Genomic DNA, 57,671 nt, shown 5'->3' on the forward strand with positions numbered 1-57,671 from the left:
GAGCCCCTGATCAAGCTCTGGCAGCTTGCGGTTCATGATCTGGAAGTGCTGCTTGTGCGTATCCCAGCCCTGGTAGTTGATGGTGATGAAGGGAACGCCTTTTTCGACGAGCCGTCGTGCCATGAGGCAGCTCTGACCGAAGGTGTTGCGTCCATAGCGGTCTCGCATCTCGTCTTTTTCCTGACTGAGATCGAAGAGCTTCCCGGCATCGCCAAGGATGAGCTCATAGGCCTGCTGTTCGGACTCAACGACGGTTTTCAGCGTCGCATTGCCGGGCAATGCACCTCCGAGGGTATTGAGGCTGCCCATGAGTTTACGACGCTCCTTTTGATGCTCCTCGCTGATGTCTGGCGTGACAATGCCCTCGACCGCGAAAGGCGTCCGAGCTGGATCGCCACCCGTAGCAAAAGGCTTGTAGCGTGGCCCGAGAAAGCCTGCCTCCGAAAAGCGGCCCTGCGGCTGCGTGAGCACGACGTAGGGCGGTATGAGCCCCTTATAACCTGCGTCGTATCCTTTGAAATAACTGACCACCGCTCCCAAGCCAGGGAACACATCACGCTCAGAGGCTCGGCCTGTCTGCACGAGGTAGGCGGCGGTTTCATGGCCGTTATTGCCATGTGTCATGCTTCGAATGAGGGAGTATTTATCCGCACACTTGGCGAGCTGCGGCATGAGCTGACCGATGCGAATGCCACTGACATTCGTCTCCAACGTCTGGTCCAGTGCACCCGTAAACTCACGCCCGGCCTCTGGCTTCGGATCAAAGGTGTCGATATGGCAAGGCCCACCCCACAGCCAGATTTGGATGACGGACTTGGCTTTACCGTCTTTGGCGATGGTCGTGGCACGTGGAGCGGCCTGGATGCCAATGGGCTCCATCAGTAGCAGACCGGCGGAGCCATAGATGCTACGCCGCATGGCCTCGCGGCGTGAAAAAGGTGCCCCGCCCATGCGCTGAGTGAGGCGGAGCACGTCGCGTGCCGTTTCAAAGGATGGTGTGGAGGTGTTCATGGCGTTCGCTATTGGGTTGTAGGTTCAATGATTGAAGTAAAACTCCGGTTGATTGATGAGCGCCCACACGATGTCTGCCGCCAGTGAGCTGCCACTGGAGTAGGTGGCAGTCATGTGTGCTTTGAGCGTTTCGATCTCCTGGGTAGTGGGCGCACGAGCCAGGAGGGTGTGATAAATTTTATCTGCGAGTTTGTTCAGATCATGATCCCCGCCGTCCGCCTCTGTGACGAGCGGACACTCTTTGATTTTGCCAAGCACATGGCTGGAGTTTAGCAGATGCAGGCGCTGTGGTGGGCTGGTGCTCTGATTGCGTTCTGAATCATAGCCTGTGTCACGCGGTGGCCGACCAAATAGCTCTAAAAACGAGCTGGTAATGCTGCCATCCGCCAGGGCGATGCCGCGCACATTTTCTGGGATAAAGGTGAAGGGCTCTGGAATGGGGCTGCTATAGGTTTCCTTGGTCGCCGTAATCTGATTGAGCGCATCAATGAGCACTTCAGCCTCTAAACGGCGCAGCGGATAGTGTGCAAAATGCGCTACTGCGGCTGCTGTATCCTGCACGGGCACGGAGGAGAGCTGGAAGACCTGCGAGTTCAAAATGATGCGGAAGAGATGCCGCAGATCGCATTTGGACGTGGCAAACTCCTTTTCCAAAAAAGCCAACAGCGCGGGATTTGATGGCAGATTATCCGCCCGAAAGTCATCCGGCTCATGCACGATGCCGCGTCCCATCAGCCAGCCCCAAATGCGGTTCGCCCAGTTTTTGCTGAACCACGGATTCTCCGGTCGCAGCAGCCATTCGGAAAAAATAGCCCGTGGGTCCTCCAATCCCGTTTTGATATTCACCGCAAGACCATCCGGCATCATGGCATGCTTGGTGAGGCCATCTTTATCCGCCGTGGGATCGAAGTACACGATCTCCTCTTTCCACTCCGCCGTGGACTTGAAGGCGACTTGCGCGAAGAAGCCAGACATAGCCTCCAGCTTCTTCACAGGCCACTTATCCGCACGCTCACCCATAAAAGTGAGCGCCACCGTAGCGGCAATCCCCTTCGGACTGCGATCCTGCATGGCGCGGTAAAAATTCACTTCGCCTTCGCGGAAGTTGCTACCGTTGGCGAGCAGCAGTTGTCGCGTGAAAAGGTGCAGCGGCTTATTTTCACGTACGCTGGTATGGATAAAGCGATGATAGGCCTGCACGGCATTGGGCCACAGTTTGATGGGAAACTCTGCCTTCACGCGCAGGATGTCGCCGAACTTCATCGCCCAAAAATCGGTGAATTCAGGCCGCTGGAGAAGGATCTCGATGAGCTGCGCCCTCTTGTCTGGCTGCTTTGCAGCCGCAAATCCCCGCGCCTCCTGCTCTGTCGGCAATGTGCCGATCACGGTCAAAAACGCACGACGCACGAACACCGCGTCGGAGCTCAAATTGGCCGGTTTCAGACCAAGTTCGGTCAGTTGTGTCAAAACAAGCTCGTCGATGCGCTCATGCGGCTTCAGCTCTGCGCCGATTTTTGCCACGGGCGGCCCCAAATCATACACTGGAGCCTCTGCTGCTATGGCGGGCGTGAGTGCGAGCAAAAGAAAGGTGAGCGCCTTTTTCATGAAGCACCTCCTTTGGACGGTGAGTTCCGCTCGAGAATACGTGAGAAGGCCACACCTTCGATCTCGACCAGCAAATCTGGCCTACACACATCCGCCTGGGCATAAATCGTCGGCAGCGCACCCTAGCCGTCGCTCACACACAGCGCGGACTTTTTCAAAATCCTCTGCGTGCTTCACATAAACATGGATCTTTGCCAAATCATCCAGCGTCGCGCCCACATCCGCCCATCCGAGTCGGGCGAAATTCTCCGCAGAGATGAGCCGCTCGATATTGGTCAGCGTCTGCTCCGTTTGCTTTCCTGCATCACCTGGGTGGACGGTCTCTGCATTCACGATGCTAGCCGTGCCAGAGACCCATGTGGTCACATGGTCTCCTGCCCGCACAGCCATCGCACGTGCGAATTTTGGACTCTTCGCAGAATACTCCTTCGGGTAATCGAAGGCAGAGGTTTGTAGCGGATTCTCCAGCGCCAAAAGCGAGACATCCGTGCGCTCGGTTTGCAGCGCCATGCAGGCTGTGATCAGACCGTGGCAATGCGTGCCAATGCCTGTACTAGCCGGATAAACGGCGTAGCCTGGATGCACCACCGGTACAGGCCGGTTATCGAAGGCGATATTGGCAAAAAGTCCGTGCGGGCCCGATTCAGCTCACGGTAACGCTCCACGCCGTCCACCACCTCGGTGATGCATCCCTGGTAGAGCCACACCCGCACCACATCCTCAAAGGCCGCTCCAGCCTCCGCGAGCACGCGGCGCATGCTCTCAAAGGCCTCCAGCGACTGCTCATAGGCTGTGCGTCCCTCACGGTGCAAGGACCCGCCTGAGGCATAAATCCAGCGCATCCCATCATAGCTCACCGTCACCAGATGCTCGCCGTGGTAGTCCACTTTTGCCGTGCTAGCACTCACCGCCCAGGCTTCGATGGCAAGTCCCCTGCCCTCACACGGTGGCTGCACCACAAACAACGTCAGCGGCATGCGTTCCCCATAATAAGCCTCAAAAATCTGCTTCGCCGCAGGCACATCCGCACGGTCACGGATGAAAACAGTCTGCATCGTCACCGCCATTGGCTCCCCCTGCTGTCGCAATATCGCACGGATCGTAGAAACAGCCTCCCAGGCCTCATCACGGAAGTCACCCCCACCCTCCGGCGTCACCATCATGGCCACGCGCTTCACATTGCCCAAATCGACCACCGTGTGATGCTGCTGACCGATGAGATGCGACGGAAATACCCTTCCCACGTTCGCAACGCCCAGTGGAGCCCCCTTCTCTGCATTCTCTCCCAGCAGTCTCCTATCTGGCGCGAGGCTGTGACTGATAAGACCATCAACGTGAACATGAGACATGGGGTAAGGGTTCTAGGAAGTAGGCTGCGGACCCTCTGCCTCCGGCCGGAGACAGACAGCTCCACAGTTCACAACGAGCAACCCTGTAAACGTATGTTGCTGAGTGCTGTGCCGACCTTGCGTTCAGCCAGCAGAGCACCTGAGCGATTTACCCCCCAGGGAAGTCCTAAACGCCGAGATTATGCCCCTTTATGTCCGTCGAAGTCACTCACGACCGCGCCAGCCCCAGATACGCCTTCGCGTTCGCGTCGCAGATGTTTTTGACCATCTGGCCGACGAGGGCTTTCGTCGTTCGGGACGTGGCCGTTTTCGATGTCGTTGCCGAGGAGGTTGCAGAGGTGCGGCGGAAGTATTCGTGGCGGGGAAGCTCATGAAGCTGCGGCTTGTCGGTGGGCATGCCGATGAAGCAGCTGAGGAGGCCGAGGGCGTTAAATGCCAAAGCACAGAACCGTCCTGCCAAAGCGCAGCGCGGGGATGTCAAAGCGCAACGCGGGAATGCCAAAGCACAGAACCATTCTGTCAAAGTGCAACGTGGGAATGTCGAAGCGCAGAACCATTCTGCCAAAGCGCAGCGCGGAAATGTCAAAACGCAGAACCATTTTGCTAAAGCGCAGTGCGGGAATGCCAAAGCGCAGCGCGGGAATGCCAAAGCGCAGCGCGGGAATGCCAAAGCGCAGAGCGGGAGTGCCAAAGCGCAGAATAATTCTGTCAAAGCACGGCGTGGGAATGTCAAAGTGCAGAACCACTCTGTCAAAGCGCAGCGCGGGAATGTCAAGCACCGTAGAGAGGATGGTGCGGCGACACCTCCTCGCCAATCCCCCAAAACCGGCCAGCGCATTCCGATGGCGGCGGTTTTACCTATCGGGCAGACTTGGGGCTGAAGGGGGGCTTTTCCATTCACGGACCACCGGGCGTTCAGCGTCTGGCAGTAGGCTGCAAGAAAGCCGTGCTCAACTATCATGCTCAAAGGTACCCGCCGCACCTTCGCTGGCGACGACGCCCAACTCGCCGCCTTCGGCATCGGCCAGAACCTCAGCAACGCCGTCACATGCGAGCTCATCCGCGTCGCCAAATGCGCCCGCGATCAATTGACCGGCACTCCGCCAAAAATCGTCCTCAAAGGCGTCATCGCCGCCGAGATCACCGCCATCGCCACCCTGGCGGATGCCTACGACCAAGCCAACTGGGCCCAATCCCAAGCCCAACAAACTGCCAGCACCCTCCTCCAAGACCTCCGCCCCTCGTCCAACAAAACATCAACCCCGCCCGCCGCGAACTCCACCTCACCGCCGACCTGGCCTCCCCCAGCGAGTCAAAACGAACGCCGCCCACCGAAACCCTTCGGCCTACAGCCGGGTCGGCTGTTGGTGTGCCATCAAATCTCTCATTGCCTCCCTTGCTCACTCGAAAATTGTGGGCGAATCTGATTCGCCCACAATTTATAGTGACTAAACAAAGTTCTCCAAGAAATGAAGACCATTGCAAAAGTAGCGCGATCAGTCGCCAGACACATCGCATTTCGCATTGGAGTTGTAGTCGCATCGGCAGCACTCACGGCTAGTCTTCTTCTCGGCATCGCAATCAACATTGCATTCATGCAGCCATACGGACCACTGTCACGTTCTGAGAATCTAGCAGCGATGGTCATTGCGGCAGTCTTTTCTATTCCAATGTTGCTCGGAGTGATAATTCTGCTTCCTCAGAACAGAAAGTGGGTTCGCTTGGTTGAAACTTTGTTGTTTTCGTTGCTGCTCCGGGTATTTTAGCGTCACTATTAGTCACTGGCTATATAGAGACTTTCAGTGAGGGTTTTTTGGATCCTCCTATGGATGTTCGCTATCGCTGCTTACTGGCTCCTAATCCGCCCGCTACCTATGACGTCGCTAGGCAACATCGCAAAAAAGAAGGAGAAAAAGGCATGCGAGGCAACGCGGGTTAACGTCCTTCTTTGAATTCGAGCTTTCATCTCCCGCGTGCCTCCACATCATCGTTAGGCAGAAGAAAATGGCCAAACCAAAATACACACTGTCTTTCATCTCCGACGGCAAGGGCCGGCTCGCAGTCCATGCTGACTCGGAGGGACTCGCGCTCTTAATCGCGCAGATCGAGCGTCTGAAGCGGAAGGTTGATGGCGGATCCTGCGACCACGACCATTTGCACACGGATGCGTGGGCAGGAGATGAGTTATCCGAGACTACGGGATGCGAGAAAGAGGGCGATATAATCCACCATGTTAAGATTTATGGATGGACCGAAGAGTGGGCGAAAAAGCACGGATTCAGAAAATGAAAACTGAGTCTAACAATGGGATGCAGCGAAGACGATTTCTTGTCACGGATCGTGCTTACGCACGCTTCGCGCCAAGCAACCGTCTCGCTGATCTTTGACGTTGGGCTCGGGGTGCCTCACGACCTCGCCAGCCCCAAATAGGCCTTCGCATTCGCGTAGCAGATGTTTTTCACCATCTGGCCGACGAGGGCTTCGTCATTCGGTAGGAGGCCGTTTTCGATGTCGGTGCCGAGGAGGTTACACAACGTGCGGCGGAAGTACTCGTGGCGCGGGAAGCTCATGAAGCTGCGGCTGTCCGTGAGCATGCCGATGAAGCGGCTCAGCAGGCCCAGATTGCTCAGCGCATTGATCTGCCACTCCATGCCTTCTTTTGATCGAAGAACCACCAACCGCTGCCGGGTCCTGTTTCGAGGGTAAGCCAAAAGATCGTGCGTGACATATTCGTCGCGTGTCGAGTAATCTCCAAACGAGCAAAATTCATCGCCACCCAAGCAGCGGCCTACGACCACGCCAACTGGGCCCGATCCCAAAGCCCAACGAACCGCCAGCGCCCTCCCCCAAGACTTCCGCACCCTCGTCGAACAAAAAATCAACTCCGCCCGCCGCGAACTCAAACTCACCGCCGACATGGCCTCCCCAGCGAGTCAAAACGAACGCCGCCCAAAGAACCCCTTCGGCCTACAGCCGGGTCGGCTCTCGGTGTGACATCAACTCTTTCATTGCCTTCCTTGATCACTGAAAAACTGTGGGCGAATCTGATTCGCCCACACTTTATTGTGACTAAAGAACGTTCGCCCAACTAACAGCGTCCATGCTCCAGTATCTCACGACCTTTATCGTCTCGCTAGTCTCGGCTGGTGCTGTGATGTTGATTGTGAACAGCCGCATTTCGGATATCACTCGAAAGAGGCACCATTTACTTTTTGCTCTCGGGGTAGCGGTGGGGGCAACCCTTGCAGAGATTGTCACCGACCTGTGGCATCCACCATACGAACCTCTTGTCCGAGCATGTATCGTCGGCGCTTCAGTAGGACTTGTTCCTTTGCTATTTACGCGGAAGAGTCGAACAGATGATATACCAGCCAGACTTGATTAGCCCTGAGCAAACGGTCGGCCACACAAGGTCGAAATGGAATGCAGGCAACGGCTCGAATGGCATCTGTCGTGTCATCGACGCCTCCCGCTCGCCGTCGCCTGATCCGAAGCGTTCGCAACAACTACAACAAGCTATCCGTAGTCGATGGATGACCCATTTTCCAAGTTACGGCTACCTCCTCCGACTCCGGATGATGAGATATGTCGCTGTTCCGAGCTTTCCGCCATTATGCTCAGAAACTCTCTTGGTCCATGCCACATCTACTGCATCGAGTGCAACGGTGAGGTCGCTCCTGAGCGTGTTCCGATTGATTTGCACATCGCCGAGGACATTGCCTCCTGGCTTTCAGTCGAAAATGCATTTTATCACTTATGGCTGGACTCGGGCGACTACGAGGAGATGGCCGCCAGAGCTTTGTCTGATCCCTCCGGCGCTGTTAATCAAACTGGACGTCGGCTTGCCACTTCGATCACAGAGCGAGGATTGCGGACTTACTTGTGGTGGTTTATTGCGGACCCAGATGTCCCGCCGCTCAATTGCCCTTCGTGTGCGGGCGGCTTCACGGACTGGCCCACTAGACATTTCCGATTCTGCAGAGTTGTCGCATCATCCTCTAGCCATGACTACCACAATCACAGGCCAAACAAGGGCGAACAAAACGGATGCATGAGGCCGAGAGGTTGGGCTCGAGGTGCCTCACGACCTCGCCAGCCCCAGATACGCCTTCGCGTTGCCGTAGCAGATGTTTTTCACCATCTGGCCGACGAGGGCTTCGTCGTTGGGGATGAGGCCGTTTTCGATGTCGGTGCCGAGGAGGTTGCACAAGGTGCGGCGGAAGTATTCATGGCGGGGAAGCTCATGAAGCTGCGGCTGTCGGTGAGCATGCCGATGAAGCGCCAAGAATCGGTAAGTCACCCAATTGGGAGCACTTGAGCCGATGGTGGAGGGGGAAGGAGTCCGGCGGTCTTCAAGTCCTTCACATGAGCTGCAATGGCATCTGTGTCCCGTTCTTCGTTGGTGTGTCTTTCGGCGGTGTAATCCCCGGAACCTGCGCTGAACTGCTGCTGATACCGGGCGTAGTCGGCTGCACCTAGGGCGCTGCGGAGCACTTGCCGGGCTTTGAGATTGATCTCGTTCAGGGTGGTCATGTTGATGGAGAAGATGCGGGAAAATCGAAAGGATTCAAGACTTTCACTCGAATGGCTGATCCTGCGCGGTGGCAACGACGGATGAGGCGATCATCGGTGGTGAGAAAATAGTCGCACTGTGATGCCTCGGCAGCGGCAAGATGGAGTGCATCATAGCCGCGAATGCTCCATGCAGAGAGAGGCTGTGCCCGGTTTTCGATACTGGCATGCTGAGGCACATGAAGTGCAGCGGGTTTCAGCAGAGAAAGCACATCAGACTGGCGGACAGGATCGGGAATGTCATGAATCTCAGCGAGAAGATAGTCGCTACTCACGAGGGTCACCGCGCCTCGACGCGCAGCATCCAGAAGGTAAATGACCGCTTCAGCCTCCAAATGGATGCGCACCTGAGACTGGTCATCCCAGGGGCGGTTCAGGCTACATGTGTCAAGGTAGAGACGCATGAAATGGTGGCATCATGGTTTGATCACGACCTAGCCAGCCCCAAATAGGCCTTCGCGTTCGCGTAGCAGATGTTTTTGACCATCTGGCCAACGAGGGCTTCGTCGTTGGGGATGAGGCCGGATTCGATGTCGTTGCCGAGGAGGTTGCACAACGTGCGGCGGAAGTATTCGTGGCGGGGGAAGCTCATGAAGCTGCGGCTGTCGGTGAGCATGCCGATGAAGCGGCTGAGGAGGCCGAGGTTGCTGAGGGCGTTGATCTGCCACTCCATGCCTTCTTTTGATCCACGAACCACCAACCGCTGCCGAACTGCACTTTGCCGGGCGTGGTGCCATCGGCGTAGTTGCCGGCCATGGTGCCGAAGACGTAGTTGGCGGCGGGATTGACGTTGTAGAGGACGGTTTTGGGCAGGTGGTCCTCGGTTTCGAGGCGGTCGAGGAAGCGGGAGAGCGTCTCGGCCTGCGGCCAGTCGCCGATGCTGTCGCAGCCGACATCGGCACCGATCTGGCGGGCGAGGCGGCTGTTGTTGTTGCGCACGGGGCCGAGGTGGAGCTGCATGGTCCAGCCTTTGGCGGCATTCAGGCGGCCGACGTGGAGCATGATGTTGCTGGCGAACTGATCCTGCTCAGAAGCGGTGGCGGCGGTGCCGCTGCGGGCTTTTTGGAAGATGCGCTCGGCTTCGGCATCGCTGACGAAATTGGCGTGGCAGTAGTTCAAGCCGTGATCGCTGAGGCGACCGCCGACGCTGTGGAAGAAATCGTGACGCTGCGTGAGGGCGTCGAGCAGCGTGGCGTAGTTTTTCACGTCGATGCCGCTGGCGGCGCTGAGTTTGTCACACCAGGCGTTCCAGGCTTCGGGTGCATGCACAGCGAGAGCTTTGTCGGGACGGAAGGTGGGATAGACACCGACTTCGAAGCCATCGGCGGCGCACTTCTGATGATGCGCGAGATCGTCGATGGGATCGTCCGTGGTGCAGAGGGCGCGGACTTGGAATTTTTTGAGGATGCCGCGGGCGCTCATGTCCTTCTGCGCGAGCATGGCCTCGGTCTTTTCCCAGATGGCGGGGGCGGTTTGCTCGTTGAGCAGGTCGTCGATACCGAAGTAGCGTTTCAGCTCGATGTGGGTCCAGTGGTAGAGCGGGTTGCGCAGGGTTTGCGGCACGGTTTTGGCCCAGGCGAGGAATTTATCGCGAGGAGAGGCGGAGCCAGTGATGTGGCTCTCCGGGATGCCGTTGCAGCGCATCGCACGCCATTTGTAGTGATCACCTTCGAGCCAGGTTTCGAAGAGATTGGCGAACTGGCGGTATTTGGCGATGTCCTGCGGCGGGAGGTGGTTGTGGTAGTCGATCATCGGCTCGTTCTCGGCGAACGAGTGGTAGAGGCGGCTGGCGGATTTCGTGGAGAGGAGAAAGTCGTCGTGGATGAAGGACATGGGGGAGGAATGAGTGATGTGTGAATGGTTAAAAAACAATGAGGCTGCGGGCGACTTCGCCACGCTGGAGGGCATCGTAGGCTTCGTTGATCTCGGAGAGCGGATAGCGTGTGGTGATGAGCTCGTCGAGCATGAGCTGGCCGCTCTGATGCATGTCGATGAGGGTGAGTAGATCCGTGCGTGGCCGTGTGGTGCCGTAAAGACTGCCTCGGAGCGTTTTTTCAGCGTAGAGGAGTTGGTTGATGTTGATGTGAGCGCGGTCGGCGGCGCTGGTGATGCCGACGACCACACAGAGGCCGCCTTTCTTGGTGGCATCGAAGGCCTGTTCGGTCGTTTTGCCGCTGCCAAAGGCCTCAAAGGCATAATCGACGCCTTTTCCGCCGGTGAGGGCTTTGATGGCCTCCACGGGGTCTTTTCCGTCGCTGACGTCGATGTAGTCGGTAGCGCCAAAAAGGCGTGCATCGGCCTCTTTGCGCGGAAAATGGTCCACGGCGATGATTTGCCGTGCGCCAGCGAGTCGAGCTCCCTGGACGATATTTAAGCCGATACCGCCGACGCCGATGATGGCGACGCTGGAGCCGGGGCGGACCTGTGCGGCATTGATGACGGCTCCGACGCCGGTGATGACGCCACAGCCGATGAGGGCGGCTTTTTCAAAGCTGAATCCAGTGGGGATTTTCACCACACTGGCCTCTGGCATGGTGCTGAGACTGGAGAATGCGGACACGCCAGCGTAGTGGCGGATGCTATCGCCTGCGGAGTTGCGAAAACGCGTGGTGCCATCTGGCATGAGGCCGGTGAAGCGCATGGCGGTGCCCATATCGCAGAGTGCAGGGCGGCCTGCGGCGCAGTATTCGCAGCGACCACGTGGCCCACGCCACATGAGGATGACGGGATCACCGACCTGTAGCGTGGTGACGCCTTCGCCGACGGCTTCGATGACGCCGCTGCCCTCATGCCCGAGGATGATGGGTGTGGGCATGCTGAGGTCGCCTTTCATGACATGGAGATCACTGTGGCAGACGCCAGCGGCCTTCATGCGGACGGTGACCTCCCCACGCTGCGGAGGTAGCACCTCCACTTCCTCGATACGGAGTGGGGTTTTGGATGCGTAAAGGACGGCGGCGGGGGCGAGCATGTGCGTAGGCACGTTTTTCGCAGCGATGCGGACTTTCTTCAAGCCGCAGTATTTGGCAGACGCACGGTCTGGGCCGGTCTCAGATCAGCTCCGGCATGGGCTGCCAGCCATCGACGACATACTGCGGGCGGCCCGTGAGGTCACTGAGTGTGGTCTTCACGGTGTCGATGCCCATGTGGCGATAGAGCGTGGCAAAGACCTCCCCGAAGTGCACCGGTCGGTCGGTGGGCTCACCGCCGAGTCTATCCGTCGCACCGATGACTTGGCCTGTCTTTAAGCCACCACCAGCGAGCAAAGCACCGCCGACTCGTGGCCAATGATCGCGGCCGCCGTCTTTGTTCACGATGGGGGTGCGGCCAAACTCACCCCAAGCGACGACGGCGACGTCTTTATCGAGGCCGCGCTGGTGCAAATCCTCGACGAGGGCACTCATGCCCTGATCAAAGAGCGGTAGGTGCCGCAGGAGCTGTGGGTAATTGTTATCATGGAAGTCCCAGCGTCCGAAATTCAGCGTGACGACGCGGGCACCGGCCTCCACGAGTCGGCGTGCGAGGAGGAAGTGCTCCAAATTGAGCGGAGCGCCATCCCCGTAGTTTTTCGCATCGCCTTTTCCATAGCGCTCGCGGGTCTGGGGCGTTTCTTTGCTCAAATCGAGTGCCTGGAGCAGCTTGCTGCTGGTGAGGACATTGAGCGCCTGCTGATTGAAGGCATCCATGCTGCTGACGAGGCCAGAGGCATCCATTTCACGACGGAAATGATCAAAGCCATCGAGCAGCGAGCGGCGATCTTCGAGGCGATCGAGCGTGATGCCATTGAGCTGGAGATCCTCCACGCCCGCACCATTCGGACGGAAGGCCGCATGGGTGTTCCCAGTGTATCCAGGGTGCCCAGGCGAGCCGTAGGGCGGATGCCCCGCCTTCGGAGCGAGTCCGACGAATGCGGGCACGGCCGGATCAGCCTGCCCCTGCAAGCGTGAGATGACGGAGCCGAAGGACGGTGGATCCGAAAGCCTACCTGTGGGTGCATTGCCGCCATTGGGGGGCGGTGGACGCCCAGTGTAGCAGATGAAGCTGTCGTGCGCTCCATTCGGACTGCCATACATGCTGCGGATGGGCACCAGCTTGTCCATGATCTTGGCCAGGCGCGGTGCGTGCTCAGAGATGTGGATGCCGGGGACAGCGGTCTTGATCGGCTTATACGGCCCACGGATTTCCAGTGGGGCATCCATCTTCAGGTCATACATGTCCTGATGCGGGGGTGCCCCACAGAGGTAGATCATGATGACGGATTTGAAACTGCGACCGGTTTTGGCCTCGGCCTCCGCCTTGAGCAGCTCCGGCAGCGATAACCCACCCATAGCGAGACCGCCGATGCGCAAGAAATCACGACGGGAGACACCGTCGCAGAATTTGCCGTGGGTTTTGCCAGAGATGGTCAGCATGAGAGAGCGGACAAACCTACGCATAGGCTACGCCGTTTTTTTCACCCACCCTATCCCAGTTCTGTCTGTGAAATGATTCGGCTTAAACATGGTTCGGGAGAGGGCCGCCAACACTGCATGTCACTTGCCGGATGGACCAAGCCCATGTTTAGGCGCTGCATGATGCATTTCTCCATGCTGCTCTTTCTCACCGTCACTAGCTGGACTCGCCTGCCCGATGTGCCAGATGCACGCGGCTTTGCGGGCTCCTTTGCGGGGGTGCAGGACGGGGCACTCATCATCGCTGGTGGCACTCACTTCACGGATAAGATGCCGTGGGAAGGCGGCACGAAGGTCTGGTATGACAGCATTTATCAGCTCGATCAGCCAGATGGCACCTGGCGCATCACTGGGCAGCTCCCGAGGCCCAATGGCTATGGCGTCAGCATCTCCACGCAGCGAGGGATGCTCATCGCTGGCGGTGGGAATGCCACGGAGCACTACCGTGAGGTCTTCTGGCTCAAAGGCGGCACTGCACTTCCTCCATTGCCGCGACCCTGCGCATTCATGAGCGGCTGCGTGCTCGATGAAGTGCTCTACATCGCCGGAGGGATCGACTTACCCGCAGCGACGCGTGCGCTCGATAGCTTCTGGGCACTCGATTTGAAGAAAGCAGATGCCACATGGCAAGAACTCTCCCCTGCCCTGGCGGCGGACGCATCCTGGCCTGCATGGCGGCCGCGAATGGCCATGTTTACCTCTTTAGCGGTGCCGCCTTGAAACCAGGCCCCGATGGTAAAGCGCAGCGTGAGTGGCTCCGAGATGCCTGGAGCTACTCTGCGGCGAATGGATGGAAAAAACTGCCCGATTTGCCGCGTGTCAGCGTCGCGGCTCCGAACCCTGCTCCCGTCATCGGGAGCCAAATTTTCATCCTTGGCGGCGATGATGGCTCCAAGGCCAACTTTGAGCCCAAATCCGCTCACCCAGGCTTTCCGAGGTCCATTTTGTGTTTTGATCTTCAAACTCAATCTTGGTCCGAAGCAGGCGAAGTGCCCTTCTCACTCGTCACCACGCCAGCGGTGACTTGGCGGAGCAAACTCGTGATTCCCGGCGGCGAATCACGCCCCGGCGTCCGCTTACCGCAGGTCTGGAGTGCTCCACTCACTCCGGCACCGCGATGAGCCGCATCCGGGCACCGTATTCTGAGTCGATTCCTTCTTCTCCGCCTCTGGCTGGCGCTTGAAGCCCGTTCATTCAATGAGCGGTCGGGGAACAACATGAACACGGCCATCAAAAGCATGAGACCGTCCTCAATGATGGTGACGGTGGACATGGGAAGTTGAAACACGGTGCCTAAGCAGGCGCAGCGGATTGCGCGGTTGGAAAACACGGCACGCAACACTCCGGCGAGACTCACAGCCATGACGGTGGCGGTGATGGCATTCACGACCAGCGGATGGGTGTCTGCGAGATAGGCTAGGCCCAGTCCGAGCTCGATAAAGGGATAGACGATGCCGTAACCCGGCCAGACCTTGGCGACGATATCATAACTCCGGTAGGCATCGGCAAAGCCGCGCAAGTCGAGCATTTTGAAGAAGGAGAAGGCGATGAAGAATCCGCCCATGAACAAGCGCATGGCCTCCGTGAGGTCAAAATGACTACTAGCGACACTGGCGGCGAGGATGACGAGCAACAGATAGGCAAGCAGGATGAGCAGCGGCTTGTAGGTTTGCGCGGATTTCGGCGGCAGCGCGGTGCTGGGCACGGAGAGTGGTGTTTCTTCGGTCACTTGGTATTTGCCGAGCGGCCGAAGCCAGTCATTGAGTTCGGCAGAGCGCAATGCCGTGCGGGTGATGATCTGCGCCTGCGGCGGTGTGAGGGTGACGTTTGCCTCGATGATGTCTGGATGCTCCTGGAGCCGTGCCGTGATTTTTGACACGCATGAGCCGCAACTCATGCCAGTGAGAGGGAAGGTTTGTGGTAGGTTCATAAGCTGGGTGGATGAGGGGCCTGCTCAGGCGAGACTAGCAGCGGATCAACGGAGGATGACAAAGCTGCCATCCGGCTTGGCATAGGCAGCGGCGTAACTGGAAACGGGCAGCTTGGTGCCATCGCCAGATGCGGTGACGTGGCCCTCGGCATCGAGAACATCCCAATGCAGGTTGCCTGCTTTCCCCCAGCCGGAGCCGATGACGCTGGCGATGATGGTGCGGCCTTGGGCATTTTGCGCCAGGACGGGATGCTTGGCATTCCTGGGGCCGATTTTCTGCGCCTCACTGGAAGGAGCACTCATCAGGCTGGTGATGATCTGGCCGTCATTCTCCCACGCGGCACGCAGGGTCTGCGCGGCGGGCAGGAGGCTGGCGCTGCTCATGGGACACATGGCGACGCGCCAATCATCGAGCTTGGTCAGAGTACTGCGACTGGCCTTGCTGGTGATGAACCACATGCCGCGGGTGGTCGGTGCGGTGGCGGCTCGATAGAGCACGCTCAGCGTTCCATCGGCGGCTAAATGCGCACGCAGGGAGCAGCATGCGCAGACGCCGGGCTGTTGTTCATTCAGCGGCGTGGGAGCGGAGAAAGTGCCGCCGTCGTCGGTGGAGGATCGCACATAGACGAGGCGCTGGGCTTCTCCAGACGCTCCGGCAGGCGCGGCGTGCCAGACGACGCTGACATGTCCTTTTTCATTGGCGGCAATGGAAGCGCCGCCATCGAGAGCAGTGGTGTCGCCGATGAGGTTTTGCTGCGCACTGAAGGCCTTTGCGCCTGATGGGAGCCGCGCATGCAGTAGCGGGGCTCGCATCATCATGTCCTTTTTGCCCCCTGTGTTGCCATTCCAGATGACCTGTACGCTGCCATCTTTCCCCAGCGCGACCTGCGCACCGCGAATAGTACCTGCGGCAATGGCGGAGCGCGGCTCGCTGTTCACGGTGATGGGTGCGGACCATGCGCCACCGTCGGCCCGGCGTGAGGCATAGCGGATGTCGCATGCCTTCGAATCGCCCTTGAGATAGACGAGGTGCACGAGGCCGGTGGAGGTGACGATGACCTGCGGCTGGATGCCCGGCTCCGGCAGGGATTCCACCTGCACCTGCACCTGCACCTGCGCAGCTAAGGCAAGCGGGAGAATCAACAGGGAGAGAAGGATGTGTTTCATACGGATTGGATCAATGCGGGCGGCCATAGCCGCCGTCCAGCGCCGCAGCTCGAAAAAGCTGCGGTGCTGGAGCAGGCAGGACTGGGGTTATTTCTTCTCCGCCTCTGGCTTGCACTTGCATAGCCATTCTTCGGCTTTGCACTCCTCGCAGGTGGCCGTGTTGTATTCTAAGCGTGCAGTGATGGCTTTTGCGCTTGGCGTTTCTTTGTAGCGCAGGATCAGCCACTCGCCCGCCTTCACCAGCGGCAGCGTGAAGCCCTTCGCGTCCTTTGTCACCTCCAGCTTCGCAGGTGCAGCACGATCGCCAGTGACGGCGGTGAGTGACTGTTCGCTCATCACGACCGCTTTCATATCTTTATCCAGCAGAGCGATGTGGAATTTGCCATCTTTGACCGCGATCTCGCCGTGCATGGTTTCGTTGTCACTGAATTCGAGGATGCGCCCGCCATTCGGCCCGCGCTCCACGCCTTCGTGGCCGAAAGCGAGGCTACTGATGAGTGTGGTAATAAGGAGGATGAGTTTGGTTTTCATGGTGTGGTTTGGGTTGGTTGTTTGCCGAAAAGATAAAACACCGCAGGTGTCACCATCAGGTCCAGCAGCGTGCTGCTGACCAGACCGCCAGCGATGACGACGGCTACGGGGTGGAGGATTTCTTTGCCGGGCTCGTGGGCGGCGAGCAGCAGCGGGATCAGGGCGATGCCAGCACTCAGCGCCGTCATCAATACAGGCACCAAGCGCTCTAACGTGCCACGCAGGATCATCGCACGGCCAAAGACCTCTCCCTCATGACGCATGAGATGCTGATAGTGGCTGATCATCATGATGCCATTGCGTGCGGCGACTCCGCCTACTGCGATGAAGCCCACCAGCGTGGCGATGCTGATATTCCCGATCAGCCACCACGTCAAAGCGAGCCCACCCATGAGTGCGAGCGGTATATTCAGCATCACCTGAAGCGCGAGTGACAAGCTTCTAAAGAAACTCGCCAGCAACACGAGCACAACAATGAGTACGAGGCCAAAATAGAGCGTGATTCGCTTTGCAGCGGCCTGTTGAGCCTGGAATTCCCCCTCAAAGCGCAGGAAGTATCCTTCTGGCAGCTTCACCTTTTCACGGATCGCCGGTTCCCATTGCTTCACCAGTCCCTCTAGGTCACGCACATTGCTGTTCGCGCTGATCACGATGCGGCGCTGCGTGCTTTCGCGATTGATCACATTGGGGCCTTTGCCTTCGCGAATGTCTGCCACGAGGCGCAGCGGGATGCGCTGACCGCTTGTGGTCTCGATCAGCAAATCACCGACTTTTCTGGCGAATCACGCCAGGCCTCCGGTAGCCGCAGCACCAGATCGATCGTGCGCGGGCCTTCGCGCAGTTCCGCCAGCATTTTACCCCCGAGAAGGGTCGATACCTGCTCATTGAGTGTCCCTGGTTGCACACCGTAGGCGACGGCTCGCTCGCGATTCACTTCGATCTTGATCTGGGGTATCGGCACCTGCGCCTCCAGGTTCACATCGGTCAATCCGGGCACGGTTTTAGCGATGTCGCGCACCTTCTCACCTTTCTCACGCAGCACGGCTAAATCGGGGCCGAAAATTTTCACCGCAATCTTTGCTGACACGCCACTGAGCATGTGTGAGAGCCTGTGGCCGATGGGCTGGCCGATGTTCAATGCTGTGCCAGGAATTTTGCCGAGCTTCTCACGGATCTCGCGAAAAACCTCGTCGCGAGGCCTGCCGTTGTCGAAAAACTCCACATCCAGCTCGTTCACGCTCACGGGCATCACATGGTCATCACGCTCTGCACGACCAGCCCGTCTGCCGACGCTTTTCACTTCTGGGATGCTCCTTAACAGCCGCACCGCCGCCTCACCGACTTCGTTTGAATGCGCCAGCGAGGTGCCTGGAGCACCTGCGAGCGAAATCGTCGCACTGCCCTCATTAAAGGCCGGGAGGAACTCTTTGCCCATCTTGGGGTAAAGCATCAACGCCGCGATCAAGAGCACCCCAACAAGTGCCAGAGTCACCACAGGTGCTCCCAGGGCAAAACGCAGAAAAGTATGTCTCACCGTCCATTTCATCGCTCGGACGACAAAGCCATCTCCATGGGCTTTCCGTTCCCTTTGAGCATCAGCGAGCACAAAACCGGGATCACTGTCAGCGAGACGATGAACGATGCCGCCATGCTGGTGATCGTCGCAATGGCGATGGGGGTGAAAAGCCGCCCTTCGATGCCTTCGAGCCCCATCAGTGGCAAAAACACCAGCATCACCAAAACCGTCGCATACAGGATCGAGTTCCGCACCTCGCTAGAGGCTGTAGCGATGATGTCGAGCCTGATTTTGCCCGGATTTTCCCGCAGTCGCCGCCACACATTTTCTACATCGACGATGGCATCGTCCACCACCATGCCGATGGCTACCGCGAGCCCACCGAGCGTCATGGAGTTCACACTCACTCCAAAGAGTTTGAAGACCAAAATCGTCACCGCAAAGGACAGCGGCATCGCCATGAGCGTGATGAACGTGGTGCGCAGATTCAGCAAGAAAAGAAACAGAATGACCGCCACCATCACCGCACCATCGCGAATGGCCTCCTTCAGATTTCCAATAGCATGCTCGATGAAATCACCCTGGCGGAACAAAACCTCCGCTGAGACTCCCGCTGGCAGACTCAGCTCCTTCAGAGCTGCTTCGACCTCTGTCGTTAGCCGTAGCGTGTCAAAACCGGGCGCTTTGTCGATACTGAGCACCACGCCCATCGTCCCATTCACGCTGGCGTCGCCGCGCATGGGCTGCACGCCGTGCACGACCTCCGCCACGTCGCTAATGAGCACAGGGCGATGATCGACTGCCTTGATCACCGTTTTTGCCAGATCGTCCAAGCTGGTGCTCATGCCGAGATTGCGCCCCATGACCTCACGCGGGCCATTTTGCAGATAACCACTCGTGGCATTGCCACTGGCACGGCTCACAGCGGCCTCGATTTCATCAAAACTCACGCCAAAAGCGGCCATGCGATGCGGATGTGGCCGCACCTCGATCTGCCGCACGCCACCGCCGATGGTCAGCACCTCTGCGATACCGCGAATGCTCTGCAAGCGCCGCCGCACGGTCCAATCTGCGAGCACTCGCAGCTCCACCGGTGTCGTCTTGCCATCGGTGCTCTTCAGCCCCACGAGCACGATTTCTCCCATGAGCGAGGAGACCGGCGTCATGCCTGCTTTGACGCCTTTCGGCAGCGCTGCGCCTTGCAGTCGCTCCTGCACGAGCTGCCGTGCACGGTAAATGTCTGTGCCCCAGCCGAACTCCGCAAAAACAAGCGACAGGCCCACATCTGAGTTCGACCGCAGCCGATCCAGCCCGCCCACGCCCTGCACTGCCGCCTCGATGGGCTGCGTGACGAGCGCCTCCACTTCCTCAGGTGCGAGTCCCGGAGATTCTGTCAAAATGGTCACTGTCGGTTTCGTCATATCCGGCAGCACCTCCACCGGCAGCTCTGTGAGCGTCTGCGCCCCAAAGATCAGCACCACCAGCGCCATCATCAAAATGAGAGGTCGGTGGTGCAGAGAGAAATGGATGAGGCGGTTTAGCATGGCTGGGCCTCCTGCGTTGTAGCGAAGCAAAGTAGCCATCTCGCTCCGTCGAGATGAGCACACAGATCCCCGAAGCTGAGTGAGAAACGAATCACATGGCGACATACCGATGGCGCAGCGGTGGGCCCATCTCGCGGAGCGAGATGGCTACCGTAAGCCACTCACGCGGCCACCTCCTTCCGCTTCAGCATCGCGAGCAGCAGCAAAACGAAGAGCAACCCGCTCGTGGCGGCAAAGAAGGTGGTCATTTCGCTCCAGCCTTCGGCATGCTCGTGGTCGTCGTGTTCATGCGCATGCTCGGCTTGCTGTTCGGTGGTCATTTCGGTGCCGTCTTCGTTGTGGGCGTGGCCGTGGGCGGCGTCGAGGGCTTCTTTGAGGCTGACGCTGCCTTTGCCTGCAAAGGCGAGCGAGTAGGCACCGCGTGTGACGACTTCATCGCCGGGGAGCAGGCCCTTGGTGACTTCGATGAAGCGATCATTCTGAGAACCGAGCACGACCGGCACTTTCATGAAGGCGTTTTTCAGGTCGTAGGCCTTCACATAGACAAAACGCTGCGCCGCATCTCCTGCACGGCGGCGCGGGGGATGGACATGACGTTTTCTCGCTGATCGACGACGATGCTGAACTCCGCCTTCATTCCGGGGCGTAGCAAGCGCTCTGGATTGCCTACGTGAAACGCAGCCTCGATGGTGCCGCTGGTTTCATCCGCCACCGTGGCGATATGGGCGACTTTGGCCTCGAAAACACGATCTGGCAGCGCCGTGAGGCGGATATGGGCATTTTGGCCGAGCTTCACTTTTCCAGCGAGGTGCTGCGGCACGCTCGCGGCGGCCTCCACCGTGCTGAGATCGACGATTTCGATGAGTTCGGCCTCCGGCGACACCGGTTGGCCTTGGGCGATGTTCACTTTAGAAACGAGGCCGCTGATGGGCGCTTCGAGCTTGATCACCGGCGGTGGATCACCGGGCTGGCGGCTTTCGATCCAGGCGACTTCGGCACCGACATCGACCTCTTGATGTGGAATGACGAGCACGGAAAACGCACGGCCCGGGATGCGGCTGCTGACGATGGCTTTTTTCCCCGGCAGCACCTCCAGATGCCCGAGTGCGAAGATGGTCTCTTCAAAGGTGGTCTCTTCGGCCTCTGCGTATTCGAGCTGGAGATTGGCCACGGCGATGTCATCCAGGATGACGTCGGGCTTTTCGGCAGCGTTCAGAAAAAGTGAACCGAGGAGCAGAGGCGCAAAGTGCTCAGAATGAGTCTGATGCTTCGTTTCCTTCGACTGAGCACTGAGCACTCAGCACTGAACACTTCTTCTTTCGATGGCTTCATGATCTTCTTCATAGCGATGTGGCGGCTTCGTAGCGGATGCGGGCGAGGTGAAAGTCACGTGCGGCGTCCAGCGCAGCGGATTCGAGCTGGAGGCGCTGCTCACGGACGCGGAGGAGGGTGATGAGATCGGTCTGGCCGCTCTGGTAGGCTTTTTCGAGCTTCTGGGTTTGTTCGATGACGAGTGGGAGCAGCGTGTCGCGGGTTTCACGAACGAGTTCGGCCTGGGCCTGCATTTCGCGGCGGGCGGTATCGGCTTCTCCGGCGATTTGTTTACCCAGAGCTTCGGCTTCCAGGCGATAGCGCTCGGCGGCGGCGGCTTTTTCGGCGATTTCGCCTTCGTTTTTATTCCAAAAGGGCAGCGGGATGGAGAAGCGGATGCCGACGTGGCCGGTATTCACGCCTTGTTGCTTTTCTTGCGCTGTAAAGAGACCTGCGGTGAGATCCGGCGTGCGTTTGGCATGGGCCAGTGCCGTGTCTGTCTGCGCCGCAGTGATTTGAGCCTGCGCCTGCTGATAATCCGGCCTACGCATCCAGCCACGGCGATCTGGGATGACCAGCGCTGGCAGCGAGCCAGTGAGAGAGAGCGGATCTGCGGGTGCGACGCCGAGCATAGGCTTGAGCTGACCGAGGAGGCTGATGCGCTCTGTTTGCAGGCGCTTGGCTTCGAGCAGGAGGCGCTGCGCATCGACTTGGGCCTGTGCGGCATCGAGTGGAGAGAGCTCCCCTTTTTCGGCACGGCTTTTCGCGAAGGAGCTGAGCTCACCCGCGAGCCTGACCTGCTGCTGGCGTAGCGCGGACTGCTGATCCAGCGCCATGATGCGCACGGCCAACGTGCGTGCATCTGCGATCAAGCGGCGAGAGGCGTCCTGCACCTCGAATTCGGCGGCGGTTACGAGCTGGGCGCTGAGTTGCTTTTCGAGCGTGAGCCGCCGGGTGAGTGGAAAGGCCTGGTCGATGCCGACGCTTGCAGTGCGGGGGCTGACAGCGCTTTCGTTTTGAAAGCTGGTATCAAGCGTGGGGTTGGCGAGCCTGCCACTGCCGAGCTGGCGGCCACGGGCCTGCTCCACGGCCATGCGGGCAGCTCTGAGCTGCGGGTGGTGGGACTTCACGCGGGCTGCGATCTGCGAGAGAGGCAGTTCCAGAGCTGGCGCGGTGAGTGGTATGAAAAACAGAAGGAAACGAAGAGCGTGCATGACGAAATGAAGCTGAAGTGAACAAACCGGGTGGTTGTCACTTCAGGATCAAATGCGTAGCGCGATGCTCTGAGTCAGCCGTGGCGGCCAAAGTGGCGGTTCATGCGTGTTTTCACGCGAGATGGGCCTTTTCGTCTGTTTTTCCAATACGACGGAAAAATCGAGGATCGGCGTCAAAACCGCCAATGGGGCCAAAACGGCTATTTGGACGTTTTGATCAGCCTGAAGCTCTTCTTTGAGTGGAGCGTGCTCCTCATGCTCTGGGCAGCTCTGCTCGGTGGTGTGATGATCTTCACACAGATAACCACGCTGCATGCCACAGATCTGCGCACCGAGGACGGTGAGCAGCATGAGCATGACAAGGAGGCGTGGCATGGCGCGGAGGCTATCTTAAAACGATCCGGGCGTCCAGTGCGATGATGCTGGTGGGAGTGGCCAGGAGTGGATTGATGTCGGCTTCGACGATGCGTGGATGGGCAAGGACCAGATCGCTGAAACGCACGATCACCTCTTCTAAGGCCGCAAAATCGACCCCAGGATGGCCACGGATGCCGCGCAGAATGCGGTGGACCTTGGTTTGTGCCATCCAGCGGCGAGCGAGGGCGTGATTGAGCGGCGGGAGGGCGAGGGTGCGGTCTTGGAGGACTTCGACCAGGGTGCCTCCAGCTCCAAAAAGCAGCACAGGGCCGAATTGCGCATCCTGCGAGACACCGAGGATGAGCTCGGTGCCTTTGTCCTGGATCATGCGCTGCACGGTGACTCCCGCGAAGTCTGCTGGGCTGACGCGGCTGCGGATGCTGCACCAGGCCGCACGGACGGCGGCTTCGTCGCAGAGATCGAGCTGCACACCACCGACTTCCGTTTTGTGCGTGATGGTGGCTGAGAGAAGCTTCAGGACGACGGGAAAGCCGATCTCCACTGCTGCGGCGACAGCGGCATCTTCCTCCTGCGCCGCGTGTGTTTCGACGACGGGGATACCAGCGGCGGAGAGGATGGATTTGGCCTCAGATTCAGAAAGGAGGCCGGTGCGAGCAGGTAGGGCGACCTGATGCGAGTGCGCATCAAAATCAGCAAGAGCGGTCTGGGTGTCATGCAGCCAATGGAGCCGGGTGTGATGCTCGTGCATGCGGACAAAGGCCTGCGCAGCACCATCTGGGTAATCGTAGGTGGGGATGCGGGCTGCATTGAGGATGCTGCGACCTTCTGCGACGCTGGTGGCCCCCATCCAACTGGCGAGAAGCGGCTGCGCCGTGCTCGCAGCGAGCTGGGCGACCTCGCGGGCGATTTCGCTCGGACGTGTCATGCTCTGGGGTGTGAGGATGGCCAGCACGCCATCGACATTGGCGTCTTCGGAGACGATTTGCAGTGCCTGGGTAAAGCGTGTGGCATCCGCATCACCGAGGACATCGACCGGATTGTGATGGCTCCAATGCGCAGGCAGCACGGCATCGAGCTGCTGGAGGGTGTGGGCTGAAAGATCTGCCAAAGTGCCACCGCCGAGGACGAGCGCATCGGTAGCGAGTGCCCCAGGGCCGCCAGCATTGGTGATGATGGCCAGCCGTGGGCCTACGGGCAGTGGCTGCTTGGCCAGTACTTCAGCCATATCAAAGAGCTGCTCGATCGTATCGACACGCAGCACACCGTTTTGCCGCAGAGCAGCATCCAGCACATCATCGCTGCCGGTCATAGCTCCTGTATGCGAGGCTGCGGCATGGGAGGCCTCTGCCGTGCGACCGACTTTGATGACGACGATGGGCTTTTGCGCAGCGATCTGGCGTGCGGCAGCGAGGAAGCCCGCGGCATCTGCACCGACGGACTCGACATACATGACGATGCTCTCCGTGAGCGGATCATCGCCAAAATGTCGGATCAAGTCGCCCCAACCGATGTCGGCCATGGCTCCAGTGCTGACAAAGGCGCTGAAACCCACATTTTGATCACGACTCCAGTCCAGAATGGCGGTGCAAAGCGCCCCGCTTTGGCTGAGGAAAGCCACGCTACCTGCTCTGGCCATGCTGGCAGCAAAGCTGGCATTCAGGCCACCATGCGGGCACATGAGGCCGAGGCAATTCGGGCCGATGAGGCGCATGCCATGGCGTTTGGCCGCATTCAGCACCGCCAGCTCGAGCGCGGCACCTTCGGCGCCGGTTTCCTTAAAGCCTGCGGAGATGATGATGGCGGCACGGGTGCCCTTTTGACCCGCCTCCTCGATCAATGCGGGCACGCTGGCTGCTGGCGTGACCAGGATGACCAAGTCTGGCACCTCTGGCAATGCGGCGAGGGATGGAAAGGCCTGTGCGCCGAGGATATGGCTCCGTTTGGCATTCACCGGAAAGACGGAGCCTGGAAAGCTGCGCAGGTTTTCAAAAAGAGCGCGGCCCACGCTATCTGCCCGCTCGGTGGCACCGACCAGGGCGATGCTGCGTGGGGAAAAGAAGGCGTGGAGAGACATGGTCGAGCAGAGATGGCGCAAAAAGCCACACAGGTAACGATCCAGGGCTGCGGACTCTTCCCCAGACCTCATGGCACCACTGCGGAGCGGGGGGCGGTGAGAGGGCCACTTTCCGGTTGCGTAGCGGGGGGCTAGTGCCTTGATTCGCGGCCCTCCAAAAACCGCCCCGCAATCATGCTCGAATTTTTCCGCCGCCACCGCACCACGCTCTTCATCGTCATCATCATCGTGATGATCTCATTCACCGTCTGGGGTGGCTGGCGCTTCGATAAAGACTCACGAGTGACAGCACTGCCCAGCGATACGGCGATGACCGTCTTTGGCAAAGACTACACCAATGCTGAGGCCGCTCAGACTTACCGCTCCATCCAGTTCTCCATGCAGGGACTCCAGATGTATGATCTCTACTTCGGCCTGATGAGCCTGGGTGGCAGCAAGGCCTCTCCCAACGCTGAAGAGATGATCGGCAAGGTCCTCGCCCTCAAAAAAGTCATGGCAGATAGCGGCATCCGCCCCAGCGATGCCGAAGCAGTCGAAGCGATGAAAAAGCTCCAGAGCTTCCAAACGAATGGCCAGTTCGACGCCAACCGTGCTCAGGAAGTGGAACAAGGCGCCGCCTCGATGGGCATGACCAGCGCCGACTTGCTCGACCTCATGCGCCTGAAGCTCGGCCTCGAAAAGCTCAAGGACGTCGTCGCCAAGAACTACGCCGCATCCACCTTCGCCGGAGACAAGAGCTACGCCAACAGCCAGCAGACACTGAAGATGTCCAGCATCACCTTCGCCACCGATGACTTCAAAAAAGGCATCGAAGTCAAAGAGGAAGACATCCAAAAAGCCTTCGACGAGAAAAAAGAGACCTACATCAGCGAAGAGAAGCGTGCGGTGAAATACGTGCTCTTTGAGAACCTGAAGGACCTCGACAAAAAAGAGCTCCCAGAACGCGAGAAACTGGAAAAGGAACTCTCCGACAAGATCAACAAATTCTCCGAGTCCGTCCGCAATGCCGGTCCAGGAGCCAAAATCGACGAACTCGCCAAAGCCGTCGGCGCCAAGGTCGAAACCCTCCCTCCCTTTACCCAAGAAGCCGCTGCCGATAGCATCAAAAGCGAGTCCTCACTCGTCAGCGCCATCTTCCAGCACCCCCACAAGACCCAGCCCATCTCTGATGGCCTGAAAGGCGACAAAGGCTGGTATTTCTTCTCCGTCACCGCTGTGGAAGAACCGAAGCAGCAGGCCCTCGCTGAGGTGAAAGACAAGGTCAAAGAAAGCATCATCTCCCAGCGTGCCACAGAGGCCCGCACCAAGGCAGTCAATGAAGTCCGTGACTTCATCGTCGCTGGCCTGAAGGACAAAAAGAAGATCGAAGACCTCGTGAAGGAGAAAAAGCTCACCCTCGTGAAACTCGATGACATGGGCGGCAGCGCTCCCCCTCCAGCCACCATCCCCGAGGCCCAGAAATACATCACTGAAGGCGGAAAAACCGCCGAAGGCCAGATTTCCAAGCCCGTGGACACCGCTAGTGGCACTGTGCTCCTCTATGTGAATGCTAAGGAGCTGCGCAAAAGCGACACCGCCGCCGCTTCACGCAAGCAACAGACCGACGGACTCTCCAGCAACGAACGCGAAGGCATCTTCAATGCTTGGTTCGCCAAAAAGCTCGAAGAAGCCGCCGTGACCATGCCTGCTAAGGCAGAAACCAACGCGTGAGCGACTCCGCCGACATCAGCACGGCTGTCGAAGACCTCTTTGACGACGCGAACGGTCATCTCGCCCTCGGCGAAATCGAGGAAGCTGTGCCCCTCTACCGTCGCTGTGTGGAACTCCAGCCGGACTTTTTCGATGGATGGCATGCCCTGGGTATGTCGCTGCTGAAAACCGGTGCAGTCAAAGAAGCCATCGGCGCAGGCATGATGGCCACTACTTTGCGCCCGAACGATCTCCTCGCCTGGACATCCCTGTCCCAGATGTATGTCAGCGATGGCCAAATCGCCGCCGCAGAGGATGCCAAAGGCAAAGCCCGCATCCTCTCACTCGGCGGACGCATCGCGAAGTGATTCACCACCAGCGCTCCTAGTTCAGCCGCAGTAGCAAGGCGTTGGAGTCCTTCAGACGCATGCCCGCAGGGCTACGGGTCATTTGCTCGAACTGCATTGCCCAGCGGCGCATGGAGTTCACCGCATGGCCATAAGGCTGGTAATCGCGCATATTCACGATGGTCAGCGGATCACCCTCATTGTCCGCGAATTGGAAAAAAGTGCCCGCATGCGGCCCCTGCCCTCTCACCTTGCCTTCGATGGCCATATTCCCCTTTGTGAAATGACCCGCCAGCCCCGCCACAGGCGTCAGAGCCACCTTGAGCAGCGTCACCGCCGCATTCCCCTTCGGACATGTCGGATTGAGCTCCGTGATCGCTAGGTGCAGCGTCGCCACACCTGGCCCTGGTCGATCCACAATGCGATAAACCGGCGCTGGCGATGCACGAAAAGCCGCGATGAATTCCTCACGCAATCTGGCCGCGACCGCATGCTCCTGCCGCTGCAAGCCCCACTCCGCCTCACGCCGAGCGATCGTGCGCTTCAATGGGCGTAAATACGCCAGCGTCACCGGCGCGATGTACAGCCGCCGCGCCGCCACTCCCGCTTTCAGAACGGCAGAATTCGGCGTCGTCCATGTTTTTTGAAATGGCAGATACTTCCGCGCATCCACCGCATACTGCGGCTGCTCAAAAAATGGCGACAACGCCACAGGCCGGGACTTCAGCAGCCGATTCGTCGGCGCACAGCTTGCCAACATTTGCAACAGCAACACCAGCACCGTGAACTTCGATAGACGAAAAATCATGGTTGTGATCCTACCGAACCAGCGCAGCACAGACAATGCTTTTTCCATACGCGAGAAACCCTCCCCCGTGCCCGTTTTCATTCACAGATATGCGCCTACTGCCAGCTCTCCTCCTCATCACGCCATTCGCCCACGCCGTCGATTTTTCTCACCAGATCGTGCCGATCCTGCGGGAGCATTGCGCGGAGTGCCATGCGGGGGATAAGAAGAAGGGCGGCTTCAGCTTCAATGATCGCAAATCGCTCCTGGAAGGCAGCGAAAACGGCGATGTGATCAAAAATGGCCGCCTCATCGAGGTCATGCTCTCCTCCGACCCCGATGAGCAGATGCCGCCGAAGGGCAAACGCGTGCCCACCGACAAAATCGCTCTCCTGAAGCAATGGATCGCGGAAGGCACGGCCTGGGAGGAAGGTTTCGCCTTCCAAAAACCCGCCTATGAGCCACCGCTGCTGCCTAGGAAGGTGAAGCTGCCAGATTCCAAGCATGCGCACCCGATCGACCGCATCTTGAACAAAGATTTGCCCCAGGTCAGCGATGCCGCCTTTCTCCGCCGTGCCCATCTCGATCTCATCGGGCTCTTGCCCACGGCAGAAGAACTCGCGGCTTTTGAAAAGGCACCTGATCGCGCAAAACTCGTCACCGCACTGCTCGCTCGCGACATGGACTATGCCGAGCATTGGCTCACTTTTTGGAATGACCTGCTGCGCAATGACTACGGCGGCACCGGCTTCATCACCGGCGGGCGCAAGCAGATCAGCAACTGGCTCTACCAGGCACTCGTGAACAATATGCCCTTTGATCGCTTCGTGCGTGAGCTCATCGCTCCGCCGAATGACGAGAGCCGGGGCTTCATCGACGGCATCAAATGGCGCGGCGATGTGAGCGCGGGGCAGACGGTGGAGATCCAGTTCGCCCAGAGCGTCTCGCAGTCCTTCCTGGGCATCAATATGAAGTGCGCCTCCTGCCACGACAGCTTCATCGACCGCTGGAAGCTCTCCGAGGCCTATGGACTCGCCGCCATCTATGCGCAAAAACCGCTGGAGATTCACCGCTGTGACAAGCCCATCGGCCAGACTGCTACCGCCGCATGGCTTTTCCCAGAAATCGGCCAGATCGACCCCAAAGCACCACCTGCGGAGCGATTGAAGCAACTCGCCGCACTCATGACGCATGAAAAAAATGGCCGTGTGCCACGCACCATCGTCAACCGCCTTTGGCAGCGCCTCATGGGGCGCGGCATCGTCCATCCCGTGGATAGCATGCAGACGGAGCCGTGGAATGCGGACTTGCTCGACTACCTAGCCGTTTACCTGGTGGAGAGCGGCTGGGACTTGAAAAAAACCATCGCCCACATCGCCACCTCACGCGCTTACTCGTCCCAGGCGCAAATCGTCACCCCTGGAGCGGACGATCACGGCTACAGCTATGCGGGTCCCCGTGCGAAGCGCCTCACGGCGGAGCAATTTGTCGATGCCGTGTGGCAGCTCACTGGTGCCGCACCGCAGAAAATGGACGCCAGCCTCCTGCGTGGCAAAGTCGATCCCCAACTCGCCAAAAGCGTCTCCATCCGTGGTCAGTGGATCTGGAGTGACAATCCCCACCCCGCCGCAGGCGAGACCATCACGCTGCGCAAAACCATCAAGCTCGAAGCTGATCCCGCTAGCGCTAGCGCCGTCGTCACCTGCGACAACGGCTACACCCTCTACGTCAACAACCGCAAAGTCAGCGAAGGCGATGACTGGAACAAACTCGCCGCCGTGCCACTCCAGACGGCCTTGCGCAAAGGAGCCAACTCCATCGTCGCCATCGCCAAAAATGCCGGAAATGGCCCCAACGCTGCCGGTTTCTTCTTTGATGCCCGCATCCGTGATGCCAAAGGAACTGAACTCACCGTCGCTAGTGATGAAAGCTGGGAATGGAGCGCTAAAGCACCTCCCGGCAAAGAAGGCCGCCTCGGCCAATTTGACCCCAAAGACTGGAAAAAAGCGAGCATTGTCAAAACTGTGCCCGTTTGGCAAAAAACCATCGACACCCAGGCTCCCATGCTCCTGGCCCAAGGCTCGGCATCGAAGGGCAAAATGATCCGCGCATCGCTCATGAAGTCAGATTTCCTCATGCGCACGCTTGGCAGGCCCAATCGCGATCAAATCGTCTCCACCCGGCCCAATGAGCTCACCACGCTCGAAGCCATCGACCTCGCCAATGGCAGTGTCCTCGCCGCCAACATCACCGCAGGTGCCAATGGCCTCCTCAAAGCCAAAAAGACCGATCTCATCACCGATCTCTATCGTCAGGCCCTCTCGCGTTCACCTAGCGACTCGGAGAAAAGCCTCGCGGCCGAGCTTCTCGGCCCCACGCCTACTCAACAGGGGCTGGAAGACCTCATCTGGTCCCTGTGCATGCTGCCCGAGTTCCAACTGGTGCGATAAAATCACCCAGCACTGCCAGCCGCATGGATCCACGCTCCATTTTCAAAAAACCGATGAAACAAGCCGCCTACTTCCTTTTCGCCTTTCTGCTCGTCGTTGGCCCTGCACTGCATGCAGCGGAAAAACCAGCGAGGAAGGCCAAAGCAGGAGGCATCGGCACCGATGCGCCAGCCGGAAAGGCCTACATCTACAAAGAAAGCGCCGGAAAGCCGCGGCAGATGGAGATTTTTTTCCCGCCGAATCATGATCCGGCAAAGTCCAAGGTGCCTGGGATGATCCTCTTCCATGGCGGAGCATGGGGTGGCGGCTCATTGGCCCAGTTTCGCATCGCCTGCGCTTACTTCGCCAGTCGCGGGCTCGTTTGTGCGACATCCGAGTACCGCATGCTCACTGGGCCAGAAACGAAAAACCTACCCGCAGGTGAAACTCGGAAGCGTGTCTGCGTCACAGATGCCAAAAGCGCCATCCGCTGGTTCAAACAACATGCTAGCGAGCTGGGCATCGACCCACAGCGCATCATCACGGGCGGCGGATCGGCAGGTGGACACATCAGCGCTCTCGCCACCATGAATCCCGGCCTCAATGACCCTGCGGCCCCGAAAGACATCGACACCCGAGTCGTCGCCTACTTGTGGTTCAATCCGGCCTTCGCCACCGATGATCACAAAGACGCCGAGATCGACGTGCTGCGCCATTTGAAGGCAGACTTGCCGCCCGCCATCGTCTTTTTCGGTGATATGGACTCTTGGAAAAAAGGCTGGGACATCGCCTACGCGAAATGGAAGTCGCTCGGCACAACGAGCATCGACCTCCAGATCGCTCCCGGTCAGTCCCATAGCTTCTTCAACAAAGATCCCTGGCAAAGCATCACCCTCATCGCCGCTGATCAGTTTTTGGTGAAGCACGGACTCCTAACGGGCCAGCCGACCAAGGCGATGCCCGCGAGCGGCGAGAAGCTGGTTCCTGCCCCCTAGACACGGAGGTTTACTTTTTCAGTGCCAGTCGGATTTCAGCGGACACTTTTTCCGCCAGGTAGCGACTCCCCTCTGGGGTGTAATGGACATTCGCGGGGAGCTGCGCCTCTGGCTTGGCCAGTGCGTGGGCGCGGAGATCATCGGTGGGGACGCTGGCGGCGGTCATGACGCGGGCAGCGGCGGCGTTGTACTTTTCTTCATCGCCTTCGATGCGGCCATCACTGCCAGCGGGGACGTGGGTGGTATTGCACCAGATGAGCTTGGCACCAGTGGCCTGCATGGTTTTGACCAGCGCGGTCAGATTCTTTTCATAATCCGCGACCGTGACCTGCGGGTGAGCAGCGGGGTCTTTCGGATCGGCACGCTTGGAGGGATCGTTGAGGATGTATTTGAGATCGTGCAGGCCCCAGTTGAAGTGGATGACGTCCCATTTGGCGTCCCCGAGCCATTGCGCGATGCTTTTGAGCCCATTGGTGGTGGGGCCGCCATTCGTCGGGATGCGGTGGACATTGGCCGTGCCTTTGAGCATCTCCCGCACATCCACGGTGTAGCCCATGCTGATGCTATCGCCGATGAGTAGGACACGCGGCAGCCCTGGCACATCCTCCACACGCACGAGGGACGGATGCGGCTGGCGCACACGTTTTTTCGCGGTCTTTGGCTCCTGGGCGTGGAGGAAGGTGGCGGTGAGGGATAGGAGGAGCAGCGTGGTGAGTGTCTTCATACGCCCCACTGAACGCGTGAAAGCCAGTCGCATTTCGCCGATTCATGGCGGAAATCTGCCCTGGGCAGCTCTGCGGGCCTTGTGCATCCATTTGGCAAAAAATCATGAACTTATGCCGTGGGCGGGCGTTTTCCCCGCAGGATGGACAATCACGGCGATTTCGCCATTATCCTCCCTCTCTGTCACACCAAACGCCTCCTACATCCCACTTATGCGCCGACTCCTTGCCTCTCTCGCTCTCGTCTCCATCGCTCACGCGGCTGATCCAGTGCCACTGACGCTCGCAGACTTCACCGATGTCAAAGGAGCAGCTCCATCCGGTGGCTGGCAGTCGGAGTCCGACGGCAGCATCCACCTCGCAGGCAAGGGCGGTGGCAATTTGATCTCCAAAAACGAGTATCAAAACTTCGTCCTCGAATGGGAGTGGAAACTCAATCCCAAGGGCAACAACGGCATCAAATATTGGGTCACCAAGATCGCTGACAAAGAGTGGCTCGGCATCGAATACCAAATGATCGACGACAGCGGCCACCCCGATGGCCTCCGTGGCGGCTCCCACACCACCGCATCCATCTATGACATCAAAGAGCCCGTCGCTGGCAAAGCCGTGAAGCCCGCTGGCGAATGGAATAGCAGCAAAATCGTCGTCCAGGACGGCAAAGTTCAGCATTGGCTCAATGGAGCACTCGCCTCCGAAGCAGACACCACCACCCCCGAGTGGCAGGAGCGTATCGCCAAGAGCAAATTCAAGAGCAAGGTCGGCTTCGCTCCTGGAAAAGGCAAAATCATGCTCACCGAGCACGGCGATGAGACTTGGTTCAAAAACCTCCGTATCACCGCGAATTAAATCACAGAGTCGCTCGTATGCGACCTGCTACCGACTTGAATGTTCCCCTGCCCTAACTCCGTTTCCATCAGCTCATGAAGCCCACTGCACTCCTCCTCGCCCTCATCGCTAGCGCATCCCTCCTCCATGCGGAACTCCGCACCTGGAAAGATGCCACTGGCGCTCACGAAATCACCGCCGAGCTCGTCAGCGTCGCCGGTGGCAAAGTCACCCTGAAGCGTGAAAACGGCACCACCATCAGCCTACCTGTCGCCAGCCTCAGCAAAGCGGATCAGCTTTTCATCAATGGCGGCAAATCCGATGGCGCAGCAGCAGGTGCAGCCACATCCGATTGGCCACAGTGGCGTGGTCCAAACCGCGATGACGTGTCCCAGGAGACAGGTTTGCTGAAAAAGTGGCCCTCCGATGGCCCGAAACGCGTGTGGGTCAGTGAGGACGCCGGGCTCGGCTACTCAGGCTTCGCCGTCGTGGGCGGGAAACTGTACACGATGGGACTTTACGATGCGGAAGAGAAGCTCATCTGCCTTGACACCGCCACTGGCAAGAAGCTGTGGAATCGACCGTCGGTGCCATTTACAAGAACAATGGTGGGGTGACGGCCCGCGCTGCACACCCACCGTGGCTGGCGGCAAAGTCTTCGCCCTGGGCGGCAGCGGAAACCTCATCTGCGCGAATGCCGAAAGCGGCAAGCAGGAGTGGTCCATCAGCCTCATCAAGGATCTGGGCGGGGTATTGCAAAACTGGGGTTACACCGAGTCCCCGCTGGTGGATGGTGATCTCGTCATCGTGACTCCGGGCGGATCAAAGGGGGCCATCGCCGGCATCGACGCCAAGACCGGCAAAGTGAAATGGCAGACCAGTGATGTGACGGAAAACGCGCAGTACTCCTCGATCATCCCGATCGATCATGGCGGCCAGCGCCAGTATGTGCAGCTCCTGATGAAGAGCATCCTGAGCGTCTCCAAGGAAGGCAAAGTGCTCTGGAAAACCGATTTCCCAGGTGCCGTCGCAGTCATCCCCGACTCCGATCTTCAAGGACGGCCAGGTTTACGTGACTGCTGGCTACAAGGTCGGCAGCAAGTCAGTGAAGATCGACGGCAACAGCGTCACGGAAGTGTACTCCAACCCGGACATGCAGAATCATCACGGCGGAGTCATTCTGATCGATGGCAAGCTCTACGGCCACAGCGACAAGGGCGGCTGGACCTGCCAGGATTTCAAAACTGGTGAGATCGTGTGGCAGGACAAAGGCATCGGCAAAGGGGCCGTGGCCAGCGCGGACGGCATGCTCTACTGCCAGGCCGAGAACGACGGCACCATCGCGCTCGTCAAAGTATCGGACAAAGGCTGGGAGATGGTCAGCAGCTTCAAGTTGGAAGCCCAGACCTCCCAACGTGCCAAAGATGGCCGCATCTGGACCCACCCCGTCGTCAGCGGTGGCAAGCTCTACCTCCGCGATCAGGAGCTGATCTCCTGCTACGACATCAAAGGTTAAGCCACCGACATACCTGCATCCGAGCTGGCCGGCACGCACGCTGTCCCAGCGATTCTGCGCAAAGCAGTGCCTACGAGGTCCGTTTTCACCTACGTGACCGCCTTTAACCTGCTTTGCCTTTTTCTCCCTGTCGCCGCACTCACCGCCGCGCCGGTGGACTTTTCACGGGATGTGCAGCCGCTGCTCGCCCAGCATTGCCTGGAGTGCCACGGCCCAGATGACTCCAAAGGCGGCCTCGTGCTCACCAGCCGCGAGCTCGCTCTCAAAGCACTCAAAAGCGGTGCCCACGCCATCATCCCCGGCAAGCCGGAGCAGAGCGAGATGCTCGCCCGGCTCACCACCTCTGACCCGGATGAGCAAATGCCACCGCCCAAGCACCGCGAAAAGCACGCCATCCAGACCCGCGACATCGACACCCTGCGCCGCTGGATCGCCGAAGGTGCCCACTTTGAAGCTCACTGGGCCTACAAACAGCCCGCATCGACCTTCAAGCTGCCAGACGGCGTGCATCCCATCGATCACTTCGTCCGCCAAAAGCTCGCGGAAGTTGGCATCGCCCCTTCGCCAGAAGCCGATGCCGTCACTTTGATCAAACGGGCCACCTACGACCTCCACGGCCTGCCGCCCACGCCGCAGGAGGTGGATGCATTCATCGCCGCATCTCAGCGCGATCCACAGCATGCCTTTGAGCAGCTCCTCGATCGACTTTTCGCTAGCGAGCGCTTCGCCGAGCGCTGGGCTCGTCATTGGTTGGACATGGCACGCTACGCCGACAGCGATGGTTATGAAAAGGACCGCGCACGGCCAGACGCCTGGCGCTACCGCGACTGGGTCATCCGCGCGATCCATGAAGACAAACCCTTCGATCAATTCACCATCGAGCAACTCGCCGGTGATCTCCTACCACAGGCCACACCGGAGCAGATCGTCGCCACAGCCTTTCATCGCCAAACCCTCACCAACACCGAAGGCGGCACCGATCAGGAGCAATTCCGCATCGAGGCCTGCATGGACCGCGTAGAGACGCTCGGCACCGTCTGGCTGGGCCTCACCGTCGGCTGTGCACGCTGCCACACGCACAAATACGATCAGATCACGCAAAAGGAATACTACCAGCTCTTCGCCTTCTTCAACAACGGCGACGAAGTGAACCGCCAAGTGCCCACCACTCCCGCCGAATGGGCCGCGTATGAAAAAACCAACGGCGATGCCGTCAAAAAGCTCATCCCACTGCGCCAGGCACTCGATGCCGCCAAAGCGGAGCTTCCCGTGAAACTTCCCGCTTGGGAAAAAGCCGTCAAAGCCCGCCTCGCTCAAGCTACCGCCGCCAAAGCCGCACAATCCTTCCTTCCGCTGAAACTCACCGCGCCCAAAACGCTCAAGCCCCAGCCCGATGGCAGCTTTTTGACCACCGACCGCAAATCAGCCACCGCCACCTACACTCTCGAACTCAGCGCTCATGCCAAACCGATCAGCGCCGTGCAGATCGAGGCACTGCCAGATGCCTCCTTGCCCCAAAACGGCCCTGGGCTCAATACGGGAGGCAACTTCGTCATCACCGGCGTCAGCGCCGCACGCAGCGATGGCCGCGAAGTCATCCTCCACTCACCCAAAGCCGACTTCGAGCAAGCCAAGTTCACCGCCGCCAATGTCCTCGATGCGGATGATCAAACCGGCTGGGCAGTCAGTGGCAAAACCGGCCAAAAACACAGCCTCACTCTCCAATTCGCCGAACCACTCGTCTTGACCGCGAAGGATAAACTCACGCTCCGCATCGAGCAAAAATACGCCAAAGGCCAGCACACGCTCGGGCGCTTCCGCGTGCTCGCCGCTAGTGAGGAAACCGAAGACAGCATCGCACCGGCAGATGTGCGCAAAATCCTCTCCGAAGAGCCGAAACGCCGCAATCCTGTCGTCATTCAGCCCCTGTGGGCCTGGATGGAAAAAGTCGATCCTGAAGTCGTCGCCGCCGCACGCGCCTTGCAGCTCGCCGAGGCCAAATTGCCAAAAGCACCGCTCATGGACGTCCGCGTCATCGCCCACCGCGCTAGCAATCCACGCAAGACGCATCTCCTCCATCGCGGCGATTTCCTCCAGCCTGCCGATGAGGTCACTCCCGCCACCTTTTCCACCCTGCCGCCCATCCGTGGCACTTCGCGGCTCGATCTCGCTCGCTGGCTCGTCAGCAAAGATCATCCACTCACTCCCCGCGTCACCGTGAACCACTTTTGGACCCGCCTTTTCGGTGAAGGCCTCGTCCACACCGTCGCCGACTTCGGCGTGCGTGGAGATACCCCGACGCATCCCGAGCTACTCGACTGGCTCGCCACCGAGTTCATCAAGCAAGGCTGGAGCCGAAAGCGCCTTTTGAAGACCATCATGCTCTCCAAGACCTACCGCCAGAGCAGCGCCATCGCTGCCAACTTGCCTGCGAAGGTTCTGGAGCTCGATCCACGCAACAGCCTCCTCTGGCGTCAAAACCGACTTCGCGTCGAGGGCGAGATCGTGCGTGATCTGCACCTCGCCGCCAGCGGACTGCTCTCCGCGAAAATCGGTGCCCCCAGTGTCTATCCGCCCATGCCGCCGGACATCGCCGCACTCAGCTACGCGGGCAATTTTAAGTGGACCACCTCCACGGGCGAAGATCGCTACCGCCGTGGCATGTACACCTTTTTCAAGCGCACCGCTCCACACCCGGATTTGACCACTTTTGACTGCCCCGATGCCAATTTGACCAATGTGCGCCGCACTGTGAGCAACACACCGCTACAAGCCCTCACCACCCTAAATGCCGAATCCTTCGCCGAAGCCGCACAAGCCCTCGCCAAGCGTGTTTTGACCGAAAAGTCGCTCACAGACGACTCTCAGCGGCTCAAACAGGCCTTCCGACTCTGCATCGCCCGCGAGGCTGCGGACTCGGAGCTGCGCAGCCTGGCCAAACTGCTCGAAGAATCCCGCTACACTTATCAAAACAGCCCCGCAGACGAAGCCAAAGCCGCGCTCGGCACCCACGCCGCCGCCAGCATCCCCACCGCCGAAAATGCCGCCTGGGTCGCTGTCTCTCGCATCATTTTGAATCTCGACGAACTCATCACACGCGAGTAAAAGGCCGTCTTCACCTATGTTGCGCTACAAGCCCCTACCTGCCTCGTTTTACACCGAAAACCGTCAGCGCCTCTACGCCAAGCTGGCACCACGCTCCGTGGTGATCGTTCATTCAAACGATGTGCTCCCCACCAATGCGGATGGCTCCATGAGCTTCATCCAAAACACGGACATGCTCTACCTCAGCGGCATCGACCAGGAGGAGTCCATCTTGATCCTCTTCCCTGATGCCTCCGACCCCAAGCAGCGTGAGATGATCTTCACCCGCGAGACGAATGAAACCGTCGCCGTGTGGGAGGGCGAAAAGCTCACCAAGGAGCAAGCCCGCCAGCAAAGCGGCATCGCTCGTGCGCATTGGCTTGATGACTTTGAGACCCAATTCCGCTCCGTCATGTGCCAGGCAGATCATGTTTACCTGAACTCGAACGAGCACATCCGCGCCACCATCCCTACGGAGACACGCCAGACACGCTTCACCCACCGCTGCCGCCAGGAGTATCCGCTGCATGACTTTCGCCGTCTCGCCCCGCTGATGCATGACCTGCGTGCCATCAAGAGCCCGCATGAAATCACCGCGCTCAATGAGGCCATCCGCATCACTGGAGATGGTTTTGAGCGGCTGCTACGCTTTGTGAAGCCCGGCGTGCATGAGTTTGAGATCGAAGCAGAGCTGACCCACGAGTTCCTGCGCCAGCGGGCACGCGGATTCGCCTACACACCCATCATCGCCACCGGGGCGAATGCCTGCGTCCTGCATTACATCACCAATCACTGCCAGTGCCAGGATGGAGAGCTCATCCTGCTGGATGTCGCGGCGAACTACGCCAACTACAACGCTGACCTCACACGCACCATCCCCGTGAATGGCCGCTTCACACCGCGCCAGCGCCTCGTTTATGATGCGGTGCTGCGTGTCTTTAAAAAATGCTGCACCATGCTCCGCCCCGGCGTCATCATCCGCGAGTATCAGGAGCAGGTCGGACTCCTCATGCAGGATGAGCTGCTCGGCCTGGGCCTCATCACCCAGGACGACATCGCCAAGCAAGACCCGGAGAAGCCTGCGTATAAAAAATACTTCCCACACGGCACCAGCCACCCACTGGGGCTCGATGTGCATGATGTAGGCCGCATGTGGCAGCCCATCCAGCCCGGCATGGTCTTCACCGTCGAACCCGGCATCTACATCCGTGAAGAAAAACTCGGCGTCCGGCTCGAAAACAACATCCTCATCGGCGAAAACGGCAACACCGACCTCATGGCCCACATCCCCATCGAGGCGGATGACATCGAAGCCGCGATGAATGCCGGGAAATAGCCCCATGTGTCATGTCGCTCCCGCGCTTTCACCTCCCTACCGCTGCTTGGACACCGCCGCTGCTCACACTCACGGACGATGAGGCTGCTCATTGCAGCCGCGTGATGCGGAAGGAACCCGGCGACCGCGTGGAGCTCTTTGACGGCGCGGGCCGTGTCGCCCTGTGCGAGATCACGCAGGTCACCAAATGCAGCGTGCAGGCACGCATCGAGTCCGAGACGCACACACCGCCCTTTGCGACGGCCATTCACCTTTTTCCCGCACTCATCAAAGCAGAGCCCTTTGAGTGGCTGCTGGAAAAAGCCGTCGAGCTAGGCGCTGCGAGCATCCAGCCCGTGATCACCGCACGCAGTGTGATCCATCTGGACTCCGCGCAGATGGAAAAAAAACTCACCAAATGGCGCAGGCACATGATCGAAAGCGCCAAGCAGTGCCACACGCCCTTCATTCCGCGATTGGAGACGCCACTGCCCTTTGCGAAGGCTCTCTCCAGCGTGAATGCCGCCCTGCGCCTCATCCCAGCACTCAGCGAGCACTCTCGTAGTCTGAAGCAGGCTCTACCCGCGATCAGGCCAGCCACGGTGGCCGTCCTCATCGGCCCAGAGGGCGACTTCACCGCAGAGGAGGAGTCTTTGGCCCAGAGTCACGGCTTTTTGCCCATCACACTAGGCCCACTCATCCTGCGTGCCGAGACCGCCGCCATCACCACCCTCGCCATCCTGGGCCACGAGCTGCGCTAAGCGCTTTCCGCACCACCATCAGTCCCGCGTCAGCGTCTCATCCAGATTCAGCAAAGTGCGGGCGGCAGCCAGAGGCGGCAGCTTTTGCAGCAACGCGAGTTCATCCGCATGTGGACTGCGACTGGTGCAGAGGCGGAAGGCATAAGGGATGCCTTTTTGCGTGATGGTCTTCTCCAGCGCCGCAGCGAACTCAAAGAAGCCGCTGTCATTGAGCAGCGTCAGCGCCTGCAGCGGCGTGTTGCTGCGAATGCGGCGTGTGCAGGAGGTGAAGCCCTCTGGCGCATCGAAAACCGTCAGCGCTGGCGGCGGTGAGGCGCGGTAAATGAAGGTGTAGAGACCACGGCGGTATTTGTCTTCTCCTTTGCTCACGGTCCACACGCGTTTCACCTGCCCCTGGCCCATGACGCCATCCGGGATCGGCGGATAGACGGGCGGGCCGCCGATTTTCCGCGAAAGCAGGCCGCTGATGCTCAGGGAGGCATCCCGCACGATTTCGGCATCCAGTCGGATGCGCTGCTGGCGGGCGAGGAGGTAGTTGTTCGGGTCTTTTTCACGCAAATCAGGGCGATCCGCGCTGTCTTGACGATAGGTGTGTGAGGTCACGATCAGGCGATGCAGCTCCTTGAGGCTCCATTTCTTCGCCATGAACTCCGTGGCCAGCCAATCGAGCAACTCAGGATGGCTGGGCTGCGTCCCCTGGGAGCCGAAGTCATTTTCCGTCTCTACCAGCCCACGGCCAAAATACTGCTGCCAGACGCGATTGACGATCACTCGGGCAGTGAGCGGATTTTTCGGACTGACGAGCCATTTGGCCAAATCGAGCCGATTGGGCTGCTGGGAGCTGGTTTCAAAGGCGTGGAGCACTTTGGGCGTGCCTGGCTTCACCTCCGCATCCGGGCGGGTGAAGTCACCTTTGATGAAAACGGTGGTCTTGCGCGGCTTTGGCAGTTCCTTCATCACCAGCGTAGTGGTGCCCTGATTGAGCTGCGTATCGAGTTCCTTGTGCTGATCACTCAGGATGCGGATTTCATCGCTCGGATTCACGATGATGGCAAACAAGGCCAAATTGTCGGCGAGTGAGCGCTTCGCAGCGGGCTTTTCGACGGCTTTTTTGACACCTGCGGTCAGCTTTTTGCGAAAGTCCGCGCTGAGACCTTTTTCCCACTCGGTGACTTCCGCGTAGCGCTGCTTGATGAGCGCTTGGAGCTTGGTTTCCACTGCTTTGAAGTCGGCCGTGAGCGCTTTGACATTCACCTTCGGGTCAAAGACCTTCATCACCGGCTCATCCTGGTTATTGAGGAAGGCAAAGAGCTGGTAGTACTCCTTTTGCTCGATGGGATCGAATTTATGATCGTGACACTGCGCACAGCCGATGCTTAGCCCCAGCCACACGCTGCCCGTGGTCGCCACACGGTCAAACACGCTGTCGATACGGAACTGCTCCTTATCGATGCCGCCTTCTTGATTGATCTGCGTATTGCGATGAAAGCCGGTGGCGATGATTTGGCTCTCCTTTGCCTTCGGCAGCAAATCGCCCGCGAGCTGCTCAATGGTGAAGCGATCAAACGGCATGTCCGCATTCAAAGCATCAATCACCCAGTCGCGGAACTTCCATATCTGCCGTGGTGCGTCGATGGAGTAGCCATTGCTATCCGCATAGCGTGCCTGATCCAGCCACCAGCGTGCCCAGCGCTCACCATGATGCTGACTCGCCAGGAGCCGATCCACCAACTCAGCGTAGGCTTTGCTCTTCGCCTCCGGCTTGGCGCTGGAGGCAGCTTGCACAAAGGCATCCACCTCCGCAGGCGAAGGCGGCAGCCCCGTGAGATCGAGCGAGACACGGCGAATGAGCTTTTCCGGCGCGATCTCCGGCGAGGGCGTGAGACCCTCTTTCTTCAGCCGCTCGGTGATGAGCTGATCGATGGCCGCAGCACCCCTCGTGGCGATCTGGGGCCTACGCGGCGGCAGAAAAGCCCAGTGGGACTCATATTTCGCACCACTCTCGATCCAGCGGCGGATCAGATCACGCTGCGCCGCAGTGAGCGGCTGCTTATGCGACTTCGGCGGCGGCATGACTTCATCCTTATCCGTCGTGATAATGCGCTCCCAAGTGCTGGATTTCGCCAAATCCCCCGGCACGATGCCCCGCACGCCATCGCGGTCCTCCGTAGCCCCCTTAAAGGTATCCAGCCGCAAATCCGCCTCGCGGTGCTTCGGGTCAAAGCCATGACAAGCAAAACAATTCTCCGCCAGAATCGGCCGGATGTGCTGATTGAATGAAATCTCCTCCACTGCGACGGCGGAGGAGATGTTGATCAAAAGAAAAAAGGCAACCTGCGAACGAATCATGAATGGAAAGTTATACTGCTACCCACTGCGGAACATTTCCACCGAATGCAAGACGACTCAGGGATTGACCACGTGGACCGGTTTACCCGCGAGGAAGGCTCGCAGGTTGGCGGCGCAGGCGTCGATGAGGCGTGTGCGGGCCTCGCGGCTGGCCCAGGCGACGTGGGGGGTGATGAGGCAGTTTTTGGCTTGCTGGAGCGGATTGGGCTGCTTCGGCGGCTCGACGCTGAGGACATCTAGGCCTGCTCCGGCGATGGTGCCGGCATTGAGCGCGGCTGCGAGCGCGGCCTCATCTACCAGCGGGCCGCGTCCGGTATTGATGAGCAGCGCCGTGGGCTTCATGAGGCCGAGCGTGCGCTCATTGATGAGGTGCTTGGTGTCATCGGTGAGTGGGCAGTGCAAGGATAGCACATCTGAGTGGCGAAAGAGCGTGTCCGTATCCGCAGGCTCGATGCCCGGAGGCGGCGGTGTGGGCCAGGAGCGACGTGAGGCGAGCACGCGCATGCCAAAGGCCGCGCCGATGCGTGCCACGGCCGCGCCGATGCCGCCGTAACCGACGATGCCGAGCGTTTTCCCGGCGAGCTCGATGATGGGCTTGTCCCAATAGCAAAAATCCGGGCAGCGCTGCCAGCCGCCGGCACGCACGTCTGCGGCGGCAGCTCCGACATGATTCGCTAGCTCCAAAATGAGCGCGAAAACATGCTGCGCCACGGCTGGTGTGCCGTAGCCGGGCACATTGGTGACAGGTATGCCGCGCTCCTTTGCTGCCACGGTATCGACCACGTTGAAGCCTGTGGCGATGACGCCGATGTAGCGCAGATCGGGTAGCGCAGCGATGATCTCGCGTGTGATCGGGGCTTTGTTCGTGATGATGGCGGTCGCGCCGGCACAGCGGGCGACGGTTTCCTCCAGCGGCGTGCGCGGATGGATGTCGCATGGGCCGATGGACTCGAAGGGGGACCAACTCACGTCACCAGGATTGGCGGTGTGAGCATCAAGAAGGACGATTTTCATGGGAAAGGCCCGCACAGGAGAAAGGCGCGGCCTCTCGTCAATCTGCATGCGCAGCAAATCCATCCGGCTTCACGGCCAAAATAGAGCACGGGATGGCCTGGATGATTTTTTCCGCCGTGGTGCCGATGAACATTTCCCGCAATCCGCTGCGACCACGCGTGCCGACTACGACGAGATCAGCGCTGGCCTGCTCCACATGCTCCAGGATGGTCTGGCGCACATTGAGACGCTCGATGACATGCGAGGTGGTTTTTACCGATGGCTCTTCTTGGGTGAGTGGAGCGAGGAAGTTGCCCAACTCGGCCTCCCAATGCTGCTGGGCATCTGGGTCGATCTGCACTGTGTTCACGGGGCTAAAGCCACCGTAGTCGATCTGCATGGCGAGTGCGGACTGATGCACATGCAGGCAATCGAGCGCCGCTGCATCCTGTGCGGCGACGTGCAAGGCTCTGCGCACGGCTTTGGCGGAGTTCTCGGAGAAATCGACACAGGCGACGATACGCTTGAACGGGCCCTGCGCCTCTTCACGCACGACGAGGACATCGACGGGCGATTTGCGCACGCATTTCGCCGCGATCACGCCGAGGCGATGCGGCTCCTGCTTGGAGCCCTTGGCCCCCATGACGAGCAGATCAGCCTCATGCGCCTGACAAAAGCTGCATAGCTCTGCAAAGGGAGAGCCCAGCCGCACCTCACACCGTACCGTGACAGCACCTGCGATGGATTCCTGCACGAATTTTTCCAAGCGCTGCTGCCACTCACCCACGACGGCAGCGGGCTCCTGGGAAAGCGCTTTGGTGAGCTCCTTCACCAAAAAATCATCCATGACATGCACGGCCGTGAGTCGTGCACCATCGAGCGAGGCACGCCGGGCGGCCTCCTTCAGTGCGAGACGGCAGGACGGCGTGAAATCGACAGCAGCGATGATGTGGCGGAGTTGGTTCATGGGAGGTGGGTGTGTTGTTGAAGTGCAGGGTATGCTAAGAGGCTTTTTGCAGCCTGCATCTCGTGCTTTGCGTGGTTTTGGGCGGCTTTTGCAGCCAGCGGGGCCGCCTTTTATGCGGTGAGCCAGCTCCGCAGTGTCTTCACATCGCGCACATGGGCCTCGCGGAAGGTCTTTAGCACCGCAGGGTCTTTCGCATCGCCAGTGAGGTACTCCAGATGCAGTGAGATGGGGCCAGAGTAGCCGGATTTCATGAGCATGCTGCCGTATTCAGGATCGACCTGGCCCTCACCGAGCGGGACGGTGACGAGCTTGCGCCCCTCCCATTTGTAATCTTTGAAATAAGCCGCGCCGATGTGCTCCCGCACGAGGGCAAACTCCAGCGGCCAGGATTTCCCGCCTTCGCAAGTGGCGTGCAGGATGTCGAAACAGAAGCTGAAGTCCGCTGGCGCATACTCACGCATGATGGAGTAGATGTCCCAGACCGGAGCGGCGAAGTAATCCTTCCCACTGTGATTCTGAAAGAGCGGCTGGATGCCCAGTTCCTTGCTGAGGGCGATGAGGTCCTTGATCTGTGGGCGGATGGCCTGGAGCTGATCCCAGATGGGTTTCTTCAGATCGTATTTGATGAAGCCCATGCGGTAGCGCTTCACTCCGAGTGCAGCGGCGGTGCGCAGCACCTCCTCGGTGCGCTGTTCTTTGCTCACCTCTGTGATGCCAGAGGTCATGATCGTGAGCTCGACATGCTGTTTTTTGAGTGCCGCGACCAGCTTCGGCAGCTCATCGACGACTTTTTCGGGCTCGATGTGCCCTTTGAGCCGGATCGGGGCCTCGATGCCATCGAATCCCGCCTCTGCTGTTAGTGCCGCGATGTCATCATAGCCGAGTCCCTGGAGATGCTTGGTGAAGTAGCAGAGCGTGTTGCGTGCTTTCGGCGTTTCCGCCATCAATGGGGTCGTGAGAGCGAGGGCGGAGAGGTGGCGGACAAAATCGCGGCGTGTTTTCATGCGTCTGGATGAACGTGCCACTGCATGCAGCTCGTTCAAGCGATGTACATTTCACCCAGCCTCACCTCTGATGCCCCGAGAACCCTCCACCGCCTTTCGCCGCATCCGTGCGGAGGTCGTCCGCCTCCTCGCCCTCATCCCCGAGGGGAAATTCACCACCTACGGCAGCATCGCCATCCACATGAACGTGATCGCTCGCCACGTCGCCACCGTCTTGAGGAAACTCACACCAGAGGAGTCCGCATCTCTGCCGTGGCACCGCGTCGTCAGCGCCGATGCCCGCATCAGCCCGAACATGGACAAAAAGCTCGCCGCCCTCCAAAAACGCCGCCTGAAGGCCGAAGGCATGCGCATCGACCGTGCAGGCTACATTTTGGATGCAGATGCACATTTTCACGTCGTCGGAATCCGGCGAAACATCCGCTGGAGTGAGTGATCCTGTCCCCTGCCGAAAAAAGCTGCCAATGCACCCCCAAGCACGCTCACGAGAGCCCGCGTCCAAAGCACACTTGAGAGTTCGACATTTCCTCATTCATCATACACAATCCGCGCCATGCTAAACCTCCTCCGCGCTCTATTGCCGCTCCTCATCCTGCTCGGATGCGGGTGGCTGGGCTATTGGTTCATCACCAACAAGCCAGAGCAGCAAATGCGCGAGATGCCCGCCCCGCTCGTCAGCGTGGAGGGCATCACTCTGAAGGCGGTAACACATCCCGTGCGAGTCACCTCACAGGGCACGGTACAGCCCCGCACACGCTCCACCATGCACCCAGAGGTCTCTGGGAAGGTCATCGAGGTCGATAGCAATTTCCGCCCCGGTGCCTTCTTCAAAAAAGACGCGGTGCTCATCAAGCTCGACCCAGTGGACTACGAGACGGCCATCACCATCGCCCAGGCAGAGGTCGCTCAGGCGAAAGTCATGCTCGTGGAGGAAAAAGCACGCGCCGATCAGGCCCGCGATAGCTGGAAAACGCTGGGGCGTGCTGGCCAGCCCGGCGAGCTAGTCGTGCGGGCACCGCAGATCATCCGTGCGGAGGCAGACATCGCCGCAGCGGAGGCCCGCGTCGTCAAAGCACGCCGCGATCTGGAGCGCACTATCATCCGCGCACCCTACGATGGCCAAGTCATCGAACTCGGGGTCGATGTGGGCCAATTCGTCAGTCAAGGGACGGTGCTAGGCCGCATTTTCGCGACCGACTATGTGGAGATACGCCTACCCCTGCCAGAGCGTGAAAGCATGCACCTCACGCTGCCAGAGCGCTACCGTGATGGCATAGAGGCCGCCTCCGCGCCGAAGGTCCACCTCCGCGCCATGCACAATGGCAAGCCCGTGTTCTGGGAGGGCAACCTCGTGCGAGTGGAAAGCAATCTCGATGCTGAAACACGCCAAATCACCGCCATCGCCCAAATCATGGACCCATACGCACGGCGCAGCGATGGCATGCCCCCGCTGAAGATCGGCCAGTTTGTCGAGGCAGAGATCGAAGGCCGCATGCTGGAAAATGTGTTTCTCATCCCCCGGAGCACCGTCCGCGCTGGCAATGAGATCATTCTCATCGACCGGCCAGCAGACACGCTGCGCCGCATGAGCGTGGAGCCGCTCCTGGGTGATGAGCGGTATCTAGTCATTGATGCAAAGGCCAAAAAAGCTCCCGCAGAAGGCGCTGTGCTCTGCCTCACGCCCATTCCCTTCCCCGCAGATGGCGCACGCGTGAAAATCGGCCGTCTCGATGGCAAAAACATCGCCCCGACAGAAAAACTGGCCTCCGGCAAAAAATCCGCTCCCAGCACCAGCGGTGAAGCCACCGCCTCCAGCCACACGCCCGCAGCCAAACCGCTACCGTGACCGTCCGCCAAGAGAAGGAACTCCCGCTCGCCATCATCACCTCCACGGTGGTGCATGTGCTGGTCTTCCTCTTCCTCGCATGGCTTTTCAGCGTGGAGGCACAGAATGCCCTCCGCAGACTCCAGGAGCCCCCAGTGGCCAAGACAGAGCCCATCCTCCTCTATCCAGAGCAGCTCATGCCCGTGATCGTGCCGCCAGCACCGCCGCCGATCAAAAAAACCGAAATCTACATCCGCACCACGCAGAACAATCCGCAGACGGAAAAGCCAAAGGACTCTGCCTTCATCTCCGACCGCAATACCAAGGCCAGCAGCAAGCTCGGACCCGCCCCCGGCGCAGATAAAGCCCTCCCCACCACCGAAGGCATCGCCATCCCGATGAATGACCTCGCCAACCGCGATTACCGCGACGGCGAGATCAAAGAGGACTCCGCTCCGGCTCAAAACAAAGTCATTGTCCGCGATGCGCCGCGCCCCACCGCCATCATCACTCCACCGCAGCCCCAGGTCGCGAAAAACACACCGCCGAAAAAGCCACTCCTCCAAATGATGGAGGAAACCGATGCCGAGCTAGCCTCCCGCGACCAAAATCGCCTCAAAATCGAGGTCAAACGAGCCGAGCAGCCTGAAATGAAGGAACCCGACTCGCCGCCGCCTCAGCTCAAAGCCCCGCAGATGCGTGAGACGGAAGAAGTCGTGGCCAAAGCCATCGCCATCCCGCAGGAGGAAGTCCGCTCAACCGTCCTCACGCCCAAAGACAATGCCTACATGCCGCACACCCGCACCAGCGAAATCAAGGGCACCATCTCCAATCGTGGCAGTGAAGACAGTGTCGATGCCGAAGACAGCCCCAAAGGCCGCTATATCCGCTCTGTGCAGGACATGATCGGGAAGAAATGGAACATCTACCGTGTGATGAAACGCGAGGCAGTCACCTACGGTAGCCTCCAGGTCATCGTCTTCATCAACAGTCGCAGCAAAGTGGAGGAAATCCGCATCGTAAATGACAAGCAGAGCAATCCCCTGCTCACCGAATTCAGCCTCAGTGCCATCCGTGATGCCGAACTCCCTCCCATGCCCAAAGAGGTCCGTGATCAGCTCCCGCTTCTGGAAAAAAAGTGCCTCAAGATGGACTACAACATCCTGATCTATTGAGTCGAGCCGGGTTCCGCGTGAGAGAAATGCCCCTCGAGCGCTGTTTCGCTCTTCAAATGATGCAGACACCTCCTTTTTCACGCCGAGCAGCCCTGGCACAGGCCAGCACCGGATTTGGCCTCGCGGCACTCTCTGGGCTTTTGCAGGCCCAGACGCCCCAAACGCATCGCGCACGAAAAATCGCCCCAAAAGCACGCAGCGTCATTTTTTGCTACATGAGCGGCGGTGTCTCCCACATCGACACTTTCGACCCGAAGCCCCTCTTGGGCAAATACGCTGGCAAACCCATGCCGATGGCCGTCAAGCGCACCCAGTTCAACAACAACGGCACCGTGCAGCCCTCCCACTGGGACTACAAGCCGCGTGGCAAATCTGGCATCGAGGTCAGTGACCTGCTACCGCATCTCGGAGGCGTGGTGGATGATCTCTGCATCATCCGCAGCATGACCGCGAAGTTCAGCGAGCATGCACAGGGGAATTTTTTCATGCACACGGGCTTTCCCTTCCTCGGCTATCCCAGCGCCGGAGCATGGAGCAGCTACGGACTCGGCACAGAAGCCTCCGACCTGCCAGGCTACATCGTGCTCCAAAGCGGGGATGCACGCACGCCGCACGGTGGCGTGGGGCTTTTCAGCAATGGCTTCCTCCCTGCACAGCACCAGGCCAGCATCGTCCAGGCAGATGAGTCAGAAGCCATCACCAACATCCGCCCGCGCCAGCCAGCGAGCATGCAGCGCCGCCAGCTCGACTTCATCGGCGACATGGACCGCCGTTTTGTCCGCACCACGCACGATCCACACATCGAAGCCGCCATTTCCAACTACGAAATGGCCTGGCGCATGCAAAGCGCCGTCCCAGAGCTCTGCGACATCTCCGATGAGTCCGCAGCCACGAAGAAGCTCTACGGCATGGATGACCCCGAGCCGAAAAAAGCCGCCTACGCTCGCCAGTGCCTCCTCGCACGCCGACTCGTCGAGCGTGGCGTGCGCTTCATCGAGCTGAGCACCCTTTCCTACAACCTCGGTGGTGGCAATGCAGCCAATCCCTGGGACCACCACGGTGCCATCAAGGAAGGCCACGGCAAAATGGGCTACCAGATCGATCAGCCCCTCGCCGCACTCATCCAGGATCTCCGCGCACGCGGCCTACTCGATAGCACGCTCATCGTCTGGGCTGGCGAGTTCGGTCGCACGCCATTCGCCCAGGGCAGCAATGGCCGCGATCACAATCCCTATGGCTTTAGCGTCTGGATGGCCGGTGGTGGCGTCAAAGGCGGCCACATCCACGGAGCCACCGATGATTTCGGCTACAATGCCGTCGATGGCATCTGCACGGTCTATGACATGTGGGCCACCGTCCTTCATCTCATGGGCGTGGATCACGAGCAGCTGACTTACCGCTTCGGAGGACGTGATTTACGCCTCACGGATGTGCATGGCAGTGTCATGCGTGACATTCTCGCCTAATTTCCATCTCATGCTCCGCTCCATCGCATTCCTCGCCGCACTCGTCACCACCCTACATGCCGCGACGGAAGCCGACGTGATCGTGTATGGCGCCACGCCGGGGGGATTCTGTGCGGCCATCGCTGCGGCGCGAGAAGGCAGCTCCGTGCTGCTGCTGGAGCCCAGTGGCCACATCGGTGGCGTGAATACGGGCGGGCTTTGTTTCAGCGACTCGAACCAGACCGTGCGCAGCACCGTGCTCGGCCTCTTTGAAGAGTGGCACCTGCGCATCGAAAAAGACTACCAGCAGCGCGGGGTAAAGCTGCCGTATGCCGTGAGCAAGAAAGACCACACGCACTGGACTTACGAGCCGCATGTGGCGGCTAAAATCACCCGCGAGATGCTGGATGAAGCAGGTGTGAAAGTGCTCACCGCTCAGGTGCTGCAAAAAGCCGCCAAAGACGGCACCCGCCTCACGCAACTGACCACCAGCGGCGGCACCTACACGGCCAAGGCATTCGTCGATGCCACCTATGAAGGAGATCTGATGGCCGCTGCGGGTGTGAGCTGGACCATCGGCCGCGAGGGCCGCGCCGCCTATGGTGAATCACTCGCAGGCAAGCAGTATCCCAAGCCTCTCATGCCTATCGACGGGCGTGATACCCAGGGCCAGCCGCTGCCACTGGTCACCACCACTGATGCAGGCCCGGACGAGGATGGTGATGCAAAGGTGATGGTCTATAGCTTCCGCCTCTGCCTCACCAAAGACGCCGCGAACCGCGTCCCCTTCCCCAATCCCACCAGGTATGATCCAGCACGCTTCGAGGCTGTGCGGCGCTATTTTTCAAAAGAGAAGCGGCCCATCCTGCTGTGGGATCTCTACCCGCTGCCTGGGCAGAAGTTTGATGCGAACAACGGCATCGGGAAACAGTTCTACATGGGCCTAGTCGGAGGCTGCAATGGCTGGTGTGAGGCAGATCAGGCTGGCCGTGCAAAACTCTGGGAGGCACACCGACAATACACGCTGGAGCTGTATCACTTCCTCACCACCGATGCGGCTGTGCCCGAGGTGCTGCGACAACAGATGAGTGAACTCGGCCTCTGCCAAGATGAATTCACCGCGCAGGGCCACTGGTCGCCACAGCTCTACGTGCGTGAGGGCCGCCGCATGAAGGGCGAGTATGTCGTCTCACAAAAGGACATCATGGATCAGCCAGAGAAGTCGGATGCGATCATCGTCTCCTCCTTCCCCATCGACTCCCACGACTGCCAGCGTGTGCTGACCAAAGACGGCGTCATCAATGAAGGCACCATCATGCCCGTCCGTGTGCCAGGGCGGCGGCACGGCTATGCCTATCACATCCCCTACCGCGCCATCACCCCACTCGCCGCCGAGTGCGCGAACTTGCTCGTGCCCGTGGCACTCTCCAGCACGCATGTGGCCTACTCGTCGATTCGCGTGGAGCCCACCTGGATGATCCTGGGCCAGAGCGCGGGCATCGCTGCCGCCTTGAGCGCAAAACAGAACCTCCCCGTGCAAAAACTGCCCTATCCCGCACTGCGTGAGCGACTCCTAGCCCAGCATCAAGTGCTCACACTGCCAGTGCTGGCCGATTTACCACCAGAGCCTGCGGGAGCGATCTCCATCGACCCGAAAACCCTCACGGGCATCGTGCTCGATGACTCAGCGGCAGAGCTGACCGGGAGTTGGAGCCGCAGTAGCAGCTTCAAGCCCCACATCGGCACCGGCTACCTACATGACGACCGGCGGAGTGATGGCCAGTCCATCGCCACCTTCCGCTTCAAAGCGACTACCAGTGGCCAATACGACCTGCGCATGGCCTACAGTGCCCATGAGACTCGCACCACCCAGCTCCCCATCCTCATCCGCAGCGGCTCGCATGAAACGAAGCTCACTGTCGATCAAACGGTGCCACTCGCACCAGGCGAGAGCTTTCGCAGCATCGGCAAAGTCGAGCTAGAGGCCGGAGTCGAGTCCACCCTCACTCTGAGCAACACGGGCACAGAAGGTTTTATCATTCTCGATGCGTTTCAGCTAGTGAAATGAACTTCGCGCACACCCATTCCTTTTCCCGCCGGGCTTTCCTGCGCGGCACAGGAGTCAGCATGGCATTACCGTGGATGGAGTCCGTCCGAGTATGGGGAGACCAGCCGCAGAAAAAAACATCCGCCAGCCAGCCACCCCTGCGCCTCTGCGTCACCTTCTCCGGCAATGGCTTCCACTCGAAGGAATGGTGGGCAAAAGGCCAGGGCAAAGCGATGGAGCTCGGCAAAGTGCTCACTCCATTGCACGAGTTCCGTCACCGGCTGCTCTTTGTGCGTGGCCTGTATCACGAAGAGGCCCGCAAGGGCAACATCCACTCCTCGCAGACTGGAAACATGCTCTCGGGTGCTCCCATCGCCAGTGGTGGAGACATCCGCTCTGGCACCAGCTTTGATCAGATGCTGGCACAGACCTACGGCCGCAGCACCAAAGTGCCCAGCCTCGTGCTCGCCTGTGAGAAGTCGAACCCATCCGTGCATAAGAACTATTCGATGCTGTATAGTTCACACATCTCCTGGTCCTCACCCACCACCCCCACTCCGCTAGAGCTGTATCCCGCGCTCGCCTTTGATCGGCTCTTTAAAGATGAGGCCTCTCCAGCAGACAAAAGCGTGCTCGATGCCGTATTGGCCGATGCCCAGGACTTACGCCGTGGAATCAGCAGCAATGACCAGCGCAAGCTCGATGAATACCTCGACAGCGTGCGTGAAGTGGAAAAACGCATCGAAAACGCCGGCAAACGCGGCGAGCTCCAAGGCTGGCGCCCCACTCTGGATAAACCAAACATCCAGCGCCCCGCAGACGGCATCCCCCAGGACATCGGCGAGCACATGCGGCTCATGATCGACATCCTCGTGCTCGGCTTTCAGACAGACACCACCCGCATCACCACGCTCAAGCTCAACAACGACCACAGCGCCCTCCGTTTCCCCAATCTGCCTAGCATCCAACAGAGCGGACACGGCATCGACTACATGATCCATCACCTCCTCAGCCATAGTGACGGAGACGACTGGCTGCGGGTGAATCAGTTCTTCATGGAGCAGCTCGCCTACCTCGCCACTAAGCTGGAAACCATCCGCGAAGGCGAGCACAGCCTGCTCGATAGCACCATGGTCATGCACTGCTCCAGCATGATGGCCGGTGCCAAACACAACAACGACGAGCTCCCCATCATCGCCCTCGGCGGTGGCCTAAAAGGCGGACGCGTGCTCGATTACACTGGCAAACCAGATCGCCAGCTCTGCCGCCTCTTTCTCTCCATGATGGATCGCATGCAGGTGCGGCCAAAAACCTTCGGAGATGCCAAAACTAGGCTCGAAGAAGTCTAAAACACCCTTTCACATGACCTTCCACCATCGCCTCTTTGTCCTCCTCATCGCCGCATCCACTGCCTGCGCCCAGACCAGCACCACCGTCCCCAAAGGCGAGCCCACCAACGCCGCCGAAGCAGCCGCAAAGAAAGCCCAAGCCGATGCCGCACTCGAAGAGCAGTATCAATCCATCGTCGCCAAGCTTCCCGCCGATCAACAAGCCTGGGAACGCGTCCTGCAGAGCCAACTCGGCAGTTTTTACCTCCCCATTCACAAACGTGAAAAAGTAGCCGGACGCTCCAATGCCTGGGACTTCGTCCAGGATGACCCGAAACTACCCCGCGTGCTCCTCATCGGCGATTCTGTCTCACGCGGCTACACCCAGGCTGTCCGCAAGGCCCTCGCAGGCCGTGCCAATGTGCACCGCGCCCCCGCCAACTGCGGCCCCACTGCCAGCGGGCTCAAAAACATCGACATCTGGCTGGGTGACGGCAAATGGGACGTCATCCACTTCAACTTCGGCATCCACGACCGTGCCACCCCCATCGCCGACTACCAGACACGCCTGACACAGCTCATCGAGCGCATGCGCAAAACAGGAGCCAAACTCCTCTGGGCCAGCACCACCCCCTGCCCAGACACCCCCGATGGAAAATCCAAATCCGCCCCCATCATCGAGCGCAATACCGCCGCCGCCGAAGTCATGCAAAAGAACCAAATCGCCATCGACGACCTCTTCACCGCCATCACTCCGCACCTCTCCACCCTGCAAAACCCCAACGACGTCCACTTCAACACCGCTGGCTACGACTTCCTCGGCCAAACCGTCGCCCAAGCGATCCAAACAGCGCTGAAGTAATCAGCGATCACAGTGGAGCATCGAGTTCTTGGTTATTGGTTTGTCCGACCTACTCGTCCTAGATCGCCCTTGGCTACTGGATAAGGCAAATGCTTCGTATCCGATATAGACCGACTCTCAAAAAGGATGTCATAAACGCGTCTTTGGGCGGCACTGGGACTGAAGGATGGAGGGCTGGTCGAACAAAGAGCGCAGGGACTCGATGATACGGTCCTGAAGTTGCTCGGAAGTCTTGGCGATCCAGCCGTTGAACCAGTCGGCTTTCATGCGCAGCCACAAGCGTTCGATGGCGTTGAGATCGGGCGAGCGTGGTGGCAGATACTCGGGCTCAAAGTGGTGCCAGTTAAGGCTCTTGGTCTTGTGCCATGAGGCGTTGTCGAGCACCAGGATGGCGCGGCGTCCTGCCACGTGCGGATTCTCCTCAGCTAGAGTGTCAAGGAACACCTGAAAAGTGACGCTGTCGCACAGGTTGAAGAGCAGTGCGCCGAGACGTCCATCTTTGGGCCGCACTGCGCCAAACACATTGTAGCGGATGTGCTCGCCGAGATAAGGTGAGTGGCGCACCTTGCCGATCTTGGTCCAAGTACTGGCGCGGGCGCGGATCGCCTTCAAAGCCGCTTTCGTCGCTGAACCACAAGTCGACGCTCGGATCGGCCACCCAGCGCTGGAGCTTTTCGCAGAAGGCTTGGCGCTTGTCCTCATCCTGATTGAGCGGCCAGGGGCGCGGAACTTTGAGGCGGTAATCGTGCTCGTGGAGATAGCGCACGGTGGTGCTGTAGCCGAGTTGCGTTTGCAGGTTCTGCTTGATCCAGCCGTGCAATTTCACAGCGGTCCAGTGGCTTTGTCCGGCCAGTGAGGGATCTTCGATGAGAGGTAGGATTTTACCGCTCACTTGTTCCTTGGGCAGGATTCGGCGACGGCCGCTGCTACCCCGGGAATGAGACCATCAAGGCCGGCGAGATTGAAGGCTTGGATGAAGCGCAAAACCTGCCGCAGGCTGAAGCCTGAGAGGTCAGCGACTTGCTCGCGGCTCTTGCCTTCATAAAGCCAGCGCAGCGCGAAACCGACGAAAGCCCTTCTTCGTGGGTGAGCAATCCATCGCCACGCAGACCTCTTCCAAGGTCGCGTTTTCGAGATTGAGTGTGATACACGGGCGGGCCACCGCTGCCTATTAATTACCGCAATTCTAAAAAGTACAGCCTCAATATGACATTCTTTTTGAGAACCGGTCTAAATACCGATTAATTACGATTAGGGCACCTGTCCGCCCCCCTGAGAGGGGCTGAGAAGCCCCGTATGCAGTGAGGGGAGGAGGTGACAGTGTGTTCGGTGAACCGGCAGACGATCCGGCTCATGGTGTGTTGGTCAACAAAACCAAAAACACACCACCACCATGAAGATCACTACCCAAGAAAGCCAGGCGGAACAAGCTCGCAGACTGGCCGCCAAAACCCAGGACCAGCGCATGCTCAACGAAGTCACATCCGGCACTGGCATGAGTCCGTGGGAGGCCCAAGTCGTCATTGAGGTCATCCGCGAGGTCTATTTCGCCACCCCGGGCAATACCCCACTGCGCCACGGCCAGCTTCTTTATACCTGCGTCAAAGTCGAGGCCGGGGCGGGTGTCGCGCTCAAAGACTGCCCGATGCAAAGCGTCACCCTCAGCATCCTGGGCGAAGGTGACGTGGGGTAGAGAGGGGGCGAAAAGGAAGTTGAGAGAGCCTCGGTTAAGTGCTACTAACTTGCATGAAGACCCTCCTCGCCTCGCTTTTTCTCGCCGTTCCTGCTTTTGCTGGTCTCAAGGTCGCTACATTGCATCCGATCGTAGCGGATGTGGCACGGCAGGTCGGCGGTGAGCATGTGGAGGTGGTGGAAATCCTCAAACCCGGTGGCGATGTGCATCACTTCGAGCCCGCGACAAAGGACATCGCCGCCATGCGCGGAGCACGGCTGGTGCTCGCCTCTGGCAAAGGCCTGGAGACCTTCCTCGACAAGCTGCGGGACAGTCTGGGCGCTGGCGTGACACTCTTTGATGTGGGCGAAAAGGTGCCCTCCATCCCCTATGTCTGCGATCACGAGCATGAGGAGGGGCACGATCACAATCACGGCGAGTTCGATCCGCACTGGTGGCATAGCGCAGAGAATATGAAGCGGGCAGCCCGCGCCGTGGCGGATGCCTTTGCCGAGGCCGATCCAGCCCATGCCGATGCCTACGAAGCCGGAGCAAAGGCGGCCTCAAAGCGCTTCGCAGGCCTACAAAGCTGGGCGAAAAAAGAAATCGCTGCCATCCCCCGCGCAGACCGCAAGCTCGTCACTGCGCACAACGCCTTTGGTTACTTCTGCAAAGAATACGGCTTCGAGGCCATCTCCGTGCTCGGCATGTCACGCGGCGAGGACGCTAGCATGAAAAAAATCACTCAGTCCGTGCAGATCATCCGCGATAACGGTATCAAGGCAGCCTTCCCAGAAGACCAAGCCAATCCGAAAGTGCTCGCCGAGATCGTGCGCAGCACCGGCATCAAGCTCGGTGACACGCTCGTAGCCGATGGCACCGCCAAACACGCCCACACCTTTGAGATGATGCTCGCGCACAACGTGCGGGCCATCGTCGCGGCGCTGGCAACCCCAACCAAGTAAGTGCTTTGAGTGAATGATTTGACGCTCCGGTGCATCTGCGCAGGTATCGAATCACGTCATTCAGAGAGGCTTTTTGAACCGCTGATAAGACGCTAATCCGACGCTGATTCACCAAATGGGTTTCTGATGCCTTCATTAGCGTTTTGTTAGCGTCAAATTAGCGGTAAAGAGCTTTCCGAGATGCCCCTCGCCTCTGCAAAACTTCATGAAAATCCTCCGCCATTCAGATCCCGATTACGCCGCCTTTGCTGCCAGCCTCAACCGCCGCGCGGAGGCTAGTGATGCCGTGCGGGAAGTCGTCAGCAGCGTCGTCCAGGCTGTGCGTGAGCGCGGTGATGCCGCTGTGATCGAGTTCACCGCGAAATTCGACGGTGCCGCACTCACTCCGGCGACACTGCGGGTGCCGCAGGCCGCGCTGGATGCTGCGTGGGATGCGGCGGATGCAGAACTGAAAAGCGCCCTCCAGGCCTCGCAGCGAAATGTGGCGGAATTTGCCCGTAGAAGCCTGCGCACGGACTGGAGCATGAAAAATGAGCAAGGGGCCGATGTGGGCGAGGTCTATCATCCCTTTGAGCGAGTTGGCTGCTACGTGCCTGGCGGCACAGCACCGCTTGTGAGCACCACGTTGATGACGGTGGCCATCGCGGCGGCGGCGGGTGTGCCTGAGATCGTCGTTTGCACGCCGTGTGGGCGTGATGGCACGGTGAATCCAGGCCTACTCGCAGCGCTGAAGCTGGCGGGTGCCACGGAGGTGTATCAAATCGGCGGTGCACAGGCCATCGCGGCGCTGGCATATGGCACGGAGACGATCCGGCCGGTGGTGAAGATTTTCGGCCCCGGCAATAGCTACGTGGTGGAGGCGAAGAGGCAGGCGTTTGGCGTGGTGAGCATTGATCTGCTGCCAGGTCCGAGTGAGGTGCTCATTTTGGCCGACTCCAGCGGAAATCCGGCCTGCATCGCCGCCGACATCCTAGCGCAGGCTGAGCACGGAAAGGACAGCATGGCCGGATTCATCACCGATGATGAAAAACTGCTCCAACAGGTCATTTCGCAGGTGGAGGAGCAAAGTCGCAGTCTGAGCCGTCAGGCGCAGTTGGTGCCCGTTTTGGAAAAAGGCGTGTTTCTGATGCTCGCGCCCGATTTGCAGGCCGCAGCTCGCTTGGTGAATGAATTCGCCCCAGAGCACCTCAGCCTCATCACCACGCGTGAAGCGGAGATTTTGCCCCTCATCCGCACGGCGGGGGCCATTTTTCTCGGGAATCACTCACCTGTCGCGGTGGGTGACTTTTTGGCTGGGCCTAGCCACACGCTGCCCACGGGCGGCAGCGGCAAGTCCTTCCCCGGCATCACCGCAGACATGTTCCAGCGCCGCACCAGCATCATCCGGCTCGATCCGGCAGCCTGCGCACGCTCGGAGCCCATCGTGCGAGCTTTTAGCAAGGTGGAGGGCCTGGATGCGCATGGCCGCTCCGTCTCGATCCGTTCGAACTCCTCTCTATAATATGTCACTCCCTCCTTTATCTGCCGAAATGACCATGAGCGAGGTGCTCGCGGCCTATCCTGGTGCTCAGCGAGCGCTCTTTGCCCGATACCACATCGGCGGGTGCCGCAGTTGTGGCTTCCAGCCCGGTGAGACGCTCGCGGGTGTCTGCGAGCGCAACGAGAACATCCCCGTGGAGGAAGCGATGGAGCACATCCGCGCCAGTCACCGTGCCGATGACAGCCTACGCATCGCTCCGCGTGATTTCGAGGCACTGCGCCGGGCGAATCCTGAGCTCATCATTCTCGATGTTCGCACGCGGGAAGAGCATGATGCCGTGAAGCTGCCCGGAGCACGCCTGATGACGCAGGAACTCGCACAGGAGCTTTTTTCCAGCCCGGAAAAGACACGTCCCATCGTCATCTATGACCAC

General features: G+C 59.4%; 51 protein-coding genes and 4 pseudogenes (2 of these 55 only partly in view). 26 read left to right on the forward strand and 29 right to left on the reverse strand.

Annotated features, from left to right (window positions below):
* The 5 genes from IPK32_00720 to IPK32_00740 all read right to left on the reverse strand — a co-directional run.
* Window positions 1-951, reverse strand: the 5' portion of a protein-coding gene (locus IPK32_00720; GenBank protein MBK8090545.1) for a DUF1501 domain-containing protein. It extends 381 nt beyond the left edge of the window; the window shows 951 of its 1,332 coding nt (coding positions 1-951); it begins with the start codon at window positions 949-951; its stop codon lies off the left edge, out of view.
* Between the two features lie 84 nt (window positions 952-1,035).
* The gene (locus tag IPK32_00725) at window positions 1,036-2,616 is read right to left on the reverse strand and encodes a DUF1553 domain-containing protein (GenBank protein ID MBK8090546.1); all 1,581 of its coding nucleotides are present in this window, start codon (window positions 2,614-2,616) and stop codon (window positions 1,036-1,038) included.
* Window positions 2,617-2,697: 81 nt separating this feature from the next.
* Window positions 2,698-3,126 (reverse strand): hypothetical protein, encoded by a 429-nt coding sequence (locus IPK32_00730; GenBank protein MBK8090547.1) that lies wholly within the window; start codon window positions 3,124-3,126, stop codon window positions 2,698-2,700.
* A gap of 11 nt (window positions 3,127-3,137) precedes the next feature.
* Window positions 3,138-3,965: a RidA family protein gene (locus IPK32_00735; protein MBK8090548.1), complete on the reverse strand. Its 828-nt coding sequence runs from the start codon at window positions 3,963-3,965 to the stop codon at window positions 3,138-3,140.
* 208 nt (window positions 3,966-4,173) lie between these two features.
* Entirely contained in the window at window positions 4,174-4,362 is a 189-nt protein-coding gene (locus IPK32_00740) for a glucuronate isomerase (GenBank protein ID MBK8090549.1), read from the reverse strand.
* Between IPK32_00740 and IPK32_00745 the strand changes: the two genes are divergently transcribed.
* The 3 genes from IPK32_00745 to IPK32_00755 all read left to right on the forward strand — a co-directional run bounded on the left by IPK32_00745 (window position 4,361) and on the right by IPK32_00755 (window position 6,254).
* The gene (locus IPK32_00745) at window positions 4,361-4,846 is read left to right on the forward strand and encodes a hypothetical protein (protein MBK8090550.1); all 486 of its coding nucleotides are present in this window, start codon (window positions 4,361-4,363) and stop codon (window positions 4,844-4,846) included. The two genes, IPK32_00740 and IPK32_00745, sit on opposite strands and share 2 nt — an antisense overlap.
* A 78-nt stretch (window positions 4,847-4,924) precedes the next feature.
* Window positions 4,925-5,392 (forward strand): hypothetical protein, encoded by a 468-nt coding sequence (locus tag IPK32_00750; GenBank protein ID MBK8090551.1) that lies wholly within the window; start codon window positions 4,925-4,927, stop codon window positions 5,390-5,392.
* Window positions 5,393-5,969: 577 nt separating this feature from the next.
* Window positions 5,970-6,254 carry an immunity protein 32 gene (locus tag IPK32_00755; GenBank protein MBK8090552.1) on the forward strand — a complete coding sequence of 95 codons (285 nt, stop codon included), beginning with the start codon at window positions 5,970-5,972 and terminating at the stop codon, window positions 6,252-6,254.
* Window positions 6,255-6,370: 116 nt separating this feature from the next.
* Here the strand turns inward: IPK32_00755 and IPK32_00760 are convergent.
* From IPK32_00760 to IPK32_00790, 7 genes and pseudogenes are all read right to left on the reverse strand, one after another.
* Window positions 6,371-6,735, reverse strand: a pseudogene (locus IPK32_00760) (glucuronate isomerase).
* Between the two features lie 1,311 nt (window positions 6,736-8,046).
* A pseudogene (locus tag IPK32_00765) lies at window positions 8,047-8,234 on the reverse strand (glucuronate isomerase).
* A gap of 27 nt (window positions 8,235-8,261) precedes the next feature.
* Window positions 8,262-8,498, reverse strand: a complete 237-nt coding sequence (locus IPK32_00770; GenBank protein ID MBK8090553.1) for a hypothetical protein — start codon at window positions 8,496-8,498, stop codon at window positions 8,262-8,264.
* Window positions 8,495-8,941 (reverse strand): PIN domain-containing protein, encoded by a 447-nt coding sequence (locus tag IPK32_00775; protein ID MBK8090554.1) that lies wholly within the window; start codon window positions 8,939-8,941, stop codon window positions 8,495-8,497. Before IPK32_00775 ends, IPK32_00770 begins: the two co-directional genes overlap by 4 nt.
* 23 nt (window positions 8,942-8,964) lie before the next feature.
* Window positions 8,965-10,370 (reverse strand): annotated as a pseudogene (uxaC, locus tag IPK32_00780) (glucuronate isomerase).
* A gap of 28 nt (window positions 10,371-10,398) precedes the next feature.
* Window positions 10,399-11,550: a Zn-dependent alcohol dehydrogenase gene (locus IPK32_00785; protein MBK8090555.1), complete on the reverse strand. Its 1,152-nt coding sequence runs from the start codon at window positions 11,548-11,550 to the stop codon at window positions 10,399-10,401.
* Between the two features lie 37 nt (window positions 11,551-11,587).
* Window positions 11,588-12,949: a DUF1501 domain-containing protein gene (locus IPK32_00790; GenBank protein ID MBK8090556.1), complete on the reverse strand. Its 1,362-nt coding sequence runs from the start codon at window positions 12,947-12,949 to the stop codon at window positions 11,588-11,590.
* A 159-nt stretch (window positions 12,950-13,108) separates the two neighbouring features.
* On the opposite strand from IPK32_00790, the gene IPK32_00795 reads away from it, so the two are divergent.
* Window positions 13,109-13,708, forward strand: a complete 600-nt coding sequence (locus IPK32_00795; protein MBK8090557.1) for a hypothetical protein — start codon at window positions 13,109-13,111, stop codon at window positions 13,706-13,708.
* Between the two features lie 244 nt (window positions 13,709-13,952).
* Here the strand turns inward: IPK32_00795 and IPK32_00800 are convergent, their stop codons facing one another.
* From IPK32_00800 to IPK32_00840, 9 genes and pseudogenes are all read right to left on the reverse strand, one after another.
* Window positions 13,953-14,918 carry a heavy-metal-associated domain-containing protein gene (locus IPK32_00800; protein ID MBK8090558.1) on the reverse strand — a complete coding sequence of 322 codons (966 nt, stop codon included), beginning with the start codon at window positions 14,916-14,918 and terminating at the stop codon, window positions 13,953-13,955.
* A 45-nt stretch (window positions 14,919-14,963) separates the two neighbouring features.
* Window positions 14,964-16,085, reverse strand: coding sequence for an exo-alpha-sialidase (locus tag IPK32_00805; protein ID MBK8090559.1), 1,122 nt, complete (start codon window positions 16,083-16,085; stop codon window positions 14,964-14,966).
* A gap of 87 nt (window positions 16,086-16,172) precedes the next feature.
* Window positions 16,173-16,616, reverse strand: a complete 444-nt coding sequence (locus IPK32_00810) for a hypothetical protein (GenBank protein ID MBK8090560.1) — start codon at window positions 16,614-16,616, stop codon at window positions 16,173-16,175.
* Window positions 16,613-19,676 (reverse strand): annotated as a pseudogene (locus IPK32_00815) (efflux RND transporter permease subunit). Before IPK32_00815 ends, IPK32_00810 begins: the two are co-directional and overlap by 4 nt.
* Window positions 19,677-19,837: 161 nt before the next feature.
* A complete protein-coding gene (locus IPK32_00820) occupies window positions 19,838-20,215 on the reverse strand; it encodes a hypothetical protein (GenBank protein MBK8090561.1) in 378 nt (125 codons plus the stop codon).
* A complete protein-coding gene (locus tag IPK32_00825) occupies window positions 20,212-20,973 on the reverse strand; it encodes an efflux RND transporter periplasmic adaptor subunit (protein MBK8090562.1) in 762 nt (253 codons plus the stop codon). The genes IPK32_00820 and IPK32_00825 overlap by 4 nt, the downstream gene beginning before the upstream one ends.
* Before the next feature lie 43 nt (window positions 20,974-21,016).
* Window positions 21,017-22,201: a TolC family protein gene (locus tag IPK32_00830; GenBank protein ID MBK8090563.1), complete on the reverse strand. Its 1,185-nt coding sequence runs from the start codon at window positions 22,199-22,201 to the stop codon at window positions 21,017-21,019.
* 48 nt (window positions 22,202-22,249) lie between these two features.
* The gene (locus IPK32_00835; protein ID MBK8090564.1) at window positions 22,250-22,576 is read right to left on the reverse strand and encodes a hypothetical protein; all 327 of its coding nucleotides are present in this window, start codon (window positions 22,574-22,576) and stop codon (window positions 22,250-22,252) included.
* Between the two features lie 10 nt (window positions 22,577-22,586).
* Window positions 22,587-24,653 carry an acetate--CoA ligase family protein gene (locus tag IPK32_00840; protein ID MBK8090565.1) on the reverse strand — a complete coding sequence of 689 codons (2,067 nt, stop codon included), beginning with the start codon at window positions 24,651-24,653 and terminating at the stop codon, window positions 22,587-22,589.
* A gap of 174 nt (window positions 24,654-24,827) precedes the next feature.
* On the opposite strand from IPK32_00840, the gene IPK32_00845 reads away from it, so the two are divergent.
* A complete protein-coding gene (locus tag IPK32_00845; protein ID MBK8090566.1) occupies window positions 24,828-26,363 on the forward strand; it encodes a SurA N-terminal domain-containing protein in 1,536 nt (511 codons plus the stop codon).
* A 14-nt stretch (window positions 26,364-26,377) separates the two neighbouring features.
* Window positions 26,378-26,710, forward strand: a complete 333-nt coding sequence (locus tag IPK32_00850; GenBank protein MBK8090567.1) for a hypothetical protein — start codon at window positions 26,378-26,380, stop codon at window positions 26,708-26,710.
* Window positions 26,711-26,726: 16 nt separating this feature from the next.
* Here IPK32_00850 and IPK32_00855 read toward each other — a convergent pair whose 3' ends face one another.
* The gene (locus IPK32_00855; GenBank protein MBK8090568.1) at window positions 26,727-27,497 is read right to left on the reverse strand and encodes a DUF3313 family protein; all 771 of its coding nucleotides are present in this window, start codon (window positions 27,495-27,497) and stop codon (window positions 26,727-26,729) included.
* Between the two features lie 35 nt (window positions 27,498-27,532).
* Here IPK32_00855 and IPK32_00860 point away from each other — a divergent pair, with 35 nt between their 5' ends.
* Together IPK32_00860 and IPK32_00865 are read left to right on the forward strand one after the other, a co-directional pair.
* Entirely contained in the window at window positions 27,533-29,926 is a 2,394-nt protein-coding gene (locus IPK32_00860) for a DUF1553 domain-containing protein (protein MBK8090569.1), read from the forward strand.
* A gap of 23 nt (window positions 29,927-29,949) precedes the next feature.
* Window positions 29,950-30,900, forward strand: coding sequence for an alpha/beta hydrolase fold domain-containing protein (locus IPK32_00865; GenBank protein ID MBK8090570.1), 951 nt, complete (start codon window positions 29,950-29,952; stop codon window positions 30,898-30,900).
* A gap of 10 nt (window positions 30,901-30,910) precedes the next feature.
* Here the strand turns inward: IPK32_00865 and IPK32_00870 are convergent, their stop codons facing one another.
* Entirely contained in the window at window positions 30,911-31,624 is a 714-nt protein-coding gene (locus IPK32_00870; GenBank protein MBK8090571.1) for an SGNH/GDSL hydrolase family protein, read from the reverse strand.
* A gap of 211 nt (window positions 31,625-31,835) precedes the next feature.
* Between IPK32_00870 and IPK32_00875 the strand changes: the two genes are divergently transcribed.
* The 7 genes from IPK32_00875 (at window position 31,836) to IPK32_00905 (ending at window position 39,126) form a co-directional block, all read left to right on the forward strand.
* A complete protein-coding gene (locus IPK32_00875) occupies window positions 31,836-32,471 on the forward strand; it encodes a DUF1080 domain-containing protein (GenBank protein MBK8090572.1) in 636 nt (211 codons plus the stop codon).
* Window positions 32,472-32,545: 74 nt separating this feature from the next.
* Window positions 32,546-33,067, forward strand: coding sequence for a hypothetical protein (locus IPK32_00880; GenBank protein MBK8090573.1), 522 nt, complete (start codon window positions 32,546-32,548; stop codon window positions 33,065-33,067).
* 22 nt (window positions 33,068-33,089) lie between these two features.
* A complete protein-coding gene (locus IPK32_00885; GenBank protein ID MBK8090574.1) occupies window positions 33,090-33,701 on the forward strand; it encodes a PQQ-binding-like beta-propeller repeat protein in 612 nt (203 codons plus the stop codon).
* 4 nt (window positions 33,702-33,705) lie between these two features.
* Window positions 33,706-33,966: a hypothetical protein gene (locus IPK32_00890; protein MBK8090575.1), complete on the forward strand. Its 261-nt coding sequence runs from the start codon at window positions 33,706-33,708 to the stop codon at window positions 33,964-33,966.
* Window positions 33,967-34,059: 93 nt separating this feature from the next.
* A complete protein-coding gene (locus IPK32_00895; GenBank protein ID MBK8090576.1) occupies window positions 34,060-37,071 on the forward strand; it encodes a PSD1 domain-containing protein in 3,012 nt (1,003 codons plus the stop codon).
* Window positions 37,072-37,090: 19 nt separating this feature from the next.
* Complete coding sequence (locus tag IPK32_00900) at window positions 37,091-38,386, forward strand: aminopeptidase P N-terminal domain-containing protein (GenBank protein ID MBK8090577.1); 1,296 nt, start codon at window positions 37,091-37,093, stop codon at window positions 38,384-38,386.
* An 11-nt stretch (window positions 38,387-38,397) separates the two neighbouring features.
* Window positions 38,398-39,126 carry a 16S rRNA (uracil(1498)-N(3))-methyltransferase gene (locus IPK32_00905; GenBank protein MBK8090578.1) on the forward strand — a complete coding sequence of 243 codons (729 nt, stop codon included), beginning with the start codon at window positions 38,398-38,400 and terminating at the stop codon, window positions 39,124-39,126.
* Between the two features lie 18 nt (window positions 39,127-39,144).
* Here the strand turns inward: IPK32_00905 and IPK32_00910 are convergent, their stop codons facing one another.
* The 4 genes from IPK32_00910 to IPK32_00925 form a co-directional block, all read right to left on the reverse strand.
* Window positions 39,145-41,475: a PSD1 domain-containing protein gene (locus IPK32_00910; GenBank protein MBK8090579.1), complete on the reverse strand. Its 2,331-nt coding sequence runs from the start codon at window positions 41,473-41,475 to the stop codon at window positions 39,145-39,147.
* A 57-nt stretch (window positions 41,476-41,532) separates the two neighbouring features.
* Complete coding sequence (locus IPK32_00915; protein MBK8090580.1) at window positions 41,533-42,489, reverse strand: D-2-hydroxyacid dehydrogenase; 957 nt, start codon at window positions 42,487-42,489, stop codon at window positions 41,533-41,535.
* 37 nt (window positions 42,490-42,526) lie between these two features.
* A complete protein-coding gene (locus tag IPK32_00920; GenBank protein ID MBK8090581.1) occupies window positions 42,527-43,435 on the reverse strand; it encodes a universal stress protein in 909 nt (302 codons plus the stop codon).
* A gap of 110 nt (window positions 43,436-43,545) precedes the next feature.
* Window positions 43,546-44,439 (reverse strand): sugar phosphate isomerase/epimerase, encoded by an 894-nt coding sequence (locus IPK32_00925; protein ID MBK8090582.1) that lies wholly within the window; start codon window positions 44,437-44,439, stop codon window positions 43,546-43,548.
* Window positions 44,440-44,509: 70 nt separating this feature from the next.
* On the opposite strand from IPK32_00925, the gene IPK32_00930 reads away from it, so the two are divergent.
* The 7 genes from IPK32_00930 (at window position 44,510) to IPK32_00960 (ending at window position 53,121) form a co-directional block, all read left to right on the forward strand.
* On the forward strand, window positions 44,510-44,875 hold the full coding sequence (locus IPK32_00930) for an MGMT family protein (protein ID MBK8090583.1): 366 nt from the start codon (window positions 44,510-44,512) through the stop codon (window positions 44,873-44,875).
* Window positions 44,876-44,992: 117 nt separating this feature from the next.
* The gene (locus IPK32_00935) at window positions 44,993-46,285 is read left to right on the forward strand and encodes an efflux RND transporter periplasmic adaptor subunit (protein ID MBK8090584.1); all 1,293 of its coding nucleotides are present in this window, start codon (window positions 44,993-44,995) and stop codon (window positions 46,283-46,285) included.
* Window positions 46,282-47,439: a hypothetical protein gene (locus IPK32_00940; GenBank protein ID MBK8090585.1), complete on the forward strand. Its 1,158-nt coding sequence runs from the start codon at window positions 46,282-46,284 to the stop codon at window positions 47,437-47,439. Before IPK32_00935 ends, IPK32_00940 begins: the two co-directional genes overlap by 4 nt.
* Window positions 47,440-47,495: 56 nt before the next feature.
* A complete protein-coding gene (locus tag IPK32_00945; GenBank protein MBK8090586.1) occupies window positions 47,496-48,905 on the forward strand; it encodes a DUF1501 domain-containing protein in 1,410 nt (469 codons plus the stop codon).
* Complete coding sequence (locus IPK32_00950; protein MBK8090587.1) at window positions 48,868-50,952, forward strand: FAD-dependent oxidoreductase; 2,085 nt, start codon at window positions 48,868-48,870, stop codon at window positions 50,950-50,952. The genes IPK32_00945 and IPK32_00950 overlap by 38 nt, the downstream gene beginning before the upstream one ends.
* A 59-nt stretch (window positions 50,953-51,011) precedes the next feature.
* Window positions 51,012-52,280 carry a DUF1552 domain-containing protein gene (locus tag IPK32_00955; GenBank protein ID MBK8090588.1) on the forward strand — a complete coding sequence of 423 codons (1,269 nt, stop codon included), beginning with the start codon at window positions 51,012-51,014 and terminating at the stop codon, window positions 52,278-52,280.
* Window positions 52,281-52,293: 13 nt separating this feature from the next.
* Window positions 52,294-53,121, forward strand: a complete 828-nt coding sequence (locus tag IPK32_00960; GenBank protein MBK8090589.1) for an SGNH/GDSL hydrolase family protein — start codon at window positions 52,294-52,296, stop codon at window positions 53,119-53,121.
* Window positions 53,122-53,250: 129 nt separating this feature from the next.
* Here IPK32_00960 and IPK32_00965 read toward each other — a convergent pair whose 3' ends face one another.
* Together IPK32_00965 and IPK32_00970 are read right to left on the reverse strand one after the other, a co-directional pair.
* Window positions 53,251-53,733, reverse strand: a complete 483-nt coding sequence (locus IPK32_00965) for a transposase (GenBank protein ID MBK8090590.1) — start codon at window positions 53,731-53,733, stop codon at window positions 53,251-53,253.
* 276 nt (window positions 53,734-54,009) lie between these two features.
* Window positions 54,010-54,327: a helix-turn-helix domain-containing protein gene (locus IPK32_00970; GenBank protein ID MBK8090591.1), complete on the reverse strand. Its 318-nt coding sequence runs from the start codon at window positions 54,325-54,327 to the stop codon at window positions 54,010-54,012.
* 187 nt (window positions 54,328-54,514) lie between these two features.
* Between IPK32_00970 and IPK32_00975 the strand changes: the two genes are divergently transcribed.
* From IPK32_00975 to IPK32_00990, 4 genes are all read left to right on the forward strand, one after another.
* Complete coding sequence (locus tag IPK32_00975) at window positions 54,515-54,814, forward strand: hypothetical protein (GenBank protein MBK8090592.1); 300 nt, start codon at window positions 54,515-54,517, stop codon at window positions 54,812-54,814.
* 53 nt (window positions 54,815-54,867) lie between these two features.
* Window positions 54,868-55,758 (forward strand): zinc ABC transporter substrate-binding protein, encoded by an 891-nt coding sequence (locus IPK32_00980; GenBank protein MBK8090593.1) that lies wholly within the window; start codon window positions 54,868-54,870, stop codon window positions 55,756-55,758.
* Between the two features lie 205 nt (window positions 55,759-55,963).
* Window positions 55,964-57,259, forward strand: coding sequence for a histidinol dehydrogenase (hisD, locus tag IPK32_00985; protein MBK8090594.1), 1,296 nt, complete (start codon window positions 55,964-55,966; stop codon window positions 57,257-57,259).
* Window positions 57,219-57,671 carry the 5' portion of a rhodanese-like domain-containing protein gene (locus IPK32_00990; GenBank protein MBK8090595.1) on the forward strand. Its footprint extends 144 nt past the window's final position, so only the first 453 of its 597 coding nucleotides appear in the window; its start codon is at window positions 57,219-57,221; the stop codon falls past the right edge of the window. The genes hisD and IPK32_00990 overlap by 41 nt, the downstream gene beginning before the upstream one ends.

Source organism: Verrucomicrobiaceae bacterium (genome assembly GCA_016713035.1).
Lineage (GTDB): Bacteria > Verrucomicrobiota > Verrucomicrobiia > Verrucomicrobiales > Verrucomicrobiaceae > Prosthecobacter.

What these genes read in the sequence shown, in the direction of transcription:
- IPK32_00920 (MBK8090581.1), bottom strand. Translation starts at nt 43,435, where the DNA reads ATGAACCAACTCCGCCACATCATCGCTGCTGTCGATTTCACGCCGTCC.
- IPK32_00865 (MBK8090570.1), top strand. Translation starts at nt 29,950, where the DNA reads ATGGATCCACGCTCCATTTTCAAAAAACCGATGAAACAAGCCGCCTAC.
- IPK32_00750 (MBK8090551.1), top strand. Translation starts at nt 4,925, where the DNA reads ATGCTCAAAGGTACCCGCCGCACCTTCGCTGGCGACGACGCCCAACTC.
- IPK32_00830 (MBK8090563.1), bottom strand. Translation starts at nt 22,201, where the DNA reads ATGCACGCTCTTCGTTTCCTTCTGTTTTTCATACCACTCACCGCGCCA.
- IPK32_00980 (MBK8090593.1), top strand. Translation starts at nt 54,868, where the DNA reads ATGAAGACCCTCCTCGCCTCGCTTTTTCTCGCCGTTCCTGCTTTTGCT.
- IPK32_00930 (MBK8090583.1), top strand. Translation starts at nt 44,510, where the DNA reads ATGCCCCGAGAACCCTCCACCGCCTTTCGCCGCATCCGTGCGGAGGTC.
- IPK32_00730 (MBK8090547.1), bottom strand. Translation starts at nt 3,126, where the DNA reads ATGGCGCTGCAAACCGAGCGCACGGATGTCTCGCTTTTGGCGCTGGAG.
- IPK32_00915 (MBK8090580.1), bottom strand. Translation starts at nt 42,489, where the DNA reads ATGAAAATCGTCCTTCTTGATGCTCACACCGCCAATCCTGGTGACGTG.
- IPK32_00735 (MBK8090548.1), bottom strand. Translation starts at nt 3,965, where the DNA reads ATGTCTCATGTTCACGTTGATGGTCTTATCAGTCACAGCCTCGCGCCA.
- IPK32_00740 (MBK8090549.1), bottom strand. Translation starts at nt 4,362, where the DNA reads ATGCCCACCGACAAGCCGCAGCTTCATGAGCTTCCCCGCCACGAATAC.
- IPK32_00775 (MBK8090554.1), bottom strand. Translation starts at nt 8,941, where the DNA reads ATGCGTCTCTACCTTGACACATGTAGCCTGAACCGCCCCTGGGATGAC.
- IPK32_00790 (MBK8090556.1), bottom strand. Translation starts at nt 12,949, where the DNA reads ATGCTGACCATCTCTGGCAAAACCCACGGCAAATTCTGCGACGGTGTC.
- IPK32_00945 (MBK8090586.1), top strand. Translation starts at nt 47,496, where the DNA reads ATGATGCAGACACCTCCTTTTTCACGCCGAGCAGCCCTGGCACAGGCC.
- IPK32_00805 (MBK8090559.1), bottom strand. Translation starts at nt 16,085, where the DNA reads ATGAAACACATCCTTCTCTCCCTGTTGATTCTCCCGCTTGCCTTAGCT.
- IPK32_00745 (MBK8090550.1), top strand. Translation starts at nt 4,361, where the DNA reads ATGCCGATGAAGCAGCTGAGGAGGCCGAGGGCGTTAAATGCCAAAGCA.
- IPK32_00840 (MBK8090565.1), bottom strand. Translation starts at nt 24,653, where the DNA reads ATGTCTCTCCACGCCTTCTTTTCCCCACGCAGCATCGCCCTGGTCGGT.
- IPK32_00935 (MBK8090584.1), top strand. Translation starts at nt 44,993, where the DNA reads ATGCTAAACCTCCTCCGCGCTCTATTGCCGCTCCTCATCCTGCTCGGA.
- IPK32_00860 (MBK8090569.1), top strand. Translation starts at nt 27,533, where the DNA reads ATGCTTTTTCCATACGCGAGAAACCCTCCCCCGTGCCCGTTTTCATTC.
- IPK32_00975 (MBK8090592.1), top strand. Translation starts at nt 54,515, where the DNA reads ATGAAGATCACTACCCAAGAAAGCCAGGCGGAACAAGCTCGCAGACTG.
- IPK32_00925 (MBK8090582.1), bottom strand. Translation starts at nt 44,439, where the DNA reads ATGAAAACACGCCGCGATTTTGTCCGCCACCTCTCCGCCCTCGCTCTC.
- IPK32_00855 (MBK8090568.1), bottom strand. Translation starts at nt 27,497, where the DNA reads ATGATTTTTCGTCTATCGAAGTTCACGGTGCTGGTGTTGCTGTTGCAA.
- IPK32_00770 (MBK8090553.1), bottom strand. Translation starts at nt 8,498, where the DNA reads ATGACCACCCTGAACGAGATCAATCTCAAAGCCCGGCAAGTGCTCCGC.
- IPK32_00835 (MBK8090564.1), bottom strand. Translation starts at nt 22,576, where the DNA reads ATGCCACGCCTCCTTGTCATGCTCATGCTGCTCACCGTCCTCGGTGCG.
- IPK32_00755 (MBK8090552.1), top strand. Translation starts at nt 5,970, where the DNA reads ATGGCCAAACCAAAATACACACTGTCTTTCATCTCCGACGGCAAGGGC.
- IPK32_00910 (MBK8090579.1), bottom strand. Translation starts at nt 41,475, where the DNA reads ATGATTCGTTCGCAGGTTGCCTTTTTTCTTTTGATCAACATCTCCTCC.
- IPK32_00875 (MBK8090572.1), top strand. Translation starts at nt 31,836, where the DNA reads ATGCGCCGACTCCTTGCCTCTCTCGCTCTCGTCTCCATCGCTCACGCG.
- IPK32_00950 (MBK8090587.1), top strand. Translation starts at nt 48,868, where the DNA reads ATGTGCATGGCAGTGTCATGCGTGACATTCTCGCCTAATTTCCATCTC.
- IPK32_00845 (MBK8090566.1), top strand. Translation starts at nt 24,828, where the DNA reads ATGCTCGAATTTTTCCGCCGCCACCGCACCACGCTCTTCATCGTCATC.
- IPK32_00800 (MBK8090558.1), bottom strand. Translation starts at nt 14,918, where the DNA reads ATGAACCTACCACAAACCTTCCCTCTCACTGGCATGAGTTGCGGCTCA.
- IPK32_00795 (MBK8090557.1), top strand. Translation starts at nt 13,109, where the DNA reads ATGATGCATTTCTCCATGCTGCTCTTTCTCACCGTCACTAGCTGGACT.
- IPK32_00960 (MBK8090589.1), top strand. Translation starts at nt 52,294, where the DNA reads ATGACCTTCCACCATCGCCTCTTTGTCCTCCTCATCGCCGCATCCACT.
- IPK32_00870 (MBK8090571.1), bottom strand. Translation starts at nt 31,624, where the DNA reads ATGAAGACACTCACCACGCTGCTCCTCCTATCCCTCACCGCCACCTTC.
- IPK32_00880 (MBK8090573.1), top strand. Translation starts at nt 32,546, where the DNA reads ATGAAGCCCACTGCACTCCTCCTCGCCCTCATCGCTAGCGCATCCCTC.
- IPK32_00810 (MBK8090560.1), bottom strand. Translation starts at nt 16,616, where the DNA reads ATGAAAACCAAACTCATCCTCCTTATTACCACACTCATCAGTAGCCTC.
- IPK32_00905 (MBK8090578.1), top strand. Translation starts at nt 38,398, where the DNA reads ATGTCGCTCCCGCGCTTTCACCTCCCTACCGCTGCTTGGACACCGCCG.
- hisD (MBK8090594.1), top strand. Translation starts at nt 55,964, where the DNA reads ATGAAAATCCTCCGCCATTCAGATCCCGATTACGCCGCCTTTGCTGCC.
- IPK32_00725 (MBK8090546.1), bottom strand. Translation starts at nt 2,616, where the DNA reads ATGAAAAAGGCGCTCACCTTTCTTTTGCTCGCACTCACGCCCGCCATA.
- IPK32_00955 (MBK8090588.1), top strand. Translation starts at nt 51,012, where the DNA reads ATGGCATTACCGTGGATGGAGTCCGTCCGAGTATGGGGAGACCAGCCG.